At 71.8% G+C, this 54146-nt stretch carries 58 protein-coding genes (2 of these 58 cut by a window edge); 27 read left to right on the top strand and 31 right to left on the bottom strand.

The genetic code is table 11. The features are described 5' to 3' along the window. The 4 genes from modA to moaA form a co-directional block, all read left to right on the top strand. Positions 1-799, top strand: partial view of a molybdate ABC transporter substrate-binding protein gene (gene modA / locus PX701_RS12365; RefSeq protein WP_231431800.1) — the 3' portion only. 29 nt of this gene lie to the left of the window's left edge; only the last 799 of its 828 coding nucleotides appear in the window; its start codon lies off the left edge, out of view; it ends in the stop codon at positions 797-799. Between the two features lie 62 nt (positions 800-861). Then, on the top strand, positions 862-1647 hold the full coding sequence (locus tag PX701_RS12360; RefSeq protein ID WP_231431801.1) for an ABC transporter permease: 786 nt from the start codon (positions 862-864) through the stop codon (positions 1645-1647). Continuing rightward, complete coding sequence (locus PX701_RS12355; RefSeq protein ID WP_275506453.1) at positions 1644-2801, top strand: sulfate/molybdate ABC transporter ATP-binding protein; 1158 nt, start codon at positions 1644-1646, stop codon at positions 2799-2801. The genes PX701_RS12360 and PX701_RS12355 overlap by 4 nt, the downstream gene beginning before the upstream one ends. Positions 2802-2862: 61 nt before the next feature. Beyond that, entirely contained in the window at positions 2863-3963 is a 1101-nt protein-coding gene (gene moaA, locus PX701_RS12350; RefSeq protein WP_275506452.1) for a GTP 3',8-cyclase MoaA, read from the top strand. A gap of 10 nt (positions 3964-3973) precedes the next feature. Here the strand turns inward: moaA and PX701_RS12345 are convergent, their stop codons facing one another. The 5 genes from PX701_RS12345 to PX701_RS12325 all read right to left on the bottom strand — a co-directional run bounded on the left by PX701_RS12345 (position 3974) and on the right by PX701_RS12325 (position 8353). Further along, entirely contained in the window at positions 3974-4387 is a 414-nt protein-coding gene (locus PX701_RS12345) for a molybdenum cofactor biosynthesis protein MoaE (RefSeq protein ID WP_231431803.1), read from the bottom strand. 28 nt (positions 4388-4415) lie between these two features. Beyond that, positions 4416-5702: a ThiF family adenylyltransferase gene (locus PX701_RS12340; protein WP_275506451.1), complete on the bottom strand. Its 1287-nt coding sequence runs from the start codon at positions 5700-5702 to the stop codon at positions 4416-4418. A 151-nt stretch (positions 5703-5853) separates the two neighbouring features. Then, the gene (locus PX701_RS12335) at positions 5854-6183 is read right to left on the bottom strand and encodes a hypothetical protein (protein ID WP_275506450.1); all 330 of its coding nucleotides are present in this window, start codon (positions 6181-6183) and stop codon (positions 5854-5856) included. A 775-nt stretch (positions 6184-6958) separates the two neighbouring features. Continuing rightward, the gene (locus PX701_RS12330; protein ID WP_275506449.1) at positions 6959-7597 is read right to left on the bottom strand and encodes an RHS repeat-associated core domain-containing protein; all 639 of its coding nucleotides are present in this window, start codon (positions 7595-7597) and stop codon (positions 6959-6961) included. Between the two features lie 108 nt (positions 7598-7705). Further along, entirely contained in the window at positions 7706-8353 is a 648-nt protein-coding gene (locus PX701_RS12325) for a hypothetical protein (RefSeq protein WP_275506448.1), read from the bottom strand. Positions 8354-8942: 589 nt separating this feature from the next. Between PX701_RS12325 and PX701_RS12320 the strand changes: the two genes are divergently transcribed. The 5 genes from PX701_RS12320 (at position 8943) to PX701_RS12300 (ending at position 12380) form a co-directional block, all read left to right on the top strand. Further along, the gene (locus PX701_RS12320; protein ID WP_231431805.1) at positions 8943-9191 is read left to right on the top strand and encodes a MoaD/ThiS family protein; all 249 of its coding nucleotides are present in this window, start codon (positions 8943-8945) and stop codon (positions 9189-9191) included. 28 nt (positions 9192-9219) lie between these two features. Next, on the top strand, positions 9220-9897 hold the full coding sequence (locus PX701_RS12315) for a DNA alkylation repair protein (protein WP_231432380.1): 678 nt from the start codon (positions 9220-9222) through the stop codon (positions 9895-9897). 119 nt (positions 9898-10016) lie between these two features. Further along, positions 10017-11375, top strand: coding sequence for a molybdopterin molybdotransferase MoeA (locus PX701_RS12310; protein ID WP_231431806.1), 1359 nt, complete (start codon positions 10017-10019; stop codon positions 11373-11375). Beyond that, positions 11368-11850, top strand: a complete 483-nt coding sequence (moaC, locus tag PX701_RS12305; RefSeq protein WP_275506447.1) for a cyclic pyranopterin monophosphate synthase MoaC — start codon at positions 11368-11370, stop codon at positions 11848-11850. The genes PX701_RS12310 and moaC overlap by 8 nt, the downstream gene beginning before the upstream one ends. Then, positions 11847-12380, top strand: a complete 534-nt coding sequence (locus PX701_RS12300) for a MogA/MoaB family molybdenum cofactor biosynthesis protein (protein ID WP_275506446.1) — start codon at positions 11847-11849, stop codon at positions 12378-12380. The genes moaC and PX701_RS12300 overlap by 4 nt, the downstream gene beginning before the upstream one ends. 116 nt (positions 12381-12496) lie before the next feature. On the opposite strand, the gene PX701_RS12295 is transcribed toward PX701_RS12300, so the two are convergent. Further along, on the bottom strand, positions 12497-13240 hold the full coding sequence (locus PX701_RS12295) for a phosphatase PAP2 family protein (RefSeq protein ID WP_275506445.1): 744 nt from the start codon (positions 13238-13240) through the stop codon (positions 12497-12499). A gap of 53 nt (positions 13241-13293) precedes the next feature. Continuing rightward, on the bottom strand, positions 13294-14580 hold the full coding sequence (locus PX701_RS12290) for a multidrug effflux MFS transporter (protein WP_275506444.1): 1287 nt from the start codon (positions 14578-14580) through the stop codon (positions 13294-13296). Positions 14581-14795: 215 nt separating this feature from the next. Here PX701_RS12290 and PX701_RS12285 point away from each other — a divergent pair, with 215 nt between their 5' ends. Further along, positions 14796-16154, top strand: a complete 1359-nt coding sequence (locus PX701_RS12285; RefSeq protein ID WP_231431811.1) for a GNAT family N-acetyltransferase — start codon at positions 14796-14798, stop codon at positions 16152-16154. 54 nt (positions 16155-16208) lie between these two features. Here PX701_RS12285 and PX701_RS12280 read toward each other — a convergent pair whose 3' ends face one another. Beyond that, positions 16209-17345, bottom strand: a complete 1137-nt coding sequence (locus PX701_RS12280) for an AI-2E family transporter (protein ID WP_275506443.1) — start codon at positions 17343-17345, stop codon at positions 16209-16211. Positions 17346-17509: 164 nt separating this feature from the next. On the opposite strand from PX701_RS12280, the gene PX701_RS12275 reads away from it, so the two are divergent. Beyond that, entirely contained in the window at positions 17510-18892 is a 1383-nt protein-coding gene (locus PX701_RS12275; RefSeq protein ID WP_231432381.1) for an MDR family MFS transporter, read from the top strand. A 12-nt stretch (positions 18893-18904) separates the two neighbouring features. Here the strand turns inward: PX701_RS12275 and PX701_RS12270 are convergent, their stop codons facing one another. The 3 genes from PX701_RS12270 to PX701_RS12260 all read right to left on the bottom strand — a co-directional run bounded on the left by PX701_RS12270 (position 18905) and on the right by PX701_RS12260 (position 22594). Then, entirely contained in the window at positions 18905-20359 is a 1455-nt protein-coding gene (locus PX701_RS12270; RefSeq protein ID WP_275506442.1) for a lipase maturation factor family protein, read from the bottom strand. 67 nt (positions 20360-20426) lie between these two features. Beyond that, positions 20427-21890 carry a phytoene desaturase family protein gene (locus tag PX701_RS12265; RefSeq protein ID WP_275506441.1) on the bottom strand — a complete coding sequence of 488 codons (1464 nt, stop codon included), beginning with the start codon at positions 21888-21890 and terminating at the stop codon, positions 20427-20429. Positions 21891-21892: 2 nt separating this feature from the next. Further along, positions 21893-22594 (bottom strand): NUDIX hydrolase, encoded by a 702-nt coding sequence (locus tag PX701_RS12260; RefSeq protein ID WP_275506440.1) that lies wholly within the window; start codon positions 22592-22594, stop codon positions 21893-21895. Positions 22595-22665: 71 nt separating this feature from the next. On the opposite strand from PX701_RS12260, the gene PX701_RS12255 reads away from it, so the two are divergent. Continuing rightward, a complete protein-coding gene (locus PX701_RS12255) occupies positions 22666-23502 on the top strand; it encodes an MBL fold metallo-hydrolase (protein ID WP_231431816.1) in 837 nt (278 codons plus the stop codon). 74 nt (positions 23503-23576) lie between these two features. Here PX701_RS12255 and PX701_RS12250 read toward each other — a convergent pair whose 3' ends face one another. Further along, the gene (locus PX701_RS12250) at positions 23577-24149 is read right to left on the bottom strand and encodes an NADPH-dependent F420 reductase (protein WP_231431817.1); all 573 of its coding nucleotides are present in this window, start codon (positions 24147-24149) and stop codon (positions 23577-23579) included. A gap of 102 nt (positions 24150-24251) precedes the next feature. On the opposite strand from PX701_RS12250, the gene PX701_RS12245 reads away from it, so the two are divergent. The 3 genes from PX701_RS12245 (at position 24252) to PX701_RS12235 (ending at position 26957) form a co-directional block, all read left to right on the top strand. Further along, positions 24252-24776, top strand: a complete 525-nt coding sequence (locus PX701_RS12245; RefSeq protein WP_231431818.1) for a MarR family winged helix-turn-helix transcriptional regulator — start codon at positions 24252-24254, stop codon at positions 24774-24776. 934 nt (positions 24777-25710) lie between these two features. After that, on the top strand, positions 25711-26331 hold the full coding sequence (locus PX701_RS12240) for a ClpP family protease (protein WP_275506439.1): 621 nt from the start codon (positions 25711-25713) through the stop codon (positions 26329-26331). Beyond that, positions 26328-26957, top strand: coding sequence for a ClpP family protease (locus PX701_RS12235; protein WP_275506438.1), 630 nt, complete (start codon positions 26328-26330; stop codon positions 26955-26957). Before PX701_RS12240 ends, PX701_RS12235 begins: the two co-directional genes overlap by 4 nt. On the opposite strand, the gene PX701_RS12230 is transcribed toward PX701_RS12235, so the two are convergent. The 7 genes from PX701_RS12230 to PX701_RS12200 form a co-directional block, all read right to left on the bottom strand. Further along, entirely contained in the window at positions 26939-27421 is a 483-nt protein-coding gene (locus PX701_RS12230) for a helix-turn-helix domain-containing protein (protein ID WP_275506437.1), read from the bottom strand. The genes PX701_RS12235 and PX701_RS12230 overlap by 19 nt on opposite strands. A 141-nt stretch (positions 27422-27562) precedes the next feature. Next, complete coding sequence (locus PX701_RS12225) at positions 27563-28675, bottom strand: discoidin domain-containing protein (protein WP_275506436.1); 1113 nt, start codon at positions 28673-28675, stop codon at positions 27563-27565. 20 nt (positions 28676-28695) lie between these two features. Further along, entirely contained in the window at positions 28696-30144 is a 1449-nt protein-coding gene (locus PX701_RS12220) for a Gfo/Idh/MocA family protein (RefSeq protein ID WP_275506435.1), read from the bottom strand. A gap of 200 nt (positions 30145-30344) precedes the next feature. Beyond that, entirely contained in the window at positions 30345-30647 is a 303-nt protein-coding gene (locus tag PX701_RS12215; protein WP_231431821.1) for a DUF1540 domain-containing protein, read from the bottom strand. A gap of 161 nt (positions 30648-30808) precedes the next feature. Further along, a complete protein-coding gene (locus PX701_RS12210; RefSeq protein ID WP_231431822.1) occupies positions 30809-31039 on the bottom strand; it encodes a hypothetical protein in 231 nt (76 codons plus the stop codon). 67 nt (positions 31040-31106) lie between these two features. After that, positions 31107-32150, bottom strand: coding sequence for a GNAT family N-acetyltransferase (locus PX701_RS12205; RefSeq protein ID WP_275506434.1), 1044 nt, complete (start codon positions 32148-32150; stop codon positions 31107-31109). A 226-nt stretch (positions 32151-32376) separates the two neighbouring features. After that, complete coding sequence (locus PX701_RS12200; RefSeq protein WP_231431824.1) at positions 32377-33015, bottom strand: NAD(P)H-binding protein; 639 nt, start codon at positions 33013-33015, stop codon at positions 32377-32379. A gap of 66 nt (positions 33016-33081) precedes the next feature. On the opposite strand from PX701_RS12200, the gene PX701_RS12195 reads away from it, so the two are divergent. Further along, positions 33082-33573, top strand: coding sequence for an NUDIX hydrolase (locus PX701_RS12195; protein ID WP_275506433.1), 492 nt, complete (start codon positions 33082-33084; stop codon positions 33571-33573). Positions 33574-33636: 63 nt separating this feature from the next. Here PX701_RS12195 and PX701_RS12190 read toward each other — a convergent pair whose 3' ends face one another. Further along, positions 33637-34332, bottom strand: coding sequence for an NAD-dependent deacylase (locus PX701_RS12190; protein ID WP_231431826.1), 696 nt, complete (start codon positions 34330-34332; stop codon positions 33637-33639). 55 nt (positions 34333-34387) lie between these two features. Between PX701_RS12190 and PX701_RS12185 the strand changes: the two genes are divergently transcribed. Together PX701_RS12185 and PX701_RS12180 are read left to right on the top strand one after the other, a co-directional pair. Beyond that, entirely contained in the window at positions 34388-35284 is an 897-nt protein-coding gene (locus tag PX701_RS12185) for a hypothetical protein (RefSeq protein WP_231431827.1), read from the top strand. Between the two features lie 9 nt (positions 35285-35293). Further along, positions 35294-36370, top strand: coding sequence for a trans-sulfuration enzyme family protein (locus PX701_RS12180; protein ID WP_231431828.1), 1077 nt, complete (start codon positions 35294-35296; stop codon positions 36368-36370). On the opposite strand, the gene PX701_RS12175 is transcribed toward PX701_RS12180, so the two are convergent. Further along, entirely contained in the window at positions 36367-37197 is an 831-nt protein-coding gene (locus tag PX701_RS12175) for an alpha/beta fold hydrolase (protein ID WP_275506432.1), read from the bottom strand. The two genes, PX701_RS12180 and PX701_RS12175, sit on opposite strands and share 4 nt — an antisense overlap. A 13-nt stretch (positions 37198-37210) precedes the next feature. Next, positions 37211-37639, bottom strand: a complete 429-nt coding sequence (locus PX701_RS12170) for a hypothetical protein (protein WP_275506431.1) — start codon at positions 37637-37639, stop codon at positions 37211-37213. Positions 37640-37762: 123 nt separating this feature from the next. On the opposite strand from PX701_RS12170, the gene PX701_RS12165 reads away from it, so the two are divergent. After that, positions 37763-38530 (top strand): EI24 domain-containing protein, encoded by a 768-nt coding sequence (locus tag PX701_RS12165; protein ID WP_275506430.1) that lies wholly within the window; start codon positions 37763-37765, stop codon positions 38528-38530. Here the strand turns inward: PX701_RS12165 and PX701_RS12160 are convergent. Beyond that, a complete protein-coding gene (locus tag PX701_RS12160) occupies positions 38490-39092 on the bottom strand; it encodes a class I SAM-dependent methyltransferase (RefSeq protein ID WP_231431832.1) in 603 nt (200 codons plus the stop codon). The two genes, PX701_RS12165 and PX701_RS12160, sit on opposite strands and share 41 nt — an antisense overlap. Before the next feature lie 67 nt (positions 39093-39159). Further along, complete coding sequence (locus PX701_RS12155) at positions 39160-39741, bottom strand: TetR/AcrR family transcriptional regulator (RefSeq protein ID WP_231431833.1); 582 nt, start codon at positions 39739-39741, stop codon at positions 39160-39162. Between the two features lie 149 nt (positions 39742-39890). On the opposite strand from PX701_RS12155, the gene PX701_RS12150 reads away from it, so the two are divergent. After that, on the top strand, positions 39891-40739 hold the full coding sequence (locus tag PX701_RS12150; protein ID WP_275506429.1) for an alpha/beta hydrolase: 849 nt from the start codon (positions 39891-39893) through the stop codon (positions 40737-40739). 98 nt (positions 40740-40837) lie between these two features. Next, the gene (locus PX701_RS12145; RefSeq protein ID WP_275506428.1) at positions 40838-41332 is read left to right on the top strand and encodes a DUF2510 domain-containing protein; all 495 of its coding nucleotides are present in this window, start codon (positions 40838-40840) and stop codon (positions 41330-41332) included. A gap of 76 nt (positions 41333-41408) precedes the next feature. Here PX701_RS12145 and PX701_RS12140 read toward each other — a convergent pair whose 3' ends face one another. After that, the gene (locus PX701_RS12140) at positions 41409-42572 is read right to left on the bottom strand and encodes an epoxide hydrolase family protein (RefSeq protein WP_231431836.1); all 1164 of its coding nucleotides are present in this window, start codon (positions 42570-42572) and stop codon (positions 41409-41411) included. 63 nt (positions 42573-42635) lie between these two features. Between PX701_RS12140 and PX701_RS12135 the strand changes: the two genes are divergently transcribed. Beyond that, positions 42636-43589, top strand: a complete 954-nt coding sequence (locus PX701_RS12135) for a helix-turn-helix transcriptional regulator (RefSeq protein WP_231431837.1) — start codon at positions 42636-42638, stop codon at positions 43587-43589. Positions 43590-43613: 24 nt separating this feature from the next. Here PX701_RS12135 and PX701_RS12130 read toward each other — a convergent pair whose 3' ends face one another. Together PX701_RS12130 and PX701_RS12125 are read right to left on the bottom strand one after the other, a co-directional pair. Further along, positions 43614-44141 (bottom strand): hypothetical protein, encoded by a 528-nt coding sequence (locus tag PX701_RS12130; RefSeq protein ID WP_231431838.1) that lies wholly within the window; start codon positions 44139-44141, stop codon positions 43614-43616. A 33-nt stretch (positions 44142-44174) separates the two neighbouring features. After that, the gene (locus tag PX701_RS12125) at positions 44175-44966 is read right to left on the bottom strand and encodes a siderophore-interacting protein (RefSeq protein WP_275506427.1); all 792 of its coding nucleotides are present in this window, start codon (positions 44964-44966) and stop codon (positions 44175-44177) included. Positions 44967-45191: 225 nt separating this feature from the next. Here PX701_RS12125 and PX701_RS12120 point away from each other — a divergent pair, with 225 nt between their 5' ends. Beyond that, entirely contained in the window at positions 45192-47090 is a 1899-nt protein-coding gene (locus tag PX701_RS12120; protein WP_275506426.1) for a choice-of-anchor A family protein, read from the top strand. Positions 47091-47728: 638 nt separating this feature from the next. Here PX701_RS12120 and PX701_RS12115 read toward each other — a convergent pair. Next, a complete protein-coding gene (locus PX701_RS12115; protein ID WP_275506425.1) occupies positions 47729-48283 on the bottom strand; it encodes a TetR/AcrR family transcriptional regulator in 555 nt (184 codons plus the stop codon). A gap of 77 nt (positions 48284-48360) precedes the next feature. Between PX701_RS12115 and PX701_RS12110 the strand changes: the two genes are divergently transcribed. Continuing rightward, positions 48361-49287 (top strand): alpha/beta fold hydrolase, encoded by a 927-nt coding sequence (locus PX701_RS12110; RefSeq protein ID WP_275506424.1) that lies wholly within the window; start codon positions 48361-48363, stop codon positions 49285-49287. A gap of 12 nt (positions 49288-49299) precedes the next feature. Continuing rightward, positions 49300-50205: an alpha/beta fold hydrolase gene (locus PX701_RS12105; RefSeq protein ID WP_275506423.1), complete on the top strand. Its 906-nt coding sequence runs from the start codon at positions 49300-49302 to the stop codon at positions 50203-50205. Between the two features lie 3 nt (positions 50206-50208). Here PX701_RS12105 and PX701_RS12100 read toward each other — a convergent pair whose 3' ends face one another. Both PX701_RS12100 and PX701_RS12095 read right to left on the bottom strand, forming a co-directional pair. Beyond that, positions 50209-50634, bottom strand: a complete 426-nt coding sequence (locus PX701_RS12100) for a VOC family protein (RefSeq protein ID WP_231431845.1) — start codon at positions 50632-50634, stop codon at positions 50209-50211. A 51-nt stretch (positions 50635-50685) separates the two neighbouring features. Beyond that, positions 50686-51264 carry a CGNR zinc finger domain-containing protein gene (locus tag PX701_RS12095; protein ID WP_275506422.1) on the bottom strand — a complete coding sequence of 193 codons (579 nt, stop codon included), beginning with the start codon at positions 51262-51264 and terminating at the stop codon, positions 50686-50688. A gap of 66 nt (positions 51265-51330) precedes the next feature. On the opposite strand from PX701_RS12095, the gene PX701_RS12090 reads away from it, so the two are divergent. Then, positions 51331-52623, top strand: a complete 1293-nt coding sequence (locus PX701_RS12090; RefSeq protein WP_275506421.1) for an MFS transporter — start codon at positions 51331-51333, stop codon at positions 52621-52623. Between the two features lie 69 nt (positions 52624-52692). Here the strand turns inward: PX701_RS12090 and PX701_RS12085 are convergent, their stop codons facing one another. After that, on the bottom strand, positions 52693-53478 hold the full coding sequence (locus PX701_RS12085; protein ID WP_275506420.1) for an MBL fold metallo-hydrolase: 786 nt from the start codon (positions 53476-53478) through the stop codon (positions 52693-52695). Positions 53479-53551: 73 nt separating this feature from the next. Between PX701_RS12085 and PX701_RS12080 the strand changes: the two genes are divergently transcribed. Further along, positions 53552-54146, top strand: partial view of a GlxA family transcriptional regulator gene (locus tag PX701_RS12080; RefSeq protein ID WP_231431849.1) — the 5' portion only. The gene runs 416 nt beyond the window's last position; the window shows 595 of its 1011 coding nt (coding positions 1-595); it begins with the start codon at positions 53552-53554; its stop codon lies beyond the right edge, outside the window.

Raw genomic sequence — 54146 nt, 5'->3', positions numbered from 1 at the left:
CGCCGTGATCGGCCTCGCCGCGCTCGCCCTCACCGCGTGCACCTCGGCCGACACCGCCGACGATGCGACGGCGGCCGCGACATCCTCGCCGGCTGAGCCGGAGGGCGACCTGACCATCTTCGCCGCCGCGTCACTCAGCGGGGCCTTCGACGAGCTCGCCGCGCAGTTCGAGGCGGCCCATCCGTCGGTCGACGTGGCGCCGATCACGTACGACGGCTCCTCGGTGCTCGCGACGCAGCTCATCGAGGGCGCGCACGCCGACGTGTTCGCCTCGGCCGACGAGAAGAACATGACGAAGGTCACCGGCGCACAGCTCGCCGGCGACCCCGTCGACTTCGCGACCAACGTGCTCGAGATCGCGGTGGCCCCGGGCAACCCGCTCGGCATCGACGGGCTCGACGACCTCGCCGACGGCGCCACGACGTCCGCCGACGGCACCCCGCTCACCGTCGTGCTCTGCGCTCCCGAGGTGCCGTGCGGCAGCGCGGCGCAGACACTCGTCGACGCCGCCGGCATCACGATCACGCCCGCGAGCGAGGAGCAGAACGTCTCGGCGGTGCTCACGAAGGTCAAGTCGGGCGAGGCCGACGCGGGCCTCGTCTACGTCACCGACGTGCAGGCCGCGGGCGACGCGGTCGCGGGCGTCGAGATCGACGACGCGGCTGCCGCGACCAACGTCTACCCGCTCGCGGCACTCACCGACGCCCCGAATCCCGACGCCGCTGCCGCGTTCGTCGAGTTCGTCGCGTCCGACGAGGGGCAGCTGGTGCTCGCGTCGTTCGGCTTCGGGGCGCCGTGACCCCGGCTGCGGCATCCCGCCCCGTGACCCCACCCGCGCGCCGGGAAGCGCACCGTGTCACGGTGGGCTTCCCGCTGTGGCTCTACGCGCCCGCCGCCGTCGGCGCGGGCGTGCTCGTGCTGCCGTTCGCGGCGCTGTTCGCGCGGCTCGACTGGCCCGGCGTGCCCGCGGCGATCACGTCGCCCGAGGCCCTCCAGGCCCTCGGCCTCTCGCTCGCGACGGCGTCGATCGCGACGATCGCGTGCGTCGTGCTCGGCGTGCCGTTGGCACTCGTCATCGCCCGCTCGGGGCCCGCGGTCGCCGCGGTGCTGCGCACGCTCACCACGCTGCCGCTCGTGCTGCCGCCCCTCGTCGGCGGCATCGCGCTGCTCTCGCTGCTCGGTCGCCAGGGGCTCTTCGGCGACGCGCTCGCCGTGCTGGGCCTCCGCATCCCGTTCACGACGACGGCCGTCGTCATCGCCCAGACCTTCGTCGCCCTGCCGTTCCTCGTGATCTCGGTCGAGGGGTCGCTGCGCACGGCGGGCACCCGCTACGAGCTCGTCGCGGCGGGACTCGGCGCGAGCCCGTTCACGGTGTTCCGCCGCATCACGCTGCCCCTCGTCGCTCCAGGGCTCGTCGCCGGCGTCGTGCTGTGCTTCGCACGGGCGCTCGGCGAGTTCGGCGCGACCGCGCTCTTCGCGGGCAACGCGGCCGGCACGACGCGCACGATGCCGCTCGCGATCTACACGGCGTTCAACGGCGCGGGCGTCGCGGAGGACACGGCCATCGCGCTCTCGCTCATGCTGATCCTCGTCGCCATCGGGGTGCTGCTGCTGATGCGCGGCTGGCGGGCGGACGCACCACGATGAACGCGCCGACTCCCCCGCGCACGGGCGCTCCGCGATCGGGCGATTCGATCGCGGCGACACCCGCAGGCGCCCTCGACGTCGACGTCCGCGTCGAGGCCGGCTCGTTCGTACTCGGCGCCCGACTCGTCGTCGAACCCGGCGACGTGCTCGCCGTGCTCGGTCCGAACGGCTCGGGCAAGTCGACGCTGCTCGGCACGATCGCCGGCCATGTCGTGCCGTCGCACGGCCATGTCCGCCTCGGGGCACGCGCGCTCACCGACCTCCCCGCCGACGACGGCGCAGACGGCCGGCGGCGCATCGCGCTGCCGCCCGCCGACCGCTGCGTCGGCCTGCTCGGCCAGCACGCCCTGGTCTTCCCGCACCTGAGCGCCCGCGAGAACATCGCGTTCGGGCCGCGCGCCCGGGGGGTTCCCGCCCGCACCGCTCGCGCCGCGGCCGACGACTGGCTCGCGCGCGTCGGCCTCGACGGACTCGGCGACCGCCGCCCGTCCGATCTCTCGGGCGGGCAGCAGCAGCGCGTCGCCCTCGCGCGCACCCTCGCCGCCGAGCCCGACGTGCTGCTGCTCGACGAGCCGTTCGCCGCGCTCGATGTCGAGGCCGCCGCGTCGATGCGGCGGCTGGTCGCCGATGAGCTCGCCCGACTCGAGGCGCCCGCGGTGCTCGTGACGCACGACCCGCTCGACGCGATCGTGCTCGCCCGGCGCGCCGCCATCCTGCACGACGGCGCGATCGTCCACGAGGGACCGACGGGTGAGGTGCTCGGCCACCCGCGCACGCCGTTCATCGCGGCGCTCGCCGGGGTCAACCTCGTGACGGGCGTGGCCGCCACGGCCGACCGAATCGTGGCCGACGGGCTCGAACTGCGCGGCGTCGGTGCGTTGCGCCCCGGCTCGCCGGCTTCGGCGGTGTTCAGTCCGGCTGCCGTGCACGTCGCTCCCGAGGCATCCGTCAACCTGACCGAGCCGAACCGATGGCTGGGCACCGTCGCGCTCGTCGAACCCGCCCCCGGGGGCGTGCGCATCCACGTCGCCGAACACCCCTCGCTCGCGGCGGACGTGCCGTCGTCGCAGGCCGTGGCGCTCGACCTCGGCTCCGGGTCGCGCCTCGCCTTCGCGGTCGCCGAGGCCGACGTCTCGCTGCGCGCCGAACGGTGACGCCGTTTGCGGAGGCGGCCCGCGGCGGTGTTACCGTAGTGGCCACCACGAGGGGGTGACCATGACGACGACCGTTCCGACGCGCGACGACGCGACGACGCGCACCCGCGCGCGCCGACTTCCGGCGACCGGACTGGTCGTCGACCGCCTCACCCGGCCGATGCGCGACCTGCGCATCTCGATCACCGATCGCTGCAACTTCCGCTGCGTGTACTGCATGCCGAAGGCCGTGTTCGGACGCGACTACGCCTTCCTCGACCGCGACGAGCTGCTGAGCTTCGAGGAGATCACGCGCATCGCACGGGTCGCCGCGGCGAACGGCGTCGAGAAGCTTCGTCTCACGGGCGGTGAACCGCTGCTGCGGCGCGGCGTCGACGAGCTCGTCGCGATGCTCGCGGAGCTGCGCACCCCCGACGGGCGGCCGCTCGAGATCGCCCTCACGACGAACGGGTCGGCCCTCGCCGTGAAGGCCGCGTCGCTCAGGGCCGCCGGGCTCACGCGCGTCACCGTGTCGCTCGACTCGCTCGACGACGCGCGCTTCCAGGCGATGAACGACGTGCGGTTCCCGGTGTCGCGCGTGCTCGACGGCATCGACGCCGCGCACGAGGCCGGGCTCGGCCCGATCAAGCTCAACATGGTCGTCAAGCGCGGCCTCAACGACGACGAGATCGTGCCGATGGCCAAGCACTTCAAGGGAACTCCGTACACCCTGCGCTTCATCGAGTACATGGACGTCGGCACCTCGAACGGCTGGTCGCTCGACGAGGTCGTGCCGTCGGCCGAGATCGTCGAGCGCATCGGCGCCGAGATGCCGCTCGAGCCGCTCGGCGCGACCGCACCCGGCGAGACGGCGACGCGCTGGCGCTACGCCGACGGCGGCGGCGAGATCGGCCTCATCTCGAGCGTCACGAACGCGTTCTGCGGCACGTGCAACCGGGCGCGCATCTCGACCGAGGGCAAGCTCTTCACGTGCCTGTTCGCCGACGAGGGGCACGACCTGCGGGCGCTGCTGCGCGGCGGCATCGACGACGAGGGACTCTCACGCGCGATGGCCGGCATCTGGGGCGCGCGCGACGACCGCTATAGCGAGATCCGCTCGACGCTCACGCCCGAGCTGCGGGCGTCGCGGCAGAAGGTCGAAATGAGCTACATCGGGGGTTGAGACGAGGCTCCTACAGCCCGACCCACTCCGAGACGCCGTCGGCGAAGTGCTGCCGCTTCCAGATCGGCACGGTGCGCTTGATCTCCTCGACGAGCCGCTCGCACGCGTCGAACGCCTCGGCCCGGTGCGCCGCCGCGGTCGCCGCGTAGAGCGCGACATCGCCGATCTTCAGCTCGCCCACCCGGTGCACCGCGGCGATCGCGAGCCCCGTCTCGTCGGCGACCCGCTCGACGCACTCGGCGAGGAACCGCTCGGCCTCGGGGTGCGCACGGTAGTCGAGCGATCGCACGCCGCGGCCGCCGTCGTGGTCGCGCACGACGCCGCAGAACAGTACGATCGCGCCGCTCTCGTCGGCTTCGACGGCAGCGCGCACCGCCTGCTCGTCGATGGGCTCCGCCGTGATCGCGGCCAGGGTCGTGCTCATGCGTCTCGCTTCCGACTGGTCGGCACCGTCATCGGCGCACGAACTCCGAGGCGACGGCGGCGAAGCCGTCGATGCCGCCGGCGAGGTACGTCACGTCGACGTGGCCCCGTTCGGCGAGCGCCCGCACCGCGCGGCGCGAGCGGACGTCCCGTTCACAGTAGACGACGATCGCGCCGTCGCCCTCTGCCGGGTCGGAACCCATCAGCAGGTCGCCGAGCGGCACGAGCTCGGATCCCTCGATGCGGCGCAGCTCGGCCTCGGCCGGCTCGCGCACGTCGACGAGCCGCATGGGAGCGCCCTCGCGCAGGCGGCGCAGCAGCTCGGCGGCCGAGATGCGCGGGTCCGCGACATCCTGCATCGATCGAGCGGCGCCGTCCTGAGCCTGTCGAGGGGATGCCTCGGACCCGGCGCCGACCGCCGGCTCGAGTCCGCAGAACAGCTCGTAGTCGATGAGCGAGGTGATCTCGGGCGCGTCGGCGATCGCCTCGTACGTGAGTTCGCGGCCGCGACCGGTGAGCGCATCGATGGTGGTGACCCGGCCGAGCAGCGGGGTGCCGACACCCGTCACGAGCTTCACGACCTCGCCCGCCATGAGCGCACCGACCGTCACGCACAGCGACGGCAGCACGCCGCCGAGCTCGCACGACAGCACCTCGTCGGGCGGCGGCGGCACCGGGAACAGGTCGCGGTACGTCGGCCCCTCGCGGTGCCAGGCGACGCTCACCTGCCCGTGGAACCGCAGGATCGACCCCCACACGAGCGGCACGCCCGCGAGCACGGCGGCGTCGTTCGAGAGGTAGCGGGTCGGGAAGTTGTCGCTGCCGTCGACGACGAGGTCGTAGTCGGCGAGGATGTCGCGGAGATTCGCCGCCGTCAACCGCTCGCGATGGCGCACGACGCGGATCTCGGGGTCGGTCGCCGCGACCGTGTCGGCGAGCGAGTCGACCTTCGGCCGGCCGACGTCGGCGAGGCCGTGCCCGAGCTGGCGGTGCAGGTTCGAGAGCTCGACGTCGTCGTCGTCGGCGATGCCGATCGTGCCGACGCCCGTCGCCGCGAGCAGCGGCACGACCGTCGCGCCCAGGCCGCCGGCGCCGATCACGAGCACGCGCGCCGCGGCCAGCCGGCACTGGGCGAGCTCGCCGAAGCCGGGAAGCATGATCTGCCGGCTGTACCGGGCGATGCGCTCGGGCGCGAGCGGGGGGCCGGGCTCGACGAGCGGTGCCGGTCGGCTTGCAGGGCGACCGCACGCGCCGGGCAGCGTACTCTCGACCGGGCCGCCGTTCGGCTCGACTGCGGCGGACGTCGACGGAGGCATGTCGTCAGTCTAGTTCGTGACCAGATGAGCGTTTCCGGTGTGCGGAGGTTTGTTTCCACCGACGTGCACACGCGCCCAAAACGACCGGGATGCCGCGCGGTGCGGCGGGTGTACGGTGCGACGGTGTTGTCCGAACATGGCAGCCTCGGCCTCACCCGAAGATTGAACCGGACTCGGTCCGCACCGTGTTGACCCGGTGCCGTTCCATGCCCGGATACGGGTCCTCGGGGTGTTCCGGATCCTGTGGGCGTTCGACCCGGTTCCTCAGGGCGGTGTACCCGAACCGGTTCGCCGGCAGCGTCACGTCATCCGAGGTCGAGTCGGTGCCGCCCTTGCCGGTGTGCTGCACGGACTCGAGCCGCAGCATCACACCGAACGCGTCATCGACCCCGATGCCCGTCCCCTGCGGGACGAAACTCTGCTTCAACGCCCACGAATCGACCGGCTGGTACCCGGTCCCGTCGTACGTGAACGTCGCCACGCCTGCGAGGCGTGACCGGTCGAAGAACACCGGCGGACGGCCACTACGAGAAGTCGACCGGTAGGAGGGACAGTGGTATTCGCAAGGAGTCGACGTAGAAGGGCGGAGAACCTTCGAACAAAAGCAAAAAGACTGCCTCGTCGTGTTCGATTCGATAGGCATGCGAAAGGACCTTCAGCAAGGTGCCATCACGCAACCTGATCTCCCAAATATCCGGAGCCATCGCAAGTTCACGCGCGTTCTCCAAGTTCATCAGTTGACCCCCAGGATCTTTGCCCCTTGCTCAACAGCCCGTGTGACATTCTGGTCGCCTGAGATCCGCTGTTGGAGGGAACGCGGCATACCAATCCAGGACGCCGTCTCAAAGTCGTACAAGTACTTTTCACGTCCCTGTTGAAAGTGCAGCTGGCCGGCTCGCACGCCGGGCGCCGGGTTTTCGACATCAATCCGATAGCCGAGGCCAGGTTTCGTCAATGTTGTGCTTGGCGTCTTGGTCCCTCCCTCCCCAAGCAATCCGGACTTGTCAGTCTCTCGTGACCCGCCCGCGGCATCACGGTTCATGACTTCGACGCGGCTGTCGCTTTGGGCATGCCCAATCAGGCTCGTCCCACTTACGATTGCGATCGCGGCGCCAGCGACGGCGAGTGCAGCAGCGCCAGCCGCTACGGGACACCCGACAACGCTTCCGATACCAGTCACGCACACCGCGCCGCCGCCAGCGGCAAAGTTGATACCTCCGCCCGTCAACGTCAGACCGAGGAGGAGACCCAGTGCTTCAAGCGGGGTGCTGTTGCATCGCATTGCTAAACGAAGCCAAGCCGTTGACGATGTCCGCCGTTGTCTCATAGGCGCCGAGCCCCCGCGCAATACCAATCGTCGTGCCCACCACGACCGTCGTATCGATGAGATCGTCGATACTCCAGTCCGAGCCCGGATCGCTGACCGCGGCGGCCTGGTCGTGTTGATGGTCGACCCATTGCTTACCGGTCATCTCGTCAGGTCGCAGACCTGACGGGTCGGACAACGTGACGGGGTTGTTATTCGCGTAGGCGTAGCCGTTCCATTGCTGCGGGTCGGAAAGGTCGAGGATCGGGTCCACCGTGAGGAAGCGGCCGAGGGTTTCGTCGTAGTACCTGGCTCCGAGGAGGGTGTACCCGGTCGAGGCATCCCGGATCTTGCCCAGGAACTGGGTGTCGCCTGGCACGGTGGCCGCACCCGAGTTGCCGCGGACGGCACCGAACGGGTCGGTGTGGAACCGGTCGACCGGGTTCAGGTCGGGCTGCTCCTTGTTCGGAACCGCCGCGACCGGGGTGCAATGCGCATCGTTCACGAGCGACGTGACCCCGGCGAGGCCCCGCCCGGTACGGACCGCGACTGTCTGCCCCGCGAACTGGTAGTACCGGGTCGCGGTCAATGCTGCGCTCTGATCATGACAGCATCCTGCGACGCCCTGAGAAGGCGCGCATCGGCGCGTGCTACCCGATTTCGGGATCCCGGCCATTATCGGCGCCCCGCGTTGTACTCACATGCGATGAGCCCATTTGCGCAGCGCGTCTGCGGTGCTCTGGAGACGTTCGTCCCTCATCGGGAAGGAAGCGAGCGCACGCGTTTCATACGGCTGGAACGCTATCGGCTTCACCGAGGGACCCACGACCACCGCAATGGCGGGACGCGTTCCGTGGAAGAAGTCCGACGAGCTCGCAACGACATCAATAACGCTCTCGGCGGGAAGGCTGACAATCGGCACAGCGTCACCAAAAATCCGATAGAAGTCAAGCCGGTCGGGCAGGATCGACGCGATGAAGAACTCGTCGGAGGCTTTGGAAAGGATGTCCCGATCGAACTGAACATTGAGCGCCTCCGGCAAACTAAGCGCACGTCGACATACGAGCAATTCGGTGTCAAGGCTGCGCTTCAGCTGCCGGTAGCGAAGCACCCGTGGCAGGCCGAAGACGACCAGCAAGACGATGAGAATCCCACCGACTGCAACGACTCCCCACGCCGCAGCCGCGACCGCCTGCCAGCCTCGCGTCGGTGACTCGTCAAACGCTGCGATTATGCGCAGAATCTGTACGATCGCAAAAGGAACCGCGATGAAAAGCGAGAACAGCCAGATTCGGGTCGAGGTCAACCGACCTGGTCGTTTGTGATCAGGTTCGCGCGTCGTCATCCAGCTCCGAAGTTCTTCCGCTGCCACCAGTCACCCCAAGACGCGATTCCACCAAGAACGTCGGCGTTGAGCCCCAGGATCGTCAGCGCTTTACCTGACGCCTCCGCAGCCACCGATAGGTGCTTTGGAGATTTGGCGAGTGAACTTCCAAACCCTCCGGCGACCGAGCCTACCGCTCCAATTACGCAAGAGGGCGAACTCACCTCCGCAATGCAATCGATCCCAGTACTCGCGAGACCAGCGCCGGTGCCGATCAGAGCCCCCGCGAGTGCGCCGTACTCACCTCCGACCATTCCCCCGAACCATGCCAAGAGGGGCGTCGCGAGTCCGATCGTCCCCAGCGCAAGACTCAGGTCCTGTCCGGCGTCGCTCGAGGCCCATTGACGAACGTCGGTCCACCAGTTGGCGATGTCGTCGCCAGTCACGTCAATTGGGTCCGATGGATTACCACAATGAGAAAGTGAGCCTTGCCGGCACCGGTAAACTTGGGGCGCAGCCCCTCGACGCCGGAGTGGTTTCGATACGCGTCGACTTCGTCGGCGCTACTCGACCGACGAGCGACATCCACCCGCCGGGGTACCATCGACGCATGCCTCCCGTGACCGTGCGGTACTTCGCGGCGGCCGCCGAGGCGGCCGGCGTCGAAGAGGAGCGCCTCGAGATCGCCGACGGCGCGAACCTCGGCGCCCTCCGCGACGAGCTCGTCGCCCGCTACGGCGTCGCGATGGAGCGGGTACTGCGAAGCGGCTCGTTCCTCGTCGACGGCACCGTGCGCCGCGACCCCGCGCACCCGGTCGGGGCGACGGTCGACATCCTGCCGCCGTTCGCCGGAGGGTGAGAGGGGCGACGTGACTGCGACGACCACGATGACCGCCGACGCGACCGCGGCCGACGTGCTGGCTCGCCTCGCCGAGCTCGAAGACCCGAAGATGCGCGCCGTGAACGAGCGCCATGGCGACGACCACGGCGTCAACCTCACGAAGCTGCGCGGCGTGGCGAAGGAGCTCAAGACGCAGCACGAGCTCGCGCTCGAGCTCTGGGCGACCGACGACACCGCGGCGCGGCTCGTCGCGATCCTCGTCGCGAAGCCGAAGTCGTTCGACGCGGCCGAGCTCGACGCGATGCTGCGCGAGGCCCGCGCCCCCAAGGTGCGCGACTGGCTCGTCAACTACATCGTCAAGAAGAGCCCCCACCGCGAGGCCCTGCGGCTCGCCTGGCTGTCCGACGTCGACCCGTATGTCGCCGCCGCAGGCTGGGCGCTCACCGCCGACGTCGTCGCGAAGCAGCCCGAACTCGTCGACCTCGACGCGCTGCTCGACCAGATCGAGCTCGAGATGCGCGATGCGGCCGAGCCGCTGCAGTGGGAGATGAACACCTGCCTCGCGATGATCGGCATCCACCACGCCGACCGGCGCGATCGGGCGATCGCGATCGGCGAGCGGCTCGAGGTGCTGAAGGACTACCCGACGCCGCCGAACTGCACGTCGCCGTTCGCACCCGCCTGGATCGGCGAGATGGTGCGCCGCCAGGGCGCGACGGCGTAGGGGCGACCGGGCTCCCTTCGACGCGCTCAGGGAGCGGGCCGGCTCCCTTCGGCAGGCTCAGGGAGCGCGGGCCGCGACTACACTGCCCACTGGGCGACGACGTACCAGCAGGAGGCCGCATGCGCACCTACGCCGAACACCAGCGCGCCGTGCACGAACTGCTCGATCCGCTGGGCGCGCGACTCGGCGCCGGCGCCGAGGTCGTCGCGGTCGACGACGCGCTCGGCCGCGTGCTCGCCGACGACCTCGTCTCCCCCGCCGACCTGCCCGGCTTCGACAATTCGCAGATGGACGGCTACGCCGTGCGCGCGGTCGACCTCGCCGCAGCGAGCCCCGGTGCTCCGGTGCGCCTTCCGATCGGGCCGACGAGCGCGGCCGGCGACGCGATCTTCGACCTCGCGCCCGGCACCGCGTCGCCGGTCATGACCGGAGCACCGATTCCGCGCGGCGCCGACGCCGTCGTGCAGATCGAGGTCGCCGACCCGCCGGCGTTCATCGGGCTCGGCGGCGGACGGCACGACTCCCCCGCCGGCTCGGTCGTCGCGTTCACCGCTCCCGTGGCGCACGGCCTGTTCGTGCGACCGGCGGGCAGCGATGTCGCCGCGGGCGAGCTGCTGCTGCCGGCGGGGTCACGCCTCGGTCCGGCGCAGCTCGGCGTGATCTCGGCGGCCGGCCTCACGCACGTCGCGGTGCGCCGCCGAGTGCGCGTGCTGCTGCTCTCGACCGGGCACGAGCTGCGCCCGCCGGGGTCGGCGCTGCGGCCCGGGCAGATCCACGATGCGAACACGGCGATGCTCGCCGCCGCCCTCCGCGAGTGCGGCGCGAACGTCGTCGACGCCGTCGCTCCCGACGAGCCCGAGGCGGTGCGAGCGGCGATCGCCCGAGGCATCCACCCCGCCGACGGCGAGCCGGTCGACCTCGTCGTGACGACCGGCGGCGTGAGCGCCGGTGCGTTCGAGGTCGTGCGCGACGCGCTCGAGCCGCTCGGAGTCGAGTTCACGAAGGTCGCGATCCAGCCCGGCGGGCCGCAGGGACTCGGCACCGCGACGCTCGGGCCGGGCGACGCTGCCGGCCGCGCCGCCGCGCCCCGAGACGACCACACCGACGAGGATGCCTCGGCCGAGGCATCCGGCAGCACCGGCGCGGTGAGCGTGCCGGTCGTGTCGTTCCCCGGCAATCCGGTGTCGGCGCTCGTGTCGTTCGAACTGTTCCTGCGACCGGTGCTGCGCCATCTCGAGGGGCTCACGCCCGACCGCAACCGCGCCCGACTGCGCCTCGCGCACGACGTGGTCTCGCCCGCGCGCCGCCATCAGGTGCGTCGCGGCATCATCGACGGCGACGGTGCCGTCGAGGTCGGCGCCCCGAGCTCGCACCTGTTGCACGCCTATGCGAACGCCACCGTGCTCGTGCACCTGCCGATCGGGGTCGATGCGCTTCCCGCCGGCTCCCTCGTCGACGTCTGGAGGATCGATGACTGACACCCCGCCCCGCCTCACGCACCTGCGCGACGACGGATCCGCGCACATGGTCGACGTGACCGACAAAGCGATCACGAAGCGCACCGCGAGCGCGCAGGCCGTGCTCACCACCCGCCCCGAGGTCGTCGCGATGATCGCCGACGGCACCCTGCCGAAGGGCGAGGCGATCGGCACCGCGCGCATCGCCGGCATCATGGCGGCCAAGCAGACCTCGTCGCTCATTCCGCTCTGCCACCCGCTGCCGTTGACGAAGCTCGACGTCGACATCACGGCCGACGGCTCGCAGGTGCGCGTGGTCGCGACGGCGACGACGAAGGGCGTGACGGGCGTCGAGATGGAGGCGCTGACCGCCGCGAGCGTCGCCGCGCTCACGCTCTACGACATGATCAAGGCCGTCGACAACCGCGCGGTGATCACCGACATCATGGTGCTCGCGAAGGAGGGCGGGAAGAGCGGCGACTGGAGCCGGGAATGACCGCGCACGGTGCGACCGCCGATTCGTCGGCCGACGAGGGGATGCCTCGTGCCGCGACCGTGCTCGTCGCGTCGACGCGTGCCGCGGCGGGCGTCTACGAAGACACGACCGGGCCGGTGATCGCGTCGTGGTTCGCCGATCGCGGGTTCGACGTGCTGGGCCCCGTGGTGGTCGCCGACGGCGCCGAGTTCGCCGTTGCGCTCGGCCGGGCGCTCGACGCGTCGCCGTCGGTCATCGTGACGACCGGCGGCACGGGGCTCGCGCCCGCCGACCTCACCCCCGAGGCGACGGCCGCCGTGCTCGATCGCGAACTGCCGGGCTTCATGGAGGAGCTGCGTCGCCGCGGCACCGCGACGACCCCGACCGCACTGCTCACGCGCGGGGTGGCCGGCGTCGCCGGGACGACGTTCGTCGTGAACCTGCCCGGCTCGCGCGGCGGGGTGCGCGACGGGCTCGCGCTGCTCGGCGAGGTGCTCGACCACGTGCTCGACCAGCTCGCGGGCGGCGACCACTCGACTCCGGTCGAATAGCGACGTTCGCCTGTCCGGCGGTCGAGTAGCGACGAAGGAGCGTATCGAGACCTGGTGACCGGGTCTCGAGACGCGTGATCCTTCGTCGCCCGCTGCTCGACACCGGAGTGGGCGCGTCAGGCGCGCGGCGCGCGCGGCGGGGTGACGTGCGCCTGGGCGCGCGCGGCGTTGCGTTCGGAGACGCGGGAGATCCACTCGAGGCGCTCTCGCTCGAGCGGCACGGCGAACACCGCCCACAGCACGAGTGCGACCCCGGCGCCGACGAGCGCGCCGCCCACCGTGTCGCTCAGCCAGTGCGCACCGAGGTAGGTGCGGCTGATCGCCATGAGCACGGTGTACGCGACACCGAGCACCCAGACCCAGACGCGTGGCACGATGACCCCGATCGCCACCACGATCGTCGCCGCGTTCGCGACATGCCCCGACGGGAATGAACCGTGGTCGGAGACCACGATCATGTCTTCGGGACGCGCCCTGCTGAACACGCTCTTCAGCACCTGCACGACGCCGGCACTCGCGGCCGAGGCGACGATGAAGTAGAACGCCCCCCATGGGCGGCGCAGCAGGAGCAGCACGATCGCCGTGCCGACGGGCACGATGAACACGCCGACGATGCCGCCGCCGAGCGCGTTCATGAAGTACGCGAAGATGTCGCCCACCGGGCCGCGGAGCGAGAGCATCTCCTCGACCCACTCCTCGTCGACGCCGAACGGCAGGCCGCCGTTGCGCCCCATGATGACGACTCCGAGGAGCGCCGCGGTCGCGATCGCGACGATGCCTCCGATGAGCGGCGCACGCCGCCGGATCGTCCGCACCGAGGCATCCCGTTGCTTCGCCTCGATGGTCTTCGCCGCCTGCATCCCCCAACGCTAACCCGAGGTGGTGGCGGGGCGGCGCAACGGCGCGACCCCGGTCAGTCGGTGAGCGGCGGCACCGTCTTCGGGCGCACGAGCGCCCAGAGGCCGATGATCGCGACCGCCGCGGCGCCCGTCATCACGACCGCCATCGGCAGGGCGCTGCCGACGCCCATGAGGCCGATGAGGGGCGAGATGAGCCCCGCGAGCCCGAAGTTCAGGGCGCCGAGCAGCGACGCCGCCGTGCCCGCCTCGCTGCCGTGCGACGCGAGCGCGAGGATCTGCACCGCAGGGAAGGAGAATCCGCACGCCGTGATGAACAGGAAGAGCGGCACGATCGTGCCCCAGAGCCCCGCACCTGTCACGTCGAGCACGCCGATCGCGATCGCCGAGCCGAAGAGCACCACGGTCGTGACCGCGAGGATCCACTGCGGCGCGACCCGCCCGCGCATGAGCCGCGAGCTCGTCTGCACACCGATGATAATGCCGACCGAGTTGACGCCGAAGAGCAGCCCGTACTGCTGGGCCGTGAACTCGTAGACCTCCTGGAACAGGAACGACGAGGTCGACAGGTAGCCGAACAGGCCCGTGAACACCATGCCGCCGACGAGGGCCGCACCGAGGTAGACGCGGTCGCGGAAGAGCGCCGCGTACCGGTCGCGCATCGTCGAGTGCCCCGACACGTGCCGGCGCGACGGGGGCAGCGTCTCGACGATGAGGAACGCGACGCACAGCACGACGACGACGCCGTAGCCGGCGAGCACCCAGAAGATGCCGCGCCAGTCCATGACCTGCAGCAGCTGCGAGCCGATCACGGGCGCGAGCACCGGCGCGAGGCCGTTCACGAGGGCCAGCCGCGACAGCATCTTCACGAGCGGCTTGCCGCCGAACAGGTCGCGCACCATCGCCATCGCGACGACGCCGCCCGCCGCCGCCCCGAAGCCCTGCAACAGGCGGAACGCCGCGAGCCACGCGATGTCGGGCGCGAGCGCCGCGCCGACCGATGCGGCGATGTGCAGTGCGGTCGAGAGCATGAGCGGAAGCCGCCGCCCGACCTTGTCGCTCCACGGGCCGACGATGAGCTGGCCGAAGCCGAACCCGATCATCGTGCCGGTCAGCGTGATCTGCACCGCGGCGGCCGAGACGCCGAACTCGTCTTGCAGCACCGGGAACGCGGGCAGGTAGAGGTCGACCGTGAACGGCCCGAGCGCCGTGAGCGCGCCGAGCACGAGCACGTAGACCAGCCGCTGACGGCTGGACAGCGCGTCGCCGGGGTGCGTCGAGACGACCGGCGTCGACCGCGTGTCGTCGGGGCGGATGATGGGGATGGGGCTCGTGGCGGACATGCGGTTCCTGGCGTGCTCGAGGCGGGAGGGAGAAAGGCTGGATGCGTCGGCGCACGCCGTCGGACGCCGAACTCGAATCGATTCGAAAGGATTCGAGAAGACACGATTCTACCCGACGCGGGTGCCTCGCCATCAAGCCCGAGACCTCCCCCGCCGCGGAGATCGTGCATCGATCGGCCCGACCGCGCGGTGCCCCACGTCGGTAGGCTGGATCGGTGCCGTTCGATCTCCGAGACATCCCGCTCGATCCGAAGGCCGAGGCCGCGCTCGCGGCGCGCGGCCTCGAGTACCGCGTCGTCCGTCCCGATGAACGCGAGGGCCTCGAGGCGTGGGTCGAGGCAGACCGACGCGGATTCAACGAGGGGCGAGCCGGTGCCGCCGAGTTCGCCCGCGAACTGTCGGTGATCGCCGACCGCCGCGTCACCGCCGTCTACGACCCGACGCTCGACGCGCCCGAGGTTCCCGTCGCCACGACCGCGAGCTGGCCGACCGGGCTCAGCGTGCCTGGCGGCCGCAGCGTCGACAGCTGGGCCGTCGCGTCGGTCACCGTCGCCCCGACGCACCGCCGTCGCGGCATCGCCCGCGCGATGATGGAGGCCGAGCTGCGCAACGCGCAGGCGGCCGGCGCCTCGCTCGCGATGCTCACGGCGTCGGAGGCCACGCTCTACGCCCGCTACGGGTACGCCCCCGCTGCGCGCATCTCGACCGTCGAGGTCGAGCGTCGTCGCGTCGAATGGATCACTCCGGCCGAGCCCGGTCGCGTGCAGTTCGTCGCGCCCGACGTCATGCGCACCGCCGCCGGCGCGATCGCCCGACGCGCCGTCGCCCGCACGCCCGGCGAGATTGACCGCTGGCCGGGCCTGCTCGACCGGGTGCTCGGCACGCATGACCCCGACAGCGAGCGATCGCGCGCCGTTCGGGTCGCCCGCTACGACGACCGCCACGACCAGCCGCAGGGGTTCGTCGTGTACCGGATCCGTCCGCAGCACGACGACCCTGCGGGCGTGCTCGAGTTCGACTTCCTCGCAGCGGCGACCGACGAGGCCGAGCGCGCGCTCTGGCGATTCCTCACCGAGCACGACCTCGTCTCCCGGGTGCGCGGCCGGTTGCGCTCGGTCGACGAGGCGCTGCCCTGGCTCATCGCCGATCGGCGCGCGATCACCGTGAGCGACGTCACCGACCACCTCTGGCTGCGCATCCTCGACCCGGTCGCCGCGCTCGAGGCGCGGCGCTACTCGGGCCCGGGGTCGCTCGTGCTCGACATCGACGACCCGCAGGGGTACGCGGCCGGCCGGTTCGAGATCGAGTTCTCGGCCAAGGGCCACGCCGAGGTGCGACGGGCCGAGTCGAACGGCGGGGATGCCTCGGCTCGCGCCGCGCGCCGGTCGAGGCCCGCACAGGGGTTGGGACTGCGCCTCGGCGTCGCCGAGCTCGGTGCGATCTACCTCGGCGACGTGGCGCCGTCGCTGCTCGCCCGCGCCGGACGCATCGTCGAGACGACGCCCGGCTCGCTGGCGCTGGCCGACCGCGTGTTCGCGTCGCCGCGCACCCCGCATCTCAGCATCTGGTTCTGAGGGTGTCAGCGCCCTCGTTCGTCGGCCGCTCCCGGGCCGGCTCGGGGCCGCCGGCTAGATCGAGTCCTGCCGCGGGAAGACGACCTTCTCCATGATGATGATGAGCGACGCCGCGACCGGAATGGCGACGAGCGCACCGAGCACGCCGCCGAGCGTGCCGCCCGCGACCGCCGCGATCACCACGAGGGCTCCGGGAACCGCGACCGCGCGGTTCATGATTCGGGGGCTCAGCACGTACGCCTCCACCTGCATGTAGATCAGGTAGTAGATCGCCGCGGCGAGCGCGGTGTACGGCCCGGCGGCGAGGCAGACGAGCGAGATGATGACCGCACCCGTGAGGGTTCCGACGAGGGGGACCAGCGAGAAGAGGAAGGCGATGAACGCGAGCAGGATCGGCGCGGGAGCCCCGATGATCGACAGGAAGAAGAGGCTCAGCACGCCGTTGACGGCGGCGAGGCTGACCTGCCCGATGACGTATCGGCCGACCGACCCGGTGATCTCCTCCGACACGTCCCGGTAGCCGGCACGCGACGACGCAGGAACGAACCGCGCCGCGTAGCGCTTCATCGAGTCGAGCGAGGCGAGGAAGTACAGGGTGAGGATCAGCACGATGGTCGCCCCGGTGAACCCGCCCGCGATGCCGGCGCCGACGGCGAGGATTCCGCCGCCGAGCGAGCCGAGGTTCGCCGGATCGGCGAGCCACTCGCCGGCCGACTCGATCGCTCCCTTGATCGCGTCCTCGGACCCGGTGATGCCGTTGAGCCAGATGACGAGGTCGCTGTGCTGGGCGTTCTCGACGATCGCGGGCCAGTTCTCGATGACGTCGGTGGTCTGCTCGACCACGATCGGCACGATCGGCACGATCGTCGCGATCAGCCCGACGAACAGGCCGATCACGACGGCGAACACGATGAGGATCGCAGCCCAGCGGGGCAGCCCCCGTCGCTGCATCCAGCTCACGACCGGGTCGAGGCCGAGCGCGAGGAAGAGCGCGAGCGCGACGTAGAGGATGACCGTGCCCAGCTGCCCGACGATGCCGCCGAGCACGAGGGCGAGCAGCACGCCGATCGCGCCGACGAACCCGATGCGGAACGCACGGATCTTCACCTCGGGCGAGCGCGCATCGCCGTCGCTCGTCACCTCGGCCGCGGGCGGTGGCGCCGCCGGCGCACGCTTCGTACGGATTCGCATGGTGCCGACGCTACCGCCGCGCCGAGGCATCCCCCGGGAATGAAACGGATGCCGCGGCGATTGTGATCAACGGGGCGCCGCCGCGCGCCCGGGTGAGGAGTGGCGTGGGCGACGCAGCAGGTGTGGGTTTCCGATCCGAGCGCGGGCCGGTGCTCATCGCGGTCATGCTCGCGACGGGGCTCATCGCGATCGACTCGACCATCCTCGCGACGGCGGTGCCGTCGATCGTGCGCGACATCGGCGGGTTCGCGCAGTTCCCGTGGCTGTTCTCCATCTACCTGCTCGCGCAGGCGGTGTCGGTGCCCGTGTACGCGAAGCTCGCCGACACCGTCGGCCGCAAGCCGATCATGCTCGTCGGCATCGCGCTGTTCCTCGTCGGATCGGTGCTCTGCGGGTTCGCGTGGGACATGACGTCGCTCATCGTGTTCCGCGCGGTGCAGGGCCTCGGCGCCGGCGCCGTGCTGCCGGTCTCGATCACCATCACGGGCGACATCTACACGGTGCGCGAGCGCGCCAAGGTGCAGGGCTACATCGCGAGCGTGTGGGCGGCGTCATCGGTGCTCGGCCCGACCCTCGGCGGGGTGTTCGCCGAGTTCCTGTCGTGGCGCTGGATCTTCTTCATCAACATCCCGCTCTCCCTCATCGCGGCGCTCATGCTCTGGCGGGCCTACCACGAGTCGTTCGAGCGCAAGAAGCATCGCATCGACCTGACCGGCTCGATCGTGCTGACCGTCGGGCTCACGCTCGTGATCCTCGGCGTGCTCGAGGGCGGACAGGCCTGGGCGTGGCTCTCGTGGCAGAGTCTCGTCGCCTTCGGCGTCGGCGCCGTGCTGCTCGTCGCGTTCGTGTTCATCGAACTGCGCGCAGCCGAACCCGTGCTGCCGCTCTGGGTCTTCTCGCGCCGCCTCATCGTGACGACCTCGCTCATCTCGCTCGGCGTCGGCGCCGTGCTCATCGGGCTCACGTCGTACGTGCCGACGTTCCTCGAGATCACGGCCGACGCGACGCCGATCGTCTCGGGACTCGCGGTCGCCGCGCTCACCCTCGGCTGGCCGATCTCGGCGTCGAACTCGGGCCGGCTGTACCTGCGCATCGGGTTCAAGAACACGGCGCTCATCGGCATCACGATCGCGGTGCTCGGCAGCATCGCGCTGTTCGCGGTGTCGTTCGTGCCGAACGTCGTGACCACGGCGATCGCGTGCTTCATCGTCGGCCTCGGCCTGGGGCTCATCGCCTCGCCGACGCTCATCGCCGCCCAGTCGTCGGTGCCGTGGGAGGAGCGCGGCGTCGTGACCGGCGCCAACATGTTCCTGCGGTCGGTCGGCAGTGCCGTCGGCGTCGCGATCTTCGGCGCGATCGCGAACGGCGCGATCGCCCGGTCGGGACTCGGCGACCACTCCCCCGTCGCGATCCAGGCCGCGTCGGCCGCGGTGTTCTTCGCCGTCGCCGTCGCGGCGGTGCTCACGATCATCGCCGCCGTCGCGATGCCGCGCGCCCGCGTCGACGAGATCGAGCACCGCCCCGTGGAGGCCGCCGCCGCGAGCTGAGCCCAGCCGGTCTCAGTCCCAGCGGCCCGCGGGCGGCATGACCTCGCCCTCGAGGGTGCGCACCCAGCGATCGCCGGTCGCGCGGTGCTCGGCGCGAGTCGCGAAGCGGTAGTGGTAGGCCCGCACCCTGATCCAGCGCGGCGGCGCCCCGTCGAACGGGTCGTGCGCGAGCAGCGCGAGCGTCGCAGGATCGGCCGCGAGCAGCCGCTCGAGGAACACCGCGAACCACGGCTCCCACATGCGGCCGAGCGGCAGGAACCACATGAGCCAGTCGAGCCGCAGATGGTAGGGCGCCCACTGGCGCGGCAGCGCTCGCAGGTCGCCCGGCTTGCCCTTGAAGCCGTACTCCCGCCAGGAGGCATCCTCGTCGGGAACCTCGTCGTCGGTGCCCTCGACGACGATCTCGATGCGCCGCGTCGTGACGGTGCCGAACGCGCCGTAGGCGTTCACGAGCATCCACCGGTTGAAGCTCGCGTTCATGAGCTGGCGGTGCGCGAACAGGTTGCGCAGCGGCCACCAGCTGAGCACGACGATCAGCGCGCCCACCGCGAGCACCACGATCGTGAACCAGAGCGGCGAGCCCGAGGCATCCGAACCGAGGTCGGCCGGAATCGCGGGGATCAGCCAGTGCCACACCGGATCGGTGATCGCCGAGGCCGCGAGCACGACCGTGATCCAGTTGAGCCAGGCGAAGTTGCCGGTGACGATGAGCCACAGCTGCGTGAGGATGACGACCACCGCGGCCGCCGAGCCCACCGGCCCCGGCACGAACAGCAGGAACGGCACCACGAGCTGCGCGAAGTGGTTGCCGAGCACCTCGCCCCGATGGAACCACGGCGGCAGCAGGTGCGCCTGCCTGCTGAGCGGGCCGGGCATCGGCTGCGTCTCGTGGTGGTACATGAGCGCGGTGAGGTCGCGCCACTCGCGCCCGCCGCGGATCTTGATCATGCCCGCCCCGAACTCGAGCCGGAAGACGAGCCACCACACCGCGACGATCGTCACGACCGGCGGCGGCACCTCGTCGGAGCCGAGGAACGCGACCGTGAAGAGCGCCTCGCACAGCAGCATCTCCCACCCGAAGCCGTAGAAGGTCTGGCCGACGTTCACGACCGACAGGTACAGCACCCACAGCGCGAGGAACAGCACGAGCGGCAGCCAGGGCGGCCCCAGTTGCGGCAGGCCGGCGACGAGGGATGCCGCGAGCACGATGCCGGTCGCGGCGACGACCACGAGCCGACGATCGGAGTACCCCCAGCGGAAGAGGCTCGGCCCCCGCAGTCGCGCACCGGGCGCGCTCGCCCGGCGCAGGAGTTCGGGCACCGGCAGCAGGCCGCGCTCGCCGAGCAGCGGCCGGAACTGGTTCAGCGTCGAGACGAACGCGACCACGGCGAGCGCCGCGACGCCGCGCTGCAGCACCTGGCGGGCGACCTCGTAGTCGTGCGCGTCGAACCAGGCGGTCCAGTCCACATGTCCACGCTACGCCCGGGCCCGTCGGGCGAATAGGAGCGGAACCGCCTCGAAACTTCAGAGCCCTTCAGGCGCCGATGCCGAACCGCTCCTTGAGCGCGAGCTTCGCCGCGTACCACCCGTTCATGCCGTGCACGGCCGGCCCCGGCGGGGTCGCGCTCGAGCACAGGTACACCCCCTCGACGGGTGTGCGCCATGGCGCCGTCGACACCACGGGCCGCTTGACGAGCTGTGCGAGCGTGAGCTCCCCCGAGTAGATGTCGCCGCCGACGTAGTTCGCGTTGTACGCGCCGACCTCGGCCGCCGAGCTCGCGGCCGACGCGAGCACGACGTCGCGGAACCCCGGTGCGAACCGCTCGACGGCGGCGGTCACGAGCTCGGTCGCGTCGAGCGTCGACCCGGCCGGCACGTGCGTGTACGCCCAGAGCACGTGCTTGCCGGCGGGTGCGCGGGTCGCGTCGACCACGCTCGGCTGGCAGACGAGCACGTAGGGATGCCTCGGCGCCCCGCCGTGCCCCGACACCTGCAGGCTCACCCCGGGTTGCAGGCCTCGCGCGACCGCGTTCTCGGCGAGCGCGATCTCGCGCCGGCTGCCGCCGACGTGCACGGTCGGCGCGAGCCCCACGGCGGGGTTCGCCCACGGTACCGGCCCGTCGAGCGCGAAGTCGACCTTCGCGATGCCCGAACCGTAGCGGTAGCGGCGGAGTGCCCGTTCGTAGCGGCCCGGCAGGTCGGCCGAGAACAGCAGCTCGGGCGACGTGTCGAGCAGCACCGCCCGCGAGCCCGAGACCTCGTCGAGCGCGCGAACGGGCGCGTCGGTCACGATCTCGGCGCCGCGCTCGCGCAGCTCGGCGACGAGCGCGTCGGCGATCGCCTGGGACCCGCCGACGGGCAGTCCCCACCCGACACCGTGGCCGTGCATCGCGAGCAGGAGCCCGGCGCCGGCCGAGGCGAGCGAGGGCATCGCGCCCGCGGCATGCGCGACGACCCCGGTGAGCAGCGCGGGGGCGACGTCGCCCCTGAAGCGCGAGTTCCACGCGGCCGTGCCCTGTTCGAGCGCACGCAGCCCGAACCGCACGGCGGCGATCGGGTCGCGCGGCACCTGCAGCAGCTGCGAACCGGTGAACGCGACGACCCCCCGCTGGCGGGCGAGCAGCGGTGCGACGAGGCGGCGCCACGCCGGACCGTCGACGCCGAGCCCGTCGGCCGTGCGGTCGAGGTCGCGCCAGGCGATGCCGGCCCGCCCGCCGGGCAGCGGATGGGCGTACGAGACCTCGGGCACGACCCACTCGGGGGCATGCGGGCCGTCGATGAGGCCGAGCTTGTGGAAGACGGGCGAGGCGAGCCCGGCGGGGTGCACGGCCGAGCACACGTCATGCCGGAACCCGGGCAGGGTGAGTTCGGCGGTGCGCACCCCGCCGCCGAGCGTCGGGGCGGCCTCGAGCACGCGAACCGAGAGGCCGGCCCGGGCGGCGACGACCGCGGCGACGAGGCCGTTCGGCCCCGAGCCCACGACGGTGAGGTCGGCCACGGTCAGAACTCGCGCTGGTAGACCCAGGGCAGGCGGTCCATCAGCAGCCGGTGCCGGTGGCCCCTCGCGCCCGACACCTCGTCGTCCTCCTGCCAGAGCACCATGCGCCGGGCGTCGTCGCGACGCGCCACGTACTCGAGCATGTCGCCCGAGGCGAAGGCGGTGAGCGCGTGGTCGACCGAGTCGACGCCCGCGAGGCCGTGCAACGTGACCCACGTCGGCGGCCAGAGCGTGAGCTCGCCCGCCGCGTGCCGCTCGAGCGCGTCGGCCGGCCGCAGCCAGTCGACCGCGACGACCTCGTCTGCGGCGAGCCGGAACTCGCCGTCGGGCACGCGCACCGCGAAGAACGTGGTGGTGAGCTGCTTGGGCGCCCCCTTCGGCGGCGTCCACCGCGAGAACGGCACGAGCTCGTCGGCGGCGAGCACGAGACCCACCTCCTCGGCGACCTCTCGCACCGCGGCACGCCGGGCGGCGTCGATGCCGTCGCGCGGCGTGCCGTGCAGGTCGCCGTCGTCGACGGCACCGCCGGGGAACACCCAGGCGCCCGCGAACGAGCCGCGATCGCTCGGCCGTTCGGCGAGGAGCACCTCGACGCCGAGCTCGCCGTCCCTCAGCAGCACGACGGTGGCGGCGGAGCCGGTGGCGGGCGGGGCGGCGACGGAGACGGAGGTGGAGGTGGACCGGGACTCGGGCACGGTGTCCATCCCTTCAGCCTAAGCCGGTGGCCGCGGCCGGGCCAGACCTCGTGCGCCGAGGCCGCCGCTACACTGCCGACATGCAGGAGCCCGCCGACCAGCCGCACGTCGACCCCGCGGGGCCGTCGCGATTCGCGCGCGCCGTGCTGGCGCCGAACCCCGGCCCGATGACGCTCGACGGCACGAACAGCTATGTGCTGCAGGCGCCCGGCGCGCGCACGAGCGTCGTCGTCGACCCGGGGCCCGCCGATGCCGGCCACCTCGCCCGCCTCGCCGCCGCTCCCGTCGAACTCGTGCTCATCACCCATCATCACGCCGACCACACCGAGGCGATCGACGCGTTCGCCCGGCTGACCGGGGCTCCGGTGCGCGCGATCGACCCGACGTTCTGCCGCGACGCCGCCCCCCTCGCCGACGGCGAGCGCATCGTCGCCGCCGGCCTGGCGCTCGAAGTCGTCGCCACCCCCGGTCACACGCGCGACTCGGTGTGCTTCGCACTGCTCGGCGAAGCCGGTGCGAGCGCCGGAGCCGCCGCCGACGCAGACCCGCCGCGCGCGGTGCTCACGGGCGACACCGTGCTCGGCCGGGGCACGACGATCATCGCCGATCCCGACGGGGCGCTCGGCCCGTACCTCGGTTCGCTCGAGCGCCTGCGCGCGATCGGCACCCCCGGCCCGGTCGCGGTCCTGCCGGGCCACGGCCCCGAGCTGCCCGACCTCGCCGCGATCTGCGACGCGTATCTCGCCCACCGCGCCGAGCGACTCGACCAGGTGCGCGCCGCGCTCGCCCGGCTCGGCGCGGATGCGACGGTCGGCGAGGTCACCGATCTCGTCTACGCCGACACGGATGCCTCGGTGCGGGGTGCGGCCGAGGCATCCATGCGCGCCCAGTTGGCGTACCTGCGCGACCTGGCCTGACGCCCCCTCCGACGCCGAATCGCCCGGCTCCGCGGGGAACCGGGCGATTCGATCGATACGGCGAGGTGCGGAGGTCAGGCCGCGACGGCGAAGCCGCCGGTCCAGCCGATCTTCTCCTGCACGGCGAGCGTGAGCTGGAGGAAGCCGATCGACTCGAGCTCGCGGGCTCGCTTCAGGGCACCGGCGTCGATCGCCTTGACGCCGCCGGCGCGCACGACGTCGATGAGGGCCTGCTTGGCCACCGCGTCGTCGCCCGCGACGAGCACCGTGGTCTCCTCGTCGCCCACGGTCTTCGAGGCGAGGGTCGCGGCGAAGTTCGTGTTGAACGCCTTGAGCACGCGCGACTCGGGCAGCAGCTCGGCGAGCTCGGCGGCCTTCGAGCTGTCGGAAGCGGGAACCAGCGAGTCGAACGTCTCGAAGTCCAGCGGGTTGGTGATGTCGACGACGATCTTGCCGGCGAGCTCGGCGCGGCGCGCCTCGGCGATCTCGGCGATCGCGAAGTGGGGCACGGCGAGCACGACGATGTCGCCCGTGACCGGCTGCGAGAGATCGCGGCCGAGCACTTCGACGCTGTTGCCGCCTGCGGCGACGATGCCCCCGATGGCCTGACCCATGTTGCCGTTCCCGATGATGCTGACGGTCGTCATTGTCTTTCCTCCCCGCGCCTCGTCGACGCGATTACTTGTTTCGACAACCATCACTCTAAGGCAAATAAGTTGTCCCGTCAACTATTGCGGTAGACTGGCCGCATGACCGACGACACGAAGTGGCTCAACGCCGAGGAATCGGCGGCGTGGGTGCGCCTCATCGCCGTCGCCGAGCTCCTGCCCGGCGCGCTCGACGCGCAGCTGCTGCGCGACGCCGGGCTCACCCACTTCGAGTACGTCGCGCTCATGGCGCTCGCCGACGCCCCCTCGCGCACGATGCGCATGACCGAGCTCGCCTCCCGCACGAATGCGACACTGCCGAGGTTGTCGCACGTCGCCCGCCGGCTCGAGGAGCGCGGCCTGATCCGCCGCTTCCCGTGTCCCGAAGACCGTCGCGCCACGAACGCGACCATCACCGAGGCCGGGCTCGACCTCATGGCCGAGGCGGCGCCCGGGCACGTCGACACCGTGCGCGCCAACGTGTTCGACGCGCTCACGGCCGAGCAGCTCGAGCAGCTCTACGTCATCGCCGGCGCCGTGCTCGCGAAGCTCGACCCCGACGAGCGGCTCACCGCAACGTCGTGCCAGTTCAGCGAGGGCCCGGTCGTCCGCACCCTCGCGGGGTAGTGGCCTCGATTCGCTGAGGCCTCCCGAGCTCGTCGGGAGTGCGCCCTGCCGGCTTCACCCGCCTGGGCGCCGGTGCCGCGGAGACTCATCGTAGATCCCGCACGCGGGGTCAGCCGGTCCCCCGCATGGACTCCGGTCCCGCGTACGGGCATTGCCGATCCCGCGTGCGGGCGCCGGTCCGTCGCGTGGGAATCGTCGGTCCCTCCCTTCAGCGCCAGCCCGTCGCGTGGGAATCGTCGATCCCTCCCTTCAGCGCCGGCCCGTCGCGTGGGAATCGTCGATCCGTCCCTTGAACGCCGGTCCGTCGCGTGGGGCGCCGGTTCCGTGCGTGGGCGCCGGTTCCACGCGTCGGCGCCGGTTCCACGCGTCGGCATCGGTTCCACGCGTCGGCGTCGATCCTGCGTGGACATCGCTCTAGGGAACGAGGACACAAGTCCACAACTCCACACCCCTGCAGGACACAAGTCCACAACTCCACACCCCCGCAGGACACAAGTCCACAACTCCACACCCCTGCAGGACACAAGTCCACAACTCCACACGTCTTCCCAATGAGGCCCCGCCACCTGGCGGGCCAGCGAGGAGCGAGGAGCGAGGAACGAGGAACGAGGAGCGCGGAACGAGGAGCGCGGAACGCGGAACGACCAGCGCGGAACGCGGAACGACCAGCACGGAACGCGGAACGACCAGCGCGGAACGCGGAACGACCAGCGCGGAACGCGGAACGACCAGCGCGGAACGCGCAGGGAGGAACGAGCAGCGATAAGCGCGGAGTGAGGAGCGTGTCGCGAGGAGCGCGCCGCGCCTCGCTCCTGAGCTCGAGAGCTCTCCTGAGCTCGAGAGCCGAGGAGCAAGCGGATTCTCTCCGCCGAGAGCAGCACTGCTCTCGGCAGCATCCGCCCCACCGTGCGCCGACGCCGCGCAGGCTGGGTTCATGAGCGAACAGACCCCGGCGATCCAGCCGATCGACGCCGAGCTCACCGCCCGGCTCTTCCATGAACGCATCATCGTGCTCGGCGACGAGCTCGACCAGCAGGGCGGCAACCGCCTCTGCGCGCAGCTCGTCACCCTCGCCGGCGACGACCCCCGTCGCGACATCCGGTTCTGGATCAACTCGCCCGGGGGCTCGGTGTCGGCCATGCTGGCGATCGCCGACCTCATGCGCTCGATCCCGAACGACGTCGCGACGATCGCGTACGGCATCGCGGCGAGCGCCGGCCAGTTCCTGCTGAGCGCCGGCACCCCGGGCAAGCGCTTCGCCCTGCCGCATGCGCGCATCCTCATGCACCAGGGCTCGGCCGGCATCGGCGGCACGGCGGTCGACGTCGAGCTGCAGGCCGACGACCTGCGGTACACCCGGGACACCGTGCTCGGCATCACCGCGGAGAACACCGGCCAGCCCATCGCGAAGATCGCCGAGGACTCGCTGCGCGACCGCTGGTACACGGCCGACGAGGCGGTCGACTACGGCTTCATCGACCGCGTCGTCGACGGCTTCGACGAGATGTTCCCGAGGGCTGTGCGGCCCCAGACCGGATTGCGAGTGCCCGCATGACCAGCTACACGATCCCCTACGTCGTCGAACGCCGGGGCAACAGCGAGCGCGCGCTCGACGTCTACAGCCGCCTGCTCTCTGAGCGCATCGTCTACCTCGGCACCGAGATCGACGACGGCGTCGCGAACGTGCTCATCGCGCAGTTCCTGCACCTCGCGTCGGAGTCGAACGACACCCCGATCAGCCTCTACCTCAACTCCCCCGGCGGTTCGCCCGGCGCGGCGCTCGCGGTCTACGACACGATGCAGCACATCCGGCCGGATGTCGCGACGACGTGCGTCGGCCAGGCGGGCGGGCCGGCGGCGGTGCTGCTCGCCGGCGGGGCGAAGGGGCAGCGTGCGATCCTGCCGCACGGCCGGGTCGTGCTGCACCAGCCCTCGACGCAGGGCCGCGGCACGATCCCCGACCTCATCATCCACGCCGACGAGGTCGTGCGAGTGCGCGCCGAGCTCGAGGCGGCCCTCGCCGCCGACACCGGGCACGACGTGGCGACCCTGCGGCACGACACCGACCGCGACCTCATCCTGCCCGCAGCGGCGGCCGTCGAGTACGGGCTCGCCGACCACGTGCTGACGGCACGGGTGCCGGTCGGAGCCGGCGCGGCCGCCTACGCGGCGAGCAGGTAGACGCCGCCGCGCGGCGCGGCGACGGTCGCGCCGCCGTCGGCGATCGCGCCCGAGGCCTCGTCGAGGTCGAGCACCAGCACGGTGCCGACGTCGACGGCGGGATGCCTCGCCGGCGCGTCGGCGCGGAACGCGAGCGCGCGCTCGTGGTCGAGGCGCTCGCGCCGCTCGGCCTCGAGCTGTTCCGCCTCGTGGCGGGCGCCGAGCACCTCGCCCACCCGGTGCGCGACCTCGAAGAGCTCGAGCCCGAGCGCCTCGGCGACGGCGCCGAGCACCTCGCTCGACGGCTCTTTGCGGCCGCGCTCGATCTCGGAGAGATACTGCGGTGAGACGCCGGCCGAGGCCGCCACCTCGGTGAGGATCCGCTCCTGGGCGAGCCGCTCGCCTCGCAGTACCTCGCCGAGCACGTCGCGCCAGAGCGGCTTCGACCTGCGCGGGACCGTTGGGAACTCGACGACCTTGCCCATGCCCCGAGGCTAACCGCGGCCGGTACCCGACGACAGGGCGATCCGCTCACAGCAGAACGGGCCGCTTGAGGCCATGCAGGCGACGCGGGACCCGAACCCGCGCCGCCTGCGCCTCACCGCCTCAGGTGCGAGGCGGTGTCCTCATCGGCGGACTCCGCCGATGTTGATCTCGGCCGCCCCGCCGAAGGCATTACCGGCCACCGAGTTCAGGCCGACGAGCTTCACGTAGCGACCGGTCGCAGCCTCGAACGCGACGCGCTGCGGTCCGAGATCGCCCGTGAACGATCCGGTCGCCACCGGCTCGCCCCAGGTCGACCCGTCGGTCGAGACGTACACCTGGTAGTCCTTCATCCGGCCGTTCACCGCGTTCTGGCGGGTCAGGTACTCCAGGCCGGTCACGTCGTAGTCCGCACCGAGGTCGATGGTGATGTGGTGCGGGTACGGTCGCGCACCGTCGCGGTAGGCGGTGTGCCAGAACGTGTACGGGTCGCCGTCGATCGCGTTCGTCGCGGGCGTGTGCTCGGAGACCGTCTCCTCACTCGAGACGTCGGCGATGGACAGCAGGGACTGGTCGATGAGGTCGGGCATCGGCGGGATGGTCGGAACCGCGAGCGTCTCGGTCACCCTTCCGGCTCCGTCGCCGCCCCCGTACTCCACCGTCGCGGAGAAGACTCGGAGCGCGTAGCCCGGGCGCTTCTCGGGGACTCGGATCTGGAAGGCGGCCGACTCCTCGTCGCCCGGCGCGATCCGCCCGAGGTCGTCGTCGACGGTGACGACCTGCCAGCCGATCGGGCCGGCGAACGAGACGGCGACCTTGCTCATCGCCTTCGCCGAGTCGTTCTGCACGGTCACCTCGACGTCGACGATCGCCGGGCCCTCCAGGCTGATCTCCGAGATCGAGACAGCGATCTCGGGCTCGGCGGGCGCCTCCTCGTCACCGGCGGCGGCCTTCGGAGCTGCCGCCTCGCTGGGATCGGCCGACGCCGCGGGCCCGGATGACTCGGGCGCGACGGCTTCGGTCGTCGGAGTCACCCTCACCGGGGTCTGGGATGCCGGGGCTTCGGCCGACGGCACGACCGGAGGCTCCGGAACCGGGGCGGGGCTCGGGGCCGGCACCGGCGCCGAGTTGCTCGTCGCCGTCGGCTCCTGCGCCTCGTCCGGGGTGCTGCCGAAGGCGGGCTGGGCCGCGAGCGCGAGCGTCGAGGCGAGTGCGAGCGCGGCGATCGCGCCGCGCCGAACGGTCTTCGATGACATGTCTGATCCTCTCGTCGGCGTCAGGCGACCGCGGGCATCGTGGTGCGGACGGAATCGAGCCCGAGGCGGAGCTTCTTCCAGTCGCCCCTGGTGAAGTCGGGCACTTCGACGGGACGACCCTTGTTCTCGAGTGACTTCACGCTGAGCGGCACGGGCGCGCACCATGCGGCGGAGTCGTAGACGTCGATGTCGGGCACCTGCCCGGTGCGCATGAGCTGCACGATGCGCCACTGGAGGATGTAGTCCATGCCGCCGTGGCCGCCGCCGGCCGCCGGCCCTTCGAGGTCCTTCCAGAGCCAGTGGTCGTACTCCGTGCGCAGGGCGCTCGCGCCGCGCCAGGTGTCGCCGCTGTGCACCGGTTCGACGTAGATGCGAGCACCGGTCGTATCGCCGCCCGCGTAGTCCTCGAAGATGCCGCGACTGCCCTCGATCGTGTTGATCCTGCTGTAGGGGCGTGGCTGGCTGACGTTGTGCTCGGCCCGGATCATGCGTCCGTTCGCCGTGCTGATCATGCAGGTCACGAGGTCGCCGTTGATGTACTCCTCCTTCCACGAGCGGTGGTCGCGCGGCACGAAGCGCTCGCGATAGTCGGCGAGGCCCCGCGGAGCGCTGGAGGTCGCGGTGAGTGTCGTGAACCGGTCGCCGCGGTTGATGTCCATGGCCGCGGCGATGGGCGCGAGCCCGTGCATCGGATAGAAGCTCGCCACGCTCTTGGTGTGCCAGATGCGGCGCCAGTCGTCGGTGTAGTACCCGTCGCTGAACAGCAGCGAGCGCAGGTCGTGCAGGTAGCCGCCGTGCCCGCTCGTGATCTCGCCGAAGACGCCGTCGTGCGCCATCTTCAGCATCGCGAGCTCATTGCGGCCATAGGAGCAGTTCTCCATGAGGAAGAGATGCTTGCGCGTCTTCTCGCTCGTGTCGACCAGGTCCCAGAGCTCGTCGAGCTCGGTCGCGATCGGCAGCTCGACGCCGGCGTGGGCGCCGGCGAGGAGCGCCGCCCTGCCCTGCTGGAAGTGGAACTCCCACGGCGTCGCGATGTAGACGAGGTCGAGCTCCTCGGTGTCGAGCATCTTCTGGAACGACGTGTCGGAGCCGCCGTACTCGCGAGGACGCGCCTTGCCTGCGGCGGCGACGCGGTCGGCGGCTCGGGTCGCCCGGTCGGCCCTGATGTCGCAGACCGCGACGACCTGCGCACCCGGCACGGCGACCCAGCTGCCGAGCATGCCCATGCCCCGGTTGCCGAGGCCGATGAGGCCGATCTTCACGACTTCGACGGCCTCGAACGGCTGGTTCGCCATCGAGCTGGCGCCGGAGGCGCGCATCGGCGCGGCGGCGTGCGCGGACCCGGAGGCCGCGGCCGTCGCGATCGCGACGCCGGCGAGCGCGCCGCCGATGAGGTTGCGGCGAGTGAAGCCCGTCGGCACCGATTCGAGCTCGGCCGCCGTGCCGATTCGCTCGCGCGGGCTGGTCAAGAAACGCATCATTGCACTCCTGAGAACGGTGTGTGGTCACTTGCCCAGCACACTCTCGCGAGTGAGCGATGCATGTCAAGAGTTGACTCGAAACTGACTCAAACAATCACAAACGCGCAATCCGTCTGCGCGCGTCTCGACCCCGGCACAGCAGAACGGGCCGCTCCGCATGCGCGGAACGGCCCGTTCGGCAGGTGGTCTCAGGCGACTTCGTAGGTGAGGCAGTCGGCGTCGTCGTGGCCGGCGCCGATGCGCACCGCGGCTGCGGTGCATTCGAGCTTCGAGTTGTGGATGCACTCCGAGCGCTGGCATGCTCCGACGTGCGTGAGCACCTTGTCGAGCCCGCCCTTGGAGCCGAGCGGGATGAAGGTGACGCACTCGGCGTCGCCGGGCGAGCCGGCGATCGTGACGGCTGCCGCGTGGCAGTGCGAGTGGTCGTTGTAGGAGCAACCGGCCACCGAACACTCGGCGACCGCGGGCATCTCGTCGAGCGTCATGCTCATGGTGACCTCCTGAGGCGGTTGCGACTCTGCTGTGTTCGGATGGTAGCCCCGCCACCCGCTCGACCGCAGCACCTGTGGGCCGATTTTCCGCAGATCAGTCGGACTTTCTTCTGAGGATTGCCTTACCTATCAGCTCCGAACGGGCGGCGAGCCGGCGATGTTCAGGCGGGCGCGTTGTCGGGATCGATCGTCTCGATCGTGTCCTCCTCGACCGGGTTGTCTGCCTCGACGTCGTTGGCGTCGGTGCCGCGCTCGGGTCCGTCGGGCGCCTCGGCGGGTTCGCCCTCGCGATCGAGCCGCTCTTCTGCGCCGGTCGTGTCGTCGGGGTCGCGCGGGGTCGGCCCCGGTCGTCGCTCGTCGGTCATGATGCCGCCTCCGCTCGTCGAGTTCACGTCGTCGATTCGAGCCTGCGCGGCTGCGAGGCATCCGTCAACGGCTTGACGGATGCACCGCGCGGGTTCAGTACTCGAGCACGTGGCTGTGGTGCGTGTTGGCGACCACGTACCCGAGCCCCTCGTAGAGCCCGAGCGCCCCGGTCGGGCTCTCGGCGTCGACGTCGAGGATGGACTGGTCGAGCCCCTCGTCGCGGCATGCTTCGAGATGCCGGGCCAGCAGTCCCTGCGCGATGCCGCGCCCGCGCCGCTCGCGGACCACCCCGACGAGCTGCACGTACGACGAGCTGAAGCCCTGGCCCGCCCAGTCTCCCTCGTTGCGGAGCGCGAGCACGAACCCGACGACGCGGTCGCCGGCCGCGCCGTGCTCGACGGCGACGAACGAGAGCGACGGCGCGAACTGCTCGCCGCCGACGATACGGCTCCACGTCTCCGGTGCGGTCGACTGGCTGCCCCAGTGGTCGGCGAAAGCCTCGTTGCGGGCGAGGCGGGTCGACTCGGTCCACTCGGCCGCCCACGGCACGAGATCGACGTCGTCGGTACGCGGCGCGATCGACTCGATCGGAAGCGAGACGTCGCGGCCGAGCGTGAAGAAGTGACGGCGCTGCGGCAAGCCGGCCCGTTCGAGCAGCGCGCCCGCATCGGGTGCCCGTTGCTCGGCGTAGGCGATGATCCAACCCGGCAGCGCGTCGTCGAACGCTGCGAGTCGTTCGCGCGCCCGCTCGAGCTGCCAGCCGAGCAGCGCCCGGCCGATCCCGCGGGCGCGCGCCTCCGGGCGCACGGCGCCGAACGCGATCGCGCGGATGAGCGTCTCTCGTCCGGTCGGCACGACGACGGAGCCCGAGGCGAGGATGCGCCCGCCACGGTCGATACCGAGCATGGTGTCGCGAGCAGGGTCGATGTGCGAGACCTCGAACGCCTCCATCACCTCGTCGCGCGTCTCGATCCACTCGGGGTGGTCGGCCCTCGCGACGTCGGCGTGGAACGCGAGCAGTTCGTCGACGTCGCCCACCGTTGCGGGGCGCCAGGTGTCGATGTCGGGGTGAGCCGGCCGTTGCGGCTCGGGCGAGGGGCCGACACGACGCGACAGCGGAAGCTCAGAGGCGGACATGCCCAGATCCTCGCACGAACCGCGGCCGACGCTGGAGTTCCGGTCGCCTGCGGGAGCAGAATGGGTGCCACTGGACTCGGAGGTGGGCGATGTCGGTCGAACAGATGCTGTGGTCGGTGCTCGGAGCGATTGCGGTGGTCGGCGGAATCGGGTTGCTCGCCGCGCTCTGGGCGCTCGTGCGCCGACCGCGCCAGCAGTAGTCGCGCGGCCGTCACCGGCGCCGCGCTCAGCGGACGGCTTCGGCGATCGGCGTCGCGCCGGCATTGAAGCGGATCGTGCGACGAATCGTCGCGGGCTCGAGGAGCACGGCGGCCGCGACCGCTGCGACGTCGGCCCGGTCGACGGTCAGGCTCTCGGACGCCTCGGCGTCGATGCCGCCCGTGCCGTCGCCGTCGGTGAGCCGGCTCGGCCCGAGAATGGTCCAGTCGAGCGTCGTCGTCGCGAGGTGCTCGTCGGCCGCGGCCTTCGCCTCCGCGTAGGCGTGGAAGGAGTCGCCCGCGGGCACCGAGTGATCGGGCGACCGGAAGTACGAGACCATCACGTACCTGCGCACACCGGCGGCGTCGGCCGCGGCCATCGAGCGCAGCGCGGCGTCGCGATCGACCGCGTACGTGCGCCGCGGATCGCCGCCGCCCGCACCCGCCGACCAGACGACGGCGTCGTGCCCGCGCAGCAGCGCGGTCAGGCCGTCGACGTCGAGGGTCTCGATGTCGGCCACGACGGGCGTCGCGCCGGTCGCTGCGACGTCGTCGGCGTGCTCCGGGTTGCGGATGACGGCGTCGACCTCGTCGCCGCGCTCGGCGAGCAGGCGTTCGAGGTGCAGGGCGACCCTGCCGTGACCGCCGATGAGTACGATGCGTGCCATGGGCGACTCCTTCGCGTGTCCCGATCCACGCTACCCGTCGGGTGAGACCGTGCAAGGTGCGCGATCATGCCGGTGACGAGTGCGGGGCTGCTGCTGCATCGCGACCTCGGTGCGGGTGTCGAGGTCTTCATCGCGCACATGGGCGGCCCGTTCTGGGCGCGCAAGCACGAAGGCGCGTGGACGGTGCCGAAGGGCGAGTACGAGGCCGTGGCCGAGCACCCGCTGCTCGCCGCCCGGCGCGAGTTCGGCGAGGAGATCGGCGTCGCGCCACCCGAGCTCGACTACGCCGACCTCGGCGAGTTCCGCTACGCATCGGGCAAGCTGATCCGCGTGTTCACGGGCGAGGCTCCCGACTTCGACGTCGCCGTCGTCGAGAGCAACACGTTCGAGCTCGAGTGGCCGCCCCGCTCGGGCCGCGTGCAGGCGTTCCCCGAGGTCGATGACGCGCGCTGGGTGGCGATCGACGGGGCACGGACGCTCGTGACCAAAGGGCAGGTGCAGGTGCTCGCCGCGCTCGAGACGCGGCTCGCGGCGTCGCCGCCCCGGTCGGTCGAGTAGGCGCGCGGCGTCGTCTCGAGACCGTGGACGCTTCGGGGCGGGTGTCGCGCGACGCGCGTCGTACTACCCGACCGACCGGTGCACCTCGTCGCACCACTCGGGCACGACTTCGCTCGCGGGCCCGTGCCGTACGGCGTCGAACAGCGGGGTGATCTCGCTCGACGCGAGATTGAGCTCGACCGTCTGCGCACCGTGCTCGGCCGCGGTGACGACGAATCCGGCCGCCGGGTACACGGCGCCCGATGTTCCGATCGCGGCGAACACGTGGCACGCGGCGAGCGCCGCCTCGATCTCGTCGAGGCCGTAGGGCATCTCGCCGAACCAGACGACGTCGGGGCGAAGCATCCGCTCGCCGCACGACGGGCAGGCCGGCCGACCGACGAGGTCGCCGGGCACCGGCGACCGTGTCCCGCATCCGGTGCAACGCGCGAGCGCCAGCTCGCCGTGCATGTGCAGCACCCGCTGCGAGCCCGCCTGCTCGTGCAGGTCGTCGATGTTCTGGGTGACCACGAGCAGGTCGTCGCCGAGCGCCTCCTCGAGGCGGGCGAGCGCCCGGTGCGCCGGGTTCGGCTCGGCGAGCGCGACCGCGTGCCGCCTCGCGTCGTAGAAGCGCTGCACGGTCTCGGGGTCGCGCTCGAAGGCCTCGGGCGTCGCGACGTCCTCGACCCGGTGCCCCTCCCACAGGCCGCCGGCATCGCGGAAGGTGGGCACCCCGCTCTCGGCCGAGATGCCGGCCCCGGTCAGCACGACGACCCGCATGCCTCCATGAGACCACGGGCTGTCGGAATCGCGCACGATCTTGCAGGATGGCCGTATGCCGGCCGATGCGCTCATCGACGAGGCGGGAGCGCTGTACGCGCTCCGCCCCGAGGAGTTCACGGCCGCCCGCAACGCCCGCGCTCGCGAGCTGCGCGACGACGATCGCGAGCTCGCCGACGCCGTGGCGGCGCTGCGGCGCCCCTCCCCCACGGCCTGGCTCGCGAACCAGCTCGTGCGACACCGCGCCGACGAGGTCGAGGCGCTGTTCGAGCTCGGCGACGAGCTGCGCGAGGCGCAGGACGGGTTCGACGCGGCGGCGCTCGCCCGCTTCGCGAAGGAACGGCGCCGACTCGTCTCGGCCCTCGCGCAGGAGGCGGGCGGACTCGCCGAGGAGCTCGGCGCCCCGGTGCGCCAGCCCGTGCTCGACGAACTCGCCCAGACGCTGCAAGCCGGCATGGCGGATGCCTCGGCCGCCGACGCCGTGCGCAGCGGCCGGCTCGTGCGCAGCCTCGAGGCGGTGGGCGTCGACGTGGACCTCGACGGCGCTGTGGCGGGCGGACCGGACGGGGCGAGGCCGGCGAAGCGGTCCGCACGCTCGAAGGGGGCCGGACGCACCGAGGCCGATGCCGCGGACGCCGCCCGTGAGCGGGAGGAACGCGAGCAGCAGGAGCGCCGGGAACGCGAGCGCGCGGCATCAACCGCCGAGGAGCACGCCGCCGAGGCATCCGCCGCCCTCGACGACCTCGAGAGCGAACTCGCGGCGCTCGACGAGCGCATCGACGCCGACACCGCCCGGCGCGACGAGCTCGACGAGGAGCTGCGCGGTCTCGAGGAGCGTCTCGCCGAGGGCGGTCGTGAGCGGCGGAGGCTCGCGCGCGATCGCGACCGGGCGGCGCGGGTCGCCGAGTCGGCACGTGACGAGGCCGCCGCGGCGCGCGACGCGCTCGACTAGCCTTTCGGCATGCACGAGGCCGCCCACTCAGAACTCCATCCCGACACCCTCGCCGTCATCGCCGGTCGCCCCGCGCATGCGCCTGACGCGCCGATGAACGTGCCGGTGCACCTGACCTCGACGTACGTCGCCGGCGGCGACCTCGAGTACGGGCGCTACGGCAACCCGAGCTGGACGGCGTTCGAGGACGTCCTCGGCGCGCTCGAGGGCGGGCGGTGCGTGTCGTTCTCCTCCGGCATGGCCGCGATCTCGGCCGTGCTCGACCTCGTCGAGCCGGGAGGACTCGTCGTGGCGCCGCGGCACTCGTACACGGGCACGGTCGCCCTGCTCGAGGAACGCGCGGGCCAGGGGCGCCTGCGTGTCGAGTTCGTCGACATCGCCGACACGGCTGCGGTGGCCGCGGCGAGCGAGGGGTCGGCGCTCGTGTGGTTCGAGACGCCGACGAACCCGGCCCTCGAGGTCGCGGACATCGCCGCGATCTCGGCCGCCGCGCACCTGCACGGGGCGCTCGTCGCCGTCGACAACACGTTCGCGACGCCCCTGCTCCAGCGTCCGCTCGCGCTCGGCGCCGACCTCGTCGTGCACTCGGCGACGAAGTACCTCTCGGGCCACAGCGACGTGCTGATGGGGGCCGTGGTGACCGCGTCCGACGAGCGCGCCGACTCGATCCTGCAGCGGCGCACGCTCGCCGGGGCCGTCCCCGCGCCGCTCGAGGCGTTCCTCGCGCTGCGCGGGATGCGGACGCTCGCCGTGCGACTCGAGCGCGCACAGGCGAACGCGCAGGAGCTCGTGCGTCGCCTCGACGGCCACGCCGCGCTCGAGGAGGTGCGCTACCCGGGTTTCGGGGCGGTCGTCTCGATCGTCGTGCGCGGCGGCGCCGCGCCGGCCGATGCGCTCGTCGGGCGCACGAGACTGTGGGTGCACGCGACGAGCCTCGGCGGGGTCGAGTCGACGTTCGAGCGTCGCCGGCGCTGGCCGGCCGAGCAGCCCACCATTCCCGACGGGCTCGTGCGGCTGTCGGTCGGCATCGAGCAGGTCGACGACCTCTGGCGCGACCTCGCGGGCGCGCTCGACGCGATCGCCTAGAGCCGCTCGAGCAGCCAGTCCATCGCGTCGGGCACCGTGTCGAGCACGGAGACGTGCCCGTCGTCGAGGCGCATCCACAGCGAGGCGTTCGGCAGGCGGCCGAGCATCCACGCCGCATGCGTGCGCGGCACGATGCGATCGCCCTCGCCCTGCACGAGCAGCACGGGCGCCGCCACCCGCTCGAGTTCGAAACCCCACGGCTTCGCGAAGGCGACATCGTCGTCGACGAGCCCGTCGGGGCCGTCGCGCCCGGCTCGAGCCGAATCGGAACCGAGATCGGCCCACGTCCCCTCGAGCGCGGCGAGGTCGACCGGCAGGAAGACGTCGGGGTCGAACTCGTCGGTCTCGGCGAACGCCGCCCGGGCGGCCCGGCCCGCGCGGGCGGCGCGGAGCGCCCCGGGCGCCCGCATGCCGCCGAACCAGTCGAAGGCCTCGGTGTACGGCGCGACGCCGGCGAGCGTGACGACGCCGATCACGCGATCGGGTGCGAGCGCAGCCCCGGCGAGGGCGTGCGGGCCGCCACCCGAGGCGCCCATGGCGGCGAAGCCCTCGACGCCGAGCGCGTCGGCGACCGCGACCGCGTCGGTTGCGGCCGATGCGACGTCACGCCCCGGGTTCGGCGTAGAGCCCCCGTAGCCCGGCCGTCCGTACGAGATGAGCCGGATGCCTCGCGCCGTCGCCGCTGCGAGCACGGCGCCGAGCGGCGCCCCGGTCTGGGGCGAGCCGTGGTGCCACATGAGGGTGAGTCTCGCCGAGGCATCCGCCCCCGAGTCGTAGGCATGCAGGACGCGCCCGTCGTCGAGCCCGACCTCGTGTTCGGTGACCATGCGCGTCATGTCGTCAACGACCGTCGGCCCGCACCGGAGGCAGTTCGACGGAGACGACGTCGCCGACCTGCTCGTCGCCGGCGACCGCGGCGGGTTCGAGGGTGGCGGTGAGGCCCGACGGGATGCTGACCTTCACGGGCAGTCCCCCGCACCCGGACGACCAGTCGGTCTCGCTCAGGATGATCAGGCACGTGGTCCGCTCCTGCGGGTCCTCGGCAGCGTAGTAGACGGTGCCGATGGAGTCTTCCCCGACCCGACGGACCGTGTCGCGATCGATCGCGCCCTGGAAGTCCACGATCGCGGGCGGCAGGTCGCTCGGCCGCTGTTCGCGGTCGAACACGGGCAGGTCGTTCACCGAGGGCGTGCATCCGGCGAGCACCGCGAGCGCCGACAGCACCGCGGCCGCCCCGGCGCATCGGCGGGCGGCATCTCGCGTACGCACCCGCCACGGATGGGACATGCGACCTCGCTTCGACTCGCCGGCACCTGTCGCGCGAGTCTTGCAGGATCCGACGGCGTGCGCAATGGCTCGGGAGGGGGCGAGGCGCACGCCTAGGCTGGGCGGGTGATCGGCGGATTCCTCTCGGGCGTGCGGATGCTCGCGCGCGGCTTCGCGTTCTGGTCGAAGCGGCCGGGCATCATGTTCCTCGGCCTGATTCCCGCCGCGATCGTGTTCGTCGTGGTCGTCGGCGGGCTCGTCGGCCTCGGATTCGGACTGCCGTCCATCACCGACTGGCTCACGCCGTTCGCCGACGACTGGGTCGACCCCTGGCCGGGCATCGTGCGGGGCGTGCTCGGCACGGTCGTCTTCGCGGCCGCCGTGGTGCTGGCCGCGGTCACGTTCACGGCCGTCACGCTCGCGGTCGGCGACCCGTTCTACGAACGCATCTGGCGCGCGGTCGAGACCGACCTCGGCGGCCCCGTTCCCGAGCAGGGCGCGGGGTTCTGGCGCGCGGTCGGCGACTCCCTCGCGCTCATCGGGTTCGGCGCGCTCATCGCGATCGGCGTCGGGCTCGTGGGCTTCGTGCCGCTCGTCGGCGCGGTCGTCGGCCCGGTGCTGGGCGTCGTGCTCTCCGGACGGCTGCTCGCCGCCGAGCTCGTGTCGCGCGCCTTCGCGGCGCGGGACCTGCACGGGGCCGACCGCCGCAGGCTGCTGCGCGGGCATCGCGGGGCCATGTTCGGCTTCGGCGTCGCGACCCAGCTCTGCTTCATGGTGCCGCTCGGGGCGGTGTTCACGATGCCGGCCGCGGTGGCCGGGTCGACGATGCTCGCGCGGGCGGCGCTCGACGGGGTTACGTCGTCGTTCGATCCGGCGCACGCCCCTCGAACATGAGGATCGGCACGGGGCCGAACGGCAGCGACTTCGCGCGCATCCGTCGCACGTCGGTGCCGATGAACCCCGCGTCGAGGAGCGCTCGCTCGGTCTCGCGATCCCAATGGCAGCCGTGGCACCACCGCTTGGAGATCGGCGTCGCGACGCGCTGCACCGCCCGCTTCAGCGTTCGGGGCGGCGCGGCGACGTGGTCGACGAAGACCACCAGGCCGCCGGGCACGAGCACCCGTCGCACCTCGGCGAGCGCGGCGGCCTGATCGGCCACCGAGCAGAGCACGTAGGTGCCGACGACGGCGTCGACCGAGTGGTCGGGCAGCGGAATCGCCTCGGCGACCGCGCCGAGCGGCTCGGCGGTGTGACGCCACTCGCGCGCCCGCGTCGCGAGCTCCGCGCGACGGTCGGCGTCGGGCTCCAAGCCGATCCACTCGACATCGAGGTCGAACGCCCCGAAGTTCTCGCCCTCGCCCGCACCGATCTCGAGCACGCGCCCGCGCACGCGGCCGAGCAGTTCGCGCTCGAGGTCGTCGATCGCGTCGCGATCGACCGGTCGGGCTGAGGTCATTCCGGCACGCTACCGCGCTTCGGCGACGCTGTCATCGACCTCGCGAAGCGGGGGATGCCTCGGGGAGTCAGCGATCGAGACCGGCGGTGCGCGTCGCCGCGGCGATGAACGAGGGACGGACTCGCTCCCACCCGTCGAGGTAGCCGCCGACCATCGCCGCGTCGCGCAGCAGCACGAGCTGACCGGCCGTCGCCCCTGGGTCGTCGGCCTCGGCGGCGCCGAGCACCTTCTCGAGTTCGGACCGGAACCACTCGCGGTGCTCGGCGACGGCGCGCCGCACGCCGCTCTCGGGGTCGGGGTACTCGGCCGCGGCGTTGATGAACGGGCAACCGCGCGTGTGATGCCGTGCGACGTCGTCGGCGAGCCCCTCGATCACGAGTCCGACGAGCTGCCCCGGCTCGGCTCCCGACGCCTCCGCCGCGTCGAACGCTCCTCGGATGTTCGCGTCCTCGACGCCGAGGTAGGCCTCGACGAGATCCTCCTTGCTCGGGAAGTGACGGTAGAACGTCGCGCGGGTGACGCCCGCCTCGGCGATGATGCGGTCGACGCCGACCGCGTGGATGCCCTCGCGGTAGAAGAGCTCCGACGCGGTCTGCAGCAGTCGTTCGCGCGCTGCGGAGGCGCCCGTGGAAGTGGTTCGTGCGGCCATATCAAAAATGATAGAACGATCTTTCTCTTTTTGCTTGACATCCGTTCCGCTGTGGGCGTACATTCTGGGAATACAAAGAGATAGAACGATCGTTCTACTTCACAGATCACGAAGCGGTCACCGATCGCCCACCAGAAGGAGCAGGAACCATGAACACCACCGGCGCGAACGACAGCAAGGCCACCATCGTCCTCGTCCACGGACTCTGGATGACCCCGAAGAGCTGGGACACCTGGGCCGAGTACTTCCGGGCCCGCGGCCACGAGGTCATCGTCCCGGGGTGGCCCGGCATCGACGACCGCGACGTCGCCGACATCCGCTCGAACCCCGAGGCGCTGAAGGGCATCGGCCTGAAGCAGATCGCCGACCACTACGAGCGCATCATCCGCGCCCTCCCCGAGAAGCCGATCATCATGGGCCACTCCTTCGGCGGCGTGATCACCCAGATGCTCGCCGACCGCGGCCTCGGCGCCGCCTACGTGGGCGTCGAGCCCGGGCAGGCCGCCGGCATCACGACGCTGCCGGCATCGACCCTCCGCACCGGCTTCCCGATCCTCGCGAACCCGTTCGACCGCAACGGCGCGAAGCCCCTCTCGAAGGCCCACTTCCACTTCACCTTCGGCAACGACCTCGCCCGCGAGGCATCCGACCGCCTGTGGGAGGAGTTCGCGGTGAACTCGTACAACCGCGTCTTCTTCGAGGGCGTCGCCTCGACGATCAACGAGAAGGGCGGCGTGACCCACGTCGACTACGCGAAGCCCGACCGCGCCCCGCTGCTCGTCATCACCGGCGAGATCGACCACGTCGTGCCGCCGGCGATCGGCCGGGCGATCGTCAAGAAGTACACGCAGACCGGCAGCCCGTCGGTCGTGGAGTACCGCGAGTTCGCGGGCCGCACGCACCGCATCGTCAGCCAGGACGGCTGGGAGGAGGTCGCCGAGTTCGCGCTGAACTGGGCGACCGAGCACGCGCAGGCGACGCAGGGGCAGGTCGCCTGACCGAACAGCCCGCACGTCGCGCGGAAGGCGCGGACCCGCATGGGTCCGCGCCTTCGCCGTATCCCGATAGCATCGACCAACCCCCGAGGAGGTAGAGGATGAGCGCAGACCCGACGATCTCGGCGCCGCCGGGATGGTACGAGGACCCCGAGGCACCGGACGTCCTCCGCTGGTGGGACGGGCACCGCTGGTCCGAGACCGGGTTCGCCCCGAAGCCGCTGCAGGGCTGGGGACCGCCAGCGCCCGACGCGACGAATCGCATCGCGCGGTGGGCCCGCACCGTCTTCTTCTGGGCGCTCGGCGTCGGGGTCTGCTTCTGGCTCCTCCCGATGATGCTCACGTTCCTTCCGGACCCCAGAGCTCAAACGGTCGGGGTCGTCCTCGTCTGGATCGGCGGCCTGCCCGCGTTCGTGCTCATGGTGCTAGCGATCGTGTTCGGCGCGATCGGCGCGCATCGAGCGGGGCAGCTCGACGGCATCGGCCGAGGTGCCGCCCTCACCGGGCTGTTCGGCGGCATCGGACTGCTCGCCGCGCCGGCGCTCCTCGCGCTCGTCGCGCCGCTTCTCGCCCTCGTCTTCGTCGCGAGCAACTAAGCCGGCGACTCGCGCGCGCAAACGCGAGCGGATGCCGTGAGCACGGGCCCACGGCATCCGGGTCGGCGATCTGCGCTCAGCTCGAGCGCAGCCCCGCGAAGAACTCCCGGATGTCTCCGACGACGAGCTCGGGCACCTCGAGCGCCGCGAAGTGCCCGCCGCGGTCGAAGCGACTCCAGTGCACGATGTTCGAGTTGTCGCGCTCGGCGAAGACCCTGATCGTCTGGAAGTCGTCGGCGAACACGGCGACCCCGGTGGGCGCCGCGTTCACGGCGGGGGTGTCCCCCGCCGCGGCCGCCGCCGCAGCCGCACGGGCGTCCTCGAGGTACATGCGGCTCATTCCCGCTGCGGCGTTCGCGAACCAGTTGACGCTGACCTCGGTGAGGATCGCGTCGAGCGGCACGAGCGACGTGCCGTTGCCGAAGGAGTTGAAGAGCTCGCTGTAGGCGAGCAGCCCGACCGGCGAGTCGCTGAGCCCGACCGCGACGGTCTGCGGACGGCTCGCATTCATGGTGTTGTAGCCGCCGACCGACTGGAACCACTGCATGTGCTCGAGGCCCGCGTAGTCCTGCGGCTCGAGCCGTTCGAACTCGGCGGGGTCGCCCGAGGGGAACGAGAAGAGCTGCAGCACGTGGAGCCCGAGGAAGCCGTCTGGGTTCAGCAGGCCGAGCTCGCGGGCGACGAGCGCGCCGTTGTCGGAGCCGTGGATGCCGTACTCGTCGTACCCGAGCCGGCGCATGAGCTCGTCGTAGGCGCGGGCCACGCGGGCAGTGGTCCAACCGGCCCCGACCGGGTTCGAGGAGCCGAAGCCCGGGGCGTCGGGCACCACGACGTCGAACGCGTCCTCGGCGCGGCCGCCGTGCGCGACCGGGTCGACGAGCGGACCGATGAGGTCGAGGTAGTCGACCGACGAGCCGGGGTAGGTGTGCGCGAGCAGCAGCGGCGTCGCGCCCGGGTGCGGCGAGCGCACGTGGATGAAGTGGATCGGCTGCTCGTCGACCTCGGTGATGAAGTGCGGCACCGCGTTGATGCGGGCCTCGACGGCGCGCCAGTCGAGTTCGCGCCAGCGGTCCACGGCCTCGCGGAGATAGGAGTTCGGCGTGCCGGCATCCCAGTCGTCGACCGGGGCGGGCTGGGGCAGCCGGGTGCGCGCGAGGCGCTCGCGCAGGTCGTCGAGTTCGGCCTCGGCGACCTCGATGCGGAACGGGCGGATGGCAGTGGAAGCGCTGGTCGTGTTCATGTCTTCGACGGTACGTTCGATATAGGCATGATTCGTTCCTGATTCGGAAGGAAGATCGACGCGATGACCGACACCGCCGCGCGCCTCCTCGCCCTGCTCTCGCTGCTGCAGTCTCGCCCCGACTGGAGCGGGTCCGAGCTCGCCCGGCGCCTCGACGTCACGCCGCGCACCATCCGCAACGACATCGATCGCCTCCGCGAGCTCGGCTACCCCGTCGACGCGACCCGCGGCGCGGCCGGCGGCTACCGGCTCGGCGCCGGCGGCAAGCTGCCGCCGCTGCTGCTCGACGACGAGGAGGCGATCGCGGTCGCGGTCGGCCTGCGCGCCGCCACCGGCGTCGCCGGCATCGAGGAATCGAGCGGGCGGGCGCTCGCGAAGCTCGAGCAGGTGCTGCCCGCCAGGCTGCGGCCGACCGTCGCCGCCCTGCACGGAACGGTCGATCGCGCCCCCGAGAACACGGGGACCGACGCCCCCGACCCCGAGGTCGACCCCGCAGTGCTGCAGGCCGTCGCCGCCGCGATCCGCGACGTCGAGTGGCTCCGCTTCGACTTCAAGGGCGAACCCGTGCTCGTCGAGCCCTATCGGCTGCTGAGCTGGCAGCGACGCTGGCACCTGATCGCGCGCGACCCGCGCAGCAGCGTGTGGGGCACCTACCGGGTCGACTGGATCGAGCCCCGCATGCCGACCCGGCGGCGATTCGATCCGCAGCCGGTGCCGGGCGGCGACCCGACGGCCTTCGCGATGCGCACGATCGCGACGACGGGCTGGAACGTGCACGCCCGCCTGCACATCGCCGCGTCCGCCGAGGCCGTGCTCGATCGCATCAATCCCGCGGTCGGCGCCGTCGAACCGGTCGACGACGGCACCTCGGTCCTGATGACGGGTGCCGACAGCCTCGAGACCATCGCGGCGTACATCGGCATGCTCGGCATGGACTTCACGGTCGAGTCGCCCGCCGAACTCCGTTCGGTGCTGCGCACCTACTCCGAGCGGTACGCCCGAGCCGCTTCCGGTTGAATCGCCGGGGCATCGGGCTCGTGCTCACCCGAGTCCGACGCGGTCGGGCACCGCGGCGGCGACCGTGGGCAGCCAGGTGCCGACCTCCGGCCACGCCCGCGCGGCGGGCAACCGGCGCAGCAGCTGCGCGAGCGAGGCGTCGGCATCGGGCCACGGGATGACGCGACTGGGCGACGCGCTCGCGAGCACGCCGAGCCACCAGTGCTTCCACGTGACCGGCAGGTTCTCGGGGTGGATCACGACGTAGTAGTCGGGCACGCTGAGATCGTGCCGCCCTGCCGCCTCGAGCGCCCGGGCGATCTCGAGCTCGAGCACGCCGTAGGTCGAGAGGTCGTCGAAGAACTCCACCCAGGCCGCGGCGACGTGCGCGAGCGGGTCGTGGTCGTGCACGACGTACGGGGCATCGGAACCCGACGACCAACGGGCGACCTCGGCGTCGGAGGCATCGGGCAGCGATGCGGCCCGCACGTTCGCGAACCTCTCGAGCGCGTGGATGGCACTCGCCGTCTCATCTCCGACGACGACCAGCGTGGTGCTGGACGGAGCCTCCATCTTCGCAGTCTACGACCGCGGCGACCCGGCCGCTCAGCGGGCGCGCCAGTACCCGCAGAACGACACGTTCCGCTTCGGCACGCCGCGCTCGTTCACGAGGTGACGGCGGGCGCCGGTCGCCAGCTTCGACTCGCCTGCGGCGAACGCGTAGACCCTGCCGTCGGGGAACGGCAGCTCGCGCAGGTGCTCGAGGGCGGTGCGCCCGGCGGGCGCTTCGGGCCGGCGGATGACCCAGTGCACATCGAAGCCGGCCGGCGCATCGACGTGCTGGAAGTCGTCGGCGTCGGGGATCTCGACGATGGCGTGACCCCGGGTGTCGTGCGGAAGGTCGCGCAGGATGCCGAGCACCGCGGGCAGGGCGCTCTCGTCGCCGACGAGCAGCGTCCAGTCGGACTCGACCGGCTGGAAGCCGCAACCCTGGTCGATGAGCGCGACCCGCGCACCGACCGGCAGGTCGTTCGCCCAGGGCCCGGCCACACCGGCCTCGCCGTGCACGACGAAGTCGATGTCGATCTCCCCCGTCTCGGCGCGGAACTCGCGCACGGTGTAGTTGCGGATGACGGGTCGCGTCGCCTTCGGCAGCGTCAGGTAGCGGAGATAGCCGGCCATGTCGTACGTCTCGGCGAGGTTGTCGAAGCGAGTGTCGCCGGCGGTCGGCACCGCGAGCCGGAACCACTGGTCGAATCCGAGGTGGCGCCAGTCGGCGATCCCGTCGCCCGCGACGGTCAGGCGCACGAAGTGCGGCGAGATTCGCGCCGCCCTCGTGACCTCGGCCTCGACGACGCCGCTCGATGCGTGCGTGATCGCGATGTTGCTGACTGCCACAGGGCCCTCCATGCTACTTAGGTAAACCTAACCTAACTGATGCGAACCGATCGCGCATCCCGCTCGACACGCCCCGACGGCCGGCCCTTCGAAAGGAAACCTGAAAAACTCGCGCGACCTGCGTCATGATTCGCCGCCGTCACCGTCTCTCTGTTCGAGTGGGATCATCGTGCGCCCGCACGACGCCGACTCATCCCCCCGTCTGCAACACAGAGAGCCCGAGACGTGAAGCCCCAACGAATCCGACGCGCCCTCCGCACGGGCGCGACCATCGCCGCCGCCGGAAGCCTGGCCCTGATCGGCGCCGTGGCACTCGCCACCGCGGCGCCCGCCGCGCCTGCCAACGCCGCCGAACCGCTGCCGCTCTGCCCGCCCGACGGCGAAGCCCCGCCGATCGGCTCGGTGCCCACGTACACCGACTCGAATGTCGCGGTCTACGCCGGAGGCGACTTCCACGCGACCTCGAGCGCGGCCGAATCCGAGGGGCTCCTGCTCGTGCGCGGCAACGCGACCTTCGACAAGACGAGCGGCGGCGTGTTCAACGTCGGCGTGGTCGGCGCGGGCTCGGGCATCGTGCCGGCGGGCGGCGAGACCATGCTCGCGGTCGGCGGCGACCTCGTCGTCGGCGCGACGACGACGCTCGACGTCGGCGCGAACATCACCGGTGGCGGCGCCGTGAAGGTCGGCGGCACCTCGACCGGCACCGTCGTCACGAACGGCGGCGGAGCCCAGACCGGCCTCGGCCAGGCCGCCGCGATGGACCCGAACGCCGACTTCCACACCGTCGTCGCCGACGCCTCGGCCGATCTCGCGGGCCACCCTGCCACCGGCACCACGCTCGTCTCGGGCAACCAGGTCGAGTTCGTCGGCACGCCCGGCGACGACCCGCAGGTCTTCACGCTCGACACCGGTGCGATCTCGGCGATCACCGAGATCACGTTCACCTCGGTGCCCACGGATGCGCCGATCGTCATCAACGTCACCGGCGGCGACGACGTGGCGTTCGCGCCGAACTACTTCGCGATCGACGGCGTGCGCGTCGACGACCTCACGAGCGCCGAGTTCGGCAACGCCGCATCGCGCATCCTCTGGAACTTCACCGACACGACGACGCTGCTCGTCGGCGGCACGAGCCAGGTCATGGGCTCGATCCTCGCGCCGAACGCCGACGCCGAGATCACAGCCTCGACCAACGGTCGCGTGCACGTCGGCGGCGACCTCACCACCCGCGGCGCGGGCAACGAGCTGCACAACTACCCCTGGACCGGCGGCGGCCCGCTCGGCTGCCAGAAGGTCGGCGGCTTCTCGGCCGCGAAGACCGTGTCCGGCCCCGAAGCCGGCGACGTGCCCGCCGAGACCGAGTTCACGCTCGCGTACTCGTACGACCTCGACGGCGAGACCGTCACCGACCAGCTCACCCTCCTCGCCGACGGCACGGTCGTCGACGGCCCGCAGGACCTGCCGGTCGGCACGATCGTCGACTTCGAGGAGGTCGACCTGCCCGCCGTCCCCGGTGTCGAATGGGGCACCCCGACGATCAGTCCCGAACAGGTCACGATCGCCGAGGGCGCGAACACGCTCGTGAGCGTCACGAACCGCGCCGGAGCCGACGTCGTCACGACGGCCGGCGGCTTCTCGGCCTCGAAGGAGATCGAGGGCGACGCGGCGGGCGATGTTCCCGCCGGCACGACCTTCACGCTCGCGTACTCGTACGACCTCGGCGGCGAGACCGTCGACGGAGCACTCTCGCTGCCGGCCGACGGCACGGTCGTGGACGGACCGCAGGACCTGCCCGCCGGCACGGTCGTCACGTTCGAAGAGGTCGACCTGCCCGCGATCGACGGCATCGAGTGGGGCACGCCCGAGCTCAGCGCTTCGACCGTCACGATCGCCGACGGCGAGAACGTCGAGGTCACGGTGACGAACACCGCCGCCGCGGTGACGCCGACGCCGTCGCCCGGGCCCGGCCCGTCGCCGAGCCCGTCGCCATCCAGCCCGGCGACTCCGGGTGACGGCGACCTCGCCGAGACGGGCTTCGACGGCCTCGCGCCGATGATCGCCGGCGGGCTCGCCCTGCTGGTCGGTGCCGCACTGTTCGTAGCCGCCCGCCGCCGGAAGGCCTGAGCAACGGGGTTCCGGCCCTGATCGAACGAGGATGCCTCGTGCCGCACCTGCGGCACGAGGCATCCTCGTTCTCGGGGTGGCGCCGCGCACGCTCTGCTCATCGCCGCTCGTCGCGCAGACGAGCAAGTCGACCTCTTCGGGCAGCGCGATCTGCGAGGTCTTCACGATCGGCCCCGAGGCGACCGCGTTGTCGACGTCGGAGCAGATCTCGAAGTGGATGTGCGGCCGGCGCCCCGAAATAGCATGCGGGGTAGATCGAGGTGGACCGCACGGTACCCGTCTCGTCGGTCGCCTGCACGCCGCGCGGGTAGTTCTCGTGCTCGACGCCCGGGGAGCACAACGAGTAGTTCCCGGCGCGATCGCAGCGCCAGAGGCAGACGCCGGCTCCGACGAGGGCAGCGTCGTGAGCCCGATGCCGCCGAAGATGCCGAGTGCGCGACGGCGATCGACGAGGGTGCGGATGTCGTGGACGAGGCCCCGGTGGTCCTCGTCGATCTCGTTGCCGTCGGCGTCGACCCAGCGGCGGTCGGCCTCGCGGGCGGTGTTCGTCGATCGGGCGTCGGTTCGGTCGGTCATGGCTGGCTCCTCACGTCGGCAGCGAGCATTGCCCGGATGCCTCGCCTCGGGCTGTGCGACCGCTACGCCTCTGCCATGAGTGCGCGCACCGCCCGCTCGAGGAGGGGTCGCGCGTCGAGCACCGGGTCGACGGTGAGCCGGTGCAGGACCAGTCCGTCGCCGAGCGCCATGACGGTCTTCGTCGCGGTCGCCGGGTGCGGCATGCCGAAGCCGACCAGGAAGGCTTCCGTCCAGCGTTCGAACTCGAGTCGCTGCCGGCGCAGCGGGGCGCCGAGCTCGGGGTCGCTGCCGAGCTCGAGCCACAGCGAGTACCGCGCTCGGGTTCTCGCGGCGAGCGGTCCGGTCTGCAGGTCGAAGATCTGGCAGAGCCCCTCGACGAACTCGTCGGGGCTGCGGGGGGCCGGCGCGCCGGAGGAGTCGAAGTCGGCGCGCTCCTGCTCGGCGAGGTGGTCGACGCAGCCGGCGAGGAGCGACCTGCGGGTGCGGAACCAGTTCGAGGTGCTGCCGGCGGGCAGCCCGGCGGCCGCATCGACCCTGGCGTGGGTGAGCGCGCGCACCCCCTCGGTGCCGAGCAGCTCGATCGCCGCATCGAGGGCACGATCTCGGGTCGTGGGCATGTACACCTCGCTCGTTCGGGTCTACTATGAACATAGTCCTACTACGAACGTAGTAGCGCCGCGACGAAGGAGTCGTCATGGACGAGCACGCACGCCACACGCTCGAGGCCCGAGCACCCACCTGGTCGCCGCCGCTGCCCGACGCGCCCGGCTTCGAGCATCTGGTCGTCGAGACGCCCGGACTGCGCAGCCACGTGGCGACGATCGGCGAGGGCGAACCCGTCGTGCTGCTGCACGGATTCCCCGAACACTGGTGGATGTGGCGGGAGGTCGCGCCACGGCTCGCCACCGCCGGCTTTCGGGCCGTCTGCCCCGACCTGCGCGGCACGGGCTGGACCGAGGCGGTCGACCCGCGCATCGGGCCCGAGACGTACCTCGACGACCTGATCGCCCTCCTCGACGCGCTCGCCCTCGAACGATCGCGGTTCCTCGCCCACGACATGGGCGCGATCCCGGCCGCTCAGCTCGCGTACCGGCATCCCGAGCGCGTTCGCTCCCTCGTGCAGCTCTCGGTGCCGCCGTTCTTCATGGGGTTCAGCCCGAAGCTCGCGCCGGGGTTCCGGCACATGCCGCGGCTCCTCGCGCACCGCCCGGGCCGCTCGCTCGACTGGCTCTACGACGAGGGCCACATCGCGCACCCGCCGTCGGCTGCGACGGTCGCGGCGCACCTGGCGCCCGCGTCGCGCCCCGAGGTCGACGGCGCCGTCCGCCGGATCTTCGGCGGCATGGCGATACCGATGTCGCTGCGGTTCGCACGCGGCGAGTACCGCCGACAGCGGCTGCACCCCCCGACGCTCGTCGTGTTCGGCCGCCTCGACCACCCCTGGGACGAGTCGCTCATCAGGCGACTGTGCCGCGACGCCGACCGGTACGCCGACGACTTCGGGCTCGCGTTCGTCGACGACGCCGCGCACTTCATCGTCGACGATGCGCCCGACGCGGTCGCCGAGCTCGCGCTCGACCACTTCGGGCGCACGGCTGAGCCGTCCCCACGCACCGAGTAGCCGGAGGGCATCATGGACGCATCCGTTCCCCGCACCGTCCCCGCCGACGCGTCGACCTGGTCGCCGCCGTTGCCTGCGGCGACCGGCTTCGACCACTTCGTCGTCGAGACGCCCGGCCTGCGCAGCCATGTCGCCGCGATCGGCGAGGGCGAGCCGGTCGTGCTGCTGCACGGATTCCCGCAGCACTGGTGGCAGTGGCGCGAGATCGCACCGCGGCTCGCCGAGCACGGGTACCGGGCGATCTGCCCCGACCTCCGCGGCGCGGGTTGGACGGCGGCCGACGAACCGCGCATCCGGCGCGAGACGCGACTGCACGACCTCGTCGCCCTGCTCGACGTGCTCGAGGTCGACCGGGTGCGGCTCGTCTGCCACGACATGGGTGCGATCACGGGAGCGCAGTTCGCCTATGCCCACCCCGAGCGCGTCGCCTCGATGGTGATGCTCTCGGTGCCGCCGACGTTCATGTCGTTCAGCCCGAAGCTGATGAGCGGGCTCGATCACCTGCCGCCGCTCAGCCTGCACCGACGCGGCCGCTCGCTCGCCTGGCTCTTCACCGACGAGTACGCGGCGCAGGGCTTCGCGCCCGAGACGGTGGAGTCGTACCTCTCACCGACGCGCCGACCCGAGATCGACGGCGCGATCGGCAGGCTGTACCGCGGCATGATCCTGCCCGAGGCGGGCCGGATCTTCCGCGGGGCCTACAAGAAGCAGCGCCTGCATGCCCCGACGCTGATCGTGTTCGGCCGCCACGACGAGCCGTTCACCGAAGACCTCGTGCGGCGGATCTCGGGCGATCCGGCCCGGTTCGCCGACCGCCTCGAGTTCGCCTTCGTCGACGGCGCCGCGCACTTCATCACCGACGACGCCCCCGACGATGTCTCGGCGCTCGCACTCGACTGGTTCGAGCGCGCGGGGTGAGCACTACATGGCCGTCGTGCCGTCGCTCATCACCGGCGTGATGAGCCCGAACAGGTTGCCGTCGGGGTCGTGGAGGTAGGCGCCGCGGCCGACGCCCTCCATGTCCTCGGGCGGCAGCGCCTCGGTCCCGCCGAGTTCGATGCCTCGCGCGAAGAGGGCATCGACGTCATCGACGCCGACCACGATGTTGCAGCCGTTGACCGCGGCACCGGGTTCGGGCGCAGGACCCTGTCGCTGCGTGAGCCCGCCGTTGATGCCGTTGCCCGGCTTGCCCTCGACGTTGCCGATGGCGCCCTCACCGGTGTCGATCACCCAGTAGGGCGTGTCGCCGAACTGCGTGAAGCTCCACCCGAGCAGCTGGGAGTAGAAGTCGACGAGCCGCTGCGGCTCGCTCGCGTGGATCTCGAAGTGCACGACCAGGTTGGCCATCGTCCGTCCCTCCTCGAGCGGCCGGCGGTCGCGGCCGTCACGCGGCACAGGCTACGCCGGGCCCGCGACATCCTCCACCGGGTCGATCGCGGTGCGACGGCGATGGTAGTGCCGGTAGGCCTTGTCGCGATTGCCGCACATCTCCATCGAGCACCAGCGGCGCGCGTGGTTGCGGCTCGTGTCGACGAACAGCCAACCGCAGCTCGGGCACTCCTTCACGCGCGCGAGCCGGTCGCCCGTGAGCTCGTCGACCGCCGACTCGGCGAAGCGGGCGACGAGGGCCTCGACGCCCCAGCGCTCGGGCCAGTCGCGCGAGACGGATGCTCCGTCGACGACGAATCCGTGGGCCTCGAGGCCGCGGGCGTGGGCGTGGGCGATGACGCGCACCGCCGCGGGATCGCCGGTCTCGCCCGCGGCGATCGCGGCGAACACCTCCGTGATCGCGGTGCGGAGCCGGGCGAGCCGCCGATGGCCCTGCTCGTCGATCGTCGCCTCGAGCGGCAGCTCGAGCGAGTCGGCCCACGCTGCGGCGACCGCGGGGTCGGCGAGCCAGTCGGTCTTCTGGTCGCGGCCGGTCACCGAGTTCACGAGTTCGAGCGCGAGGGAGTTCGCGACGTGTTCGAATTCCACTGACCCATTCTCTCACCTGTTCGATGGGATTGACAGGTTACACACTCCAAGCGTAGCCTCACCGCTATGGAGCATTTTACTGGTGAGGTGATCGACGAGGCGACCGACGAGGCGACGAAGCCCGGGCCGTTCGGCTGGCTGTGGGCCGGCGCGGGCGCCGCCAACCTCGGCGACGGGGTCATGCTCACCGCCCTGCCCCTCATCGCGCTCACCGCCGGCGCGTCGCCGGGTGAGATCGCGCTCGTCGCGACGATCGCGACGATCGCGTGGCCGCTCTTCGGGCTGCACGCGGGGTGGATCGTCGACCGGGTCCCCGCACCGCGCCTGCTTGCGACCGTCAACGCGATCCGCGTGATCGCCTTCGCGGGGCTCGCCGTCGTCGTCGTGCTCGACGGGCCCGTCGTCGCGGCCGTGCTCGGTGCCGCGTTCGTCTACGGTGTCGCCGAGACCCTCGTCGACACGTCGCTCGTCGCCGCCGTGCCGGCGACCGTGCCCGGCAGCGCCCTGACGAGCGCGAACGCCCGCCTCGAGGCGACCGTGAACGTCGCGAACCAGCTCGTCGGCCCACCGCTCGCGGGATGGCTCGTCGGCATCTCGTCGGCGCTGTCCGCCGCGACGGGCAGCGGCCTGTACGCGCTCGCGGGTCTCGCCGCCGTCGGGCTGGCCGCGGGATGGCGTCGGTCGCGGTCCGGTGTCGCGACGACGGCGGGCGGCGGCGCACCTTCCGCCCGGGCCGGCCGGGTGCGCGACGGCATCCTCTTCCTGTGGCGGCATCCGCTGCAGCGCTCGCTGACGCTGCTCACCGCGGCGATGAACCTCGTGTGGGGCATGTGGCTCGCGCTCTTCGTCGTGCACGCCGTCGCACCAGGGCCGCTCGGCCTCTCCCCCGCCGCGTACGGCTGGCTGCTCACGGCGATGGCCGCGGGCGGCATCGGCGCGTCGCTCGTGACGAGCGCGCTGCAACGCACGTTCGGCAGTGGCGTGCTGCTCTTCGTCGACTGCCTCGGCACGATCGCCCTCGTCGCCCCGTCGGCGTTCGGCGCGCCGTTGTGGGCCGTCGCCGCCGGCGTCGTCGTCGCAGGGGCGGGCTCGAGCATCTGGCGCATCGTCGTCTCGGTCATCCGGCAGCGGACGACGCCCGCCGGGCTCATCGGCCGGGTGTACGCCGCGTCGCGCGTCATCAGCTGGGGCGCGCTGCCCCTCGGCTCGGCGATCGCCGGCCTCGGCGCGGCCTCGTTCGGCGTCGAGTCGGTCTTCACGGCCGCGACCGTCGTCGCGGTCGTGGCCGCGGCCGGCTACGTCGTCGTCTGGCGACGTCGTCTGGCCGGGGCGCCCGGGCCGGTGGGCGAGCAGCACTGAGCGCCGGTCGTGCGCGGTGCGGGTGCCCGCCGTCGCGGCACGGCGGGCACCCGGTCGGGGGCGGGCCGATCAGCCGACGGAGACGCTCCCGCCCCGGACGGGCACGCGGAGGCGATCGGCGAGCCCCGCTCGTGCGAATGCGCGCGCGAGCTCGTCGACGCCCTCGGTGAAGTGACCCCAGCCCTCGGCGTGCACGGGCACGATCAGCGCATCGCCGAGCGCGATCGCCGCCGCGATCGCCGTGCCCGAGTTGAGCGTGATGTCGACGTCGCCGAACGCGCCGACGTTCGCCCCGCCCGCGAACAGGATCGCGACCTCGATCGGCCCGACCCGCTCGGCGACCTCGCGCACCACGTCGACCGAGGCGTTGTCGCCCGAGACGTACACGACCGGCTCGCCCGGAGCCCGCAGCACGAACCCGGTCACGACGCCCGTCACGGCCTCGGCGCCCTCCGGGCCGTGCAGCGCCGGAACACCGGTCACCTCGACGTCGCCGACCTGCACAGTCTGCCAGTTCTCGAGCCCCGTCACGCCTGGGATGCGCTCGGCCGCGCCGGGCGTCGAGAACACCTTCGGCACCCGGGCGAGCAGGTCGCGCCCGGCGTGGTCGAGGTTGTCGGCGTGCTCGTCGTGCGAGAGCAGCACGACATCGATGCGGCCGAGCTCGTCGGGCGAGAGCGCCGGACCGGTGAGCTTGTGCAGGTCGACGCGGCCCGGGTACACGCCCGGCTCGTCGAAGGTGGGGTCGGTGAGGAAGGTCAGGCCCGCGTATTCGAACGCGAGCGTCGGGCCGCCGACCAGACGGACGGACAGGGCGGTGGCGGCGGTGGTCGTGGACGTGGAGGTTTCGGTCATGTTCCGATGCTCGCGGCTCGAACACTGTCGAGCCAGTGGCCCGCAGGCGATGCTGCGATAAGATCGGGCCAACATGGATGCCTCGCCCCTGCCCCGCGTGGTCGTGCTCGCGTTCGACGGAATGAGCCCGTTCCACCTCTCGGTGCCCACGCTCGTGCTCGGGGCGGCGGGCCTCGACGGCGCCGAAGCGCTCTACCGGGTGACGGTCTGCGCCGAGCGGCCCGGTTCGCTCACGACCGGAGCCGGCTTCTCGATCGCGGTCGACGCGGGGCTCGAGGCGTTCGACGACGCGGATACGATCGTGATTCCGAGCTGGTCCGTCGATCGCGAGCCGTCCGGGCGGCTGCTCGAGTCGATCCGCACGGCCCACGCTCGCGGCGTGCGCATCGTCGGACTCTGCCTCGGCGCGTTCGTCGTCGCCGCCTCCGGCATCGCCGACGGCCGTGAGGTCACGACGCACTGGGCGCTCGCCGACCGCCTCGCCGACGAGCATCCCGGCGTCGTCGTCCGCCGCGACATCCTCTGGTCGGACCTCGGCGACGTCGTCACCTCCGCGGGCGTCGCCGCCGCGCTCGACTGCTGCCTGCACCTCGTTCGCGCCGACCACGGCAGCGCCGCGGCCACCCGGTACGCCCGGTCGCTCGTGCTCGCACCGCATCGCAGCGGCT

This window comes from Agromyces chromiiresistens (assembly GCF_029167465.1).
GTDB classification, from domain to species: domain Bacteria; phylum Actinomycetota; class Actinomycetes; order Actinomycetales; family Microbacteriaceae; genus Agromyces; species Agromyces chromiiresistens.
This window is presented reverse-complemented; position numbering and strand designations above follow the sequence as displayed.

What these genes read in the sequence shown, in the direction of transcription:
- PX701_RS12355 (WP_275506453.1), top strand. Translation starts at nt 1,644, where the DNA reads ATGAACGCGCCGACTCCCCCGCGCACGGGCGCTCCGCGATCGGGCGAT.
- moaA (WP_275506452.1), top strand. Translation starts at nt 2,863, where the DNA reads ATGACGACGACCGTTCCGACGCGCGACGACGCGACGACGCGCACCCGC.
- PX701_RS12345 (WP_231431803.1), bottom strand. Translation starts at nt 4,387, where the DNA reads ATGAGCACGACCCTGGCCGCGATCACGGCGGAGCCCATCGACGAGCAG.
- PX701_RS12340 (WP_275506451.1), bottom strand. Translation starts at nt 5,702, where the DNA reads ATGCCTCCGTCGACGTCCGCCGCAGTCGAGCCGAACGGCGGCCCGGTC.
- PX701_RS12325 (WP_275506448.1), bottom strand. Translation starts at nt 8,353, where the DNA reads ATGACGACGCGCGAACCTGATCACAAACGACCAGGTCGGTTGACCTCG.
- PX701_RS12320 (WP_231431805.1), top strand. Translation starts at nt 8,943, where the DNA reads ATGCCTCCCGTGACCGTGCGGTACTTCGCGGCGGCCGCCGAGGCGGCC.
- PX701_RS12315 (WP_231432380.1), top strand. Translation starts at nt 9,220, where the DNA reads ATGACCGCCGACGCGACCGCGGCCGACGTGCTGGCTCGCCTCGCCGAG.
- PX701_RS12310 (WP_231431806.1), top strand. Translation starts at nt 10,017, where the DNA reads ATGCGCACCTACGCCGAACACCAGCGCGCCGTGCACGAACTGCTCGAT.
- moaC (WP_275506447.1), top strand. Translation starts at nt 11,368, where the DNA reads ATGACTGACACCCCGCCCCGCCTCACGCACCTGCGCGACGACGGATCC.
- PX701_RS12300 (WP_275506446.1), top strand. Translation starts at nt 11,847, where the DNA reads ATGACCGCGCACGGTGCGACCGCCGATTCGTCGGCCGACGAGGGGATG.
- PX701_RS12295 (WP_275506445.1), bottom strand. Translation starts at nt 13,240, where the DNA reads ATGCAGGCGGCGAAGACCATCGAGGCGAAGCAACGGGATGCCTCGGTG.
- PX701_RS12290 (WP_275506444.1), bottom strand. Translation starts at nt 14,580, where the DNA reads ATGTCCGCCACGAGCCCCATCCCCATCATCCGCCCCGACGACACGCGG.
- PX701_RS12280 (WP_275506443.1), bottom strand. Translation starts at nt 17,345, where the DNA reads ATGCGAATCCGTACGAAGCGTGCGCCGGCGGCGCCACCGCCCGCGGCC.
- PX701_RS12275 (WP_231432381.1), top strand. Translation starts at nt 17,510, where the DNA reads ATGCTCGCGACGGGGCTCATCGCGATCGACTCGACCATCCTCGCGACG.
- PX701_RS12260 (WP_275506440.1), bottom strand. Translation starts at nt 22,594, where the DNA reads ATGGACACCGTGCCCGAGTCCCGGTCCACCTCCACCTCCGTCTCCGTC.
- PX701_RS12255 (WP_231431816.1), top strand. Translation starts at nt 22,666, where the DNA reads ATGCAGGAGCCCGCCGACCAGCCGCACGTCGACCCCGCGGGGCCGTCG.
- PX701_RS12250 (WP_231431817.1), bottom strand. Translation starts at nt 24,149, where the DNA reads ATGACGACCGTCAGCATCATCGGGAACGGCAACATGGGTCAGGCCATC.
- PX701_RS12245 (WP_231431818.1), top strand. Translation starts at nt 24,252, where the DNA reads ATGACCGACGACACGAAGTGGCTCAACGCCGAGGAATCGGCGGCGTGG.
- PX701_RS12240 (WP_275506439.1), top strand. Translation starts at nt 25,711, where the DNA reads ATGAGCGAACAGACCCCGGCGATCCAGCCGATCGACGCCGAGCTCACC.
- PX701_RS12235 (WP_275506438.1), top strand. Translation starts at nt 26,328, where the DNA reads ATGACCAGCTACACGATCCCCTACGTCGTCGAACGCCGGGGCAACAGC.
- PX701_RS12230 (WP_275506437.1), bottom strand. Translation starts at nt 27,421, where the DNA reads ATGGGCAAGGTCGTCGAGTTCCCAACGGTCCCGCGCAGGTCGAAGCCG.
- PX701_RS12225 (WP_275506436.1), bottom strand. Translation starts at nt 28,675, where the DNA reads ATGTCATCGAAGACCGTTCGGCGCGGCGCGATCGCCGCGCTCGCACTC.
- PX701_RS12215 (WP_231431821.1), bottom strand. Translation starts at nt 30,647, where the DNA reads ATGAGCATGACGCTCGACGAGATGCCCGCGGTCGCCGAGTGTTCGGTG.
- PX701_RS12205 (WP_275506434.1), bottom strand. Translation starts at nt 32,150, where the DNA reads ATGTCCGCCTCTGAGCTTCCGCTGTCGCGTCGTGTCGGCCCCTCGCCC.
- PX701_RS12200 (WP_231431824.1), bottom strand. Translation starts at nt 33,015, where the DNA reads ATGGCACGCATCGTACTCATCGGCGGTCACGGCAGGGTCGCCCTGCAC.
- PX701_RS12195 (WP_275506433.1), top strand. Translation starts at nt 33,082, where the DNA reads ATGCCGGTGACGAGTGCGGGGCTGCTGCTGCATCGCGACCTCGGTGCG.
- PX701_RS12190 (WP_231431826.1), bottom strand. Translation starts at nt 34,332, where the DNA reads ATGCGGGTCGTCGTGCTGACCGGGGCCGGCATCTCGGCCGAGAGCGGG.
- PX701_RS12185 (WP_231431827.1), top strand. Translation starts at nt 34,388, where the DNA reads ATGCCGGCCGATGCGCTCATCGACGAGGCGGGAGCGCTGTACGCGCTC.
- PX701_RS12180 (WP_231431828.1), top strand. Translation starts at nt 35,294, where the DNA reads ATGCACGAGGCCGCCCACTCAGAACTCCATCCCGACACCCTCGCCGTC.
- PX701_RS12175 (WP_275506432.1), bottom strand. Translation starts at nt 37,197, where the DNA reads ATGGTCACCGAACACGAGGTCGGGCTCGACGACGGGCGCGTCCTGCAT.
- PX701_RS12160 (WP_231431832.1), bottom strand. Translation starts at nt 39,092, where the DNA reads ATGACCTCAGCCCGACCGGTCGATCGCGACGCGATCGACGACCTCGAG.
- PX701_RS12155 (WP_231431833.1), bottom strand. Translation starts at nt 39,741, where the DNA reads ATGGCCGCACGAACCACTTCCACGGGCGCCTCCGCAGCGCGCGAACGA.
- PX701_RS12150 (WP_275506429.1), top strand. Translation starts at nt 39,891, where the DNA reads ATGAACACCACCGGCGCGAACGACAGCAAGGCCACCATCGTCCTCGTC.
- PX701_RS12145 (WP_275506428.1), top strand. Translation starts at nt 40,838, where the DNA reads ATGAGCGCAGACCCGACGATCTCGGCGCCGCCGGGATGGTACGAGGAC.
- PX701_RS12140 (WP_231431836.1), bottom strand. Translation starts at nt 42,572, where the DNA reads ATGAACACGACCAGCGCTTCCACTGCCATCCGCCCGTTCCGCATCGAG.
- PX701_RS12135 (WP_231431837.1), top strand. Translation starts at nt 42,636, where the DNA reads ATGACCGACACCGCCGCGCGCCTCCTCGCCCTGCTCTCGCTGCTGCAG.
- PX701_RS12130 (WP_231431838.1), bottom strand. Translation starts at nt 44,141, where the DNA reads ATGGAGGCTCCGTCCAGCACCACGCTGGTCGTCGTCGGAGATGAGACG.
- PX701_RS12115 (WP_275506425.1), bottom strand. Translation starts at nt 48,283, where the DNA reads ATGCCCACGACCCGAGATCGTGCCCTCGATGCGGCGATCGAGCTGCTC.
- PX701_RS12110 (WP_275506424.1), top strand. Translation starts at nt 48,361, where the DNA reads ATGGACGAGCACGCACGCCACACGCTCGAGGCCCGAGCACCCACCTGG.
- PX701_RS12105 (WP_275506423.1), top strand. Translation starts at nt 49,300, where the DNA reads ATGGACGCATCCGTTCCCCGCACCGTCCCCGCCGACGCGTCGACCTGG.
- PX701_RS12100 (WP_231431845.1), bottom strand. Translation starts at nt 50,634, where the DNA reads ATGGCCAACCTGGTCGTGCACTTCGAGATCCACGCGAGCGAGCCGCAG.
- PX701_RS12090 (WP_275506421.1), top strand. Translation starts at nt 51,331, where the DNA reads ATGGAGCATTTTACTGGTGAGGTGATCGACGAGGCGACCGACGAGGCG.
- PX701_RS12085 (WP_275506420.1), bottom strand. Translation starts at nt 53,478, where the DNA reads ATGACCGAAACCTCCACGTCCACGACCACCGCCGCCACCGCCCTGTCC.